The following is a 55626-nucleotide window of genomic DNA, read 5'->3' on the forward strand; positions in this document are numbered from 1 at the left end:
GGGGCATTAGCGCGGTTAAAAGAAGGCAGGATTGTGGCGAAGCATCACCAATTTCAACGGGCGTTTTTATAAACGTGACTGGACACCGCGGAAACGTTGCGCCGCCAGCCTTTGCCCAGCCGGGCTTGCAATTCCATGGCGAAAGCGCCAACTTTGATTAGTGTAAGATTCATTCGAAGGGATCGAGGCATGACTGATCACGGCAGTGGGACGGAGGATGGGGACGCATCCGCAATACTGATCCCGCTGCATGAGGCAAGACGTGAACGCCTCGACCAGCCGGTGCGGTTCGACCGGCGTGAATTGGACCAGATCCTGAGGCTTTACGGGCGCATGGTCGCCGCCAATGAATGGCGCGACTACGCCATCGACCATCTTGCCGACCGCGCCGTCTTTTCCGTCTTCCGTCGCACCAGCGAGGTGCCGCTGTTCCAGATCGTCAAGGATCCGAAGCTGGCGCGCCGACAAGGCGCTTTCGCTGTCATTGCCGCCGGAGGCCGCATCCTCAAGCGCAGCCAGGAACTTGGCCGCGTGCTTGGCGTGTTCGACCGCACGCTGAAACCGGTCGAGGCCTAACTACTGGTTTTGCTTCCGGAATCTCCGTTCCGGTAGTGAGTTGGGATCGGGCGGAACCTGAGACCCGCCATTGATCGGCAGTTGCATGAACACCGTGTCGAGCCAGCGCCCATGCTTGTAGCCGGAGGCTTCCAGACGGCCCGAATGGCGAAAGTCGAGCTTTTCATGCAGCCGGACCGAGGCACTGTCCGGCCGACCGTCGCCGATCACCGCTATGATCTGGCGGAAGCCGGCCGCCTCGGCCGCCGCGATCAGCCCTTGCATTAGCTTCAGCCCGATGCCATGGCCCTTGGCCTCGGGCGCGACATAGACCGAATCTTCGATGATGAACCGGTACGCAGGCCGCGCCCGAAAGGGGCCGGCATAGGCATAGCCGAGCACGATGCCGGCTTTTTCCGCCACCAGATAGGGAAAGCCGCCCGCTATCAAACTGTCGAAGCGCTCGCCCATCTCGGCACGGTCAGGCGGCTCCAGTTCGTAGCTCGCCGTGCCGTGGGTCACCGCATCGGCATAGATGTCGGTGATCCGGTCGAGATCGGCCGCTGTCGCGCCGCGTATCGTGATGCTGCTCATAATTTATGCAAGCCGTTCATCTGCCTTCTATCACAGCAAAGGCCGGCACAGAAGGAAAGGGCGGCCGTTGGGCCGCCCTTTCCAAATTCGCTGGTCTACAGACTCAAGGGGCCGTGTTTAACGGCGATCGCCCATGAACTGCAGCAGGAACATGAACAGGTTGATGAAGTCGAGATAGAGCCTCAGAGCGCCCATGATCGCCTTGCGGCCGGCGACATCAGTCTCGTCGCCCTCGAAATACATCTCCTTGATGTTCTGCGTGTCGTAGGCGGTCAGCCCTGCGAAGATCAGCACGCCGATCGCCGAAACGGCGAAGGAAAGCGCCGACGACTGCAGGAAGATGTTGATCACCATCGCGATGATCAGACCGACCAGGCCCATGATCAGGAACGAACCGAGCGCGGAAAGATCGCGCTTGGTCGTGTAGCCGTAGAGCGACAATCCGCCAAAGGCGGCGGCGGTGGCGAAGAAGGTCTGCGAGATGCTGGCGGTGGTGTAGACCAGGAAGATCGACGACAGCGACAGGCCGACGAGGCCGGCATAGACCCAGAACGTCGTCTGCGCGGCCGAAACGCTCATCGACTGGACGCGGAACGACAGGAACAGCACCGCTGCCAGCGGCGCAAAGATTACCAGCCATTTCAGCGGCGAGCCGAAGATCGCGTAGCCGAAGGATGTCAGCATATCGCCGTTCGGCAGCGTAGCGACCGCCGAAGCCGGATCGGTGGTGGTGGCCAGCATGATCGTTCCGACCGCGGCGAGGCCGGTGATGAGGAGGCCAAGCCCCATCAGATTGTAGACCTTGATCATATAAGCGCGCAGGCCCTGGTCGATAGCAGCATCGACGCCGACGCCGGGCACGGCACGCGTCTGATAATTGCGAACGGGTTCAGCCATGGAAATCCTCATATTGCTTCTGCCCCGTCCGGTGTCCGGCCCATTTGGACCGCGGCGCCGCTGGCGGGGCTCCAGCATGCCTGCGGCGAAATATGATGGTTATTGGCGCCAAGAACAAGACCGTAACCGGGCGTAATGCTTCGTGAAGTAGCAAAAATCCGGATTTATCGGCCGTCCGAAGCCCAACATTAACAAGATTTAACCGAATCCTGGTCGCGTTGAGCCTGCAGATGCCTGCAGATCAGAGATTGCGCAGCACCGGCGCCGCCTTGTGGCCCAGCACCCGCCAGGTGCCGGCGAGGCCAATGCCGACCGTGACCAGCAAGGCAAAGACTATTGTGGCCACCGCCACATCGGGCATGAAATGCGACGGCAGCGTCATGACGCGCGCGACAACGAACCACGCCGCAATCCCGCCTGCCGCCAGCGCGAAGATCGCGGTGGCGAGGCCGATCAGCATGTATTCCAGCGAAAAGGCCGCGATCAGCGTCTTCCTGGTGGCGCCCAGCGTCTTCAGCACCACCGCATCGTGGATGCGGGCGCGGTTGCCGGCCGCCAGCGCGCCGGCCAGCACCAGCACCGAGGCGATCAGCGCCACGCCGGCCGCGGCCCTGATCGCGGTGCCGAGTTGCGCCACCAGCCGGTTGACGATGTCGAGAGCGTCCTTGACCCTGACCGTCGTCACCGCGGGAAAGGCACGGGTGACGGCGTTGAGAAGACGGGCATCGTCGGCCGGCGACGCGCCCTTTTCGGTCAGCGTCGCCAGCCAGCTGTGCGGCGCGCCGGCAAATGTGCTGGGCGAGAACACCATGACGAAATTGATGCCCATCGACTCCCACTCGACCTGGCGGAAATTGGCGATCTTCGCCGTCACGTTGCGGCCAAGCACGTTGACGGTGACGGTATCGCCGAGTTTCAGCCCGATCTCTTTGCCTTCCTCGGCCGAAAACGACACCAGCGGCTCGCCGGCATAATTGTCCGGCCACCATGTGCCTTCGGTCAGCGTCGCATTCGCAGGAATTCTGGCCTCGTAGGTCAGCCCGCGATCGCCGCGCAGCACCCAGGCCCCTTCCGCCGGGACCTTGACCTTGTCGACGTCGACGCCGTTCAGCGCCATCACCCGGCCGCGCAGCATCGGCACCTTGACCAGCGTGCCTTGCGGTGCCTCCCTGCCGACCAGCGCCGAGAACGCATCGACATCGCTGCTCTGGATGTCGACGAAGAAGAAGTTCGGCGCCCGCTCCGGCAGGCTGCCGGAAATCTGCCGCCTGAGATTGCCGTCGATCAGCGCCAGCGTCACCAGCAGCGTCAGCCCCAGTCCCAGCGACAGCACCACCGACGGCGTCAAGGCGCCCGGCCGATGGATGTTGCCGATGGCGAGCCTGAGCACCGTCGAGCCAACGCGCGGGCTGCTTTTGGCGGCCCACTGCACCAGCGCGCCGACAAGGCGCAGCACCAAAAAAGCAAAAATGGTGGCGCCGACGAAGATCGAGGCGATGTAGCGGTCGCCGGAAAACAGAATGGCCAGCGCCGCCAGCAGCAGCGCGATGCCGAGCGCCGCCGCCGTGTAAAGCGGGCGCGGAAAGCCGCGGCCCTCAAAACCCATTTCGCGAAACAGCGCCGTCGCCGGCACGTCGCGCGCCCGGCCGAGCGGCAGCAAGGCGAAAGCCAGAGTCACCAGCAGCCCGAACAGCGCCGCCATGCCGAGCGCGCCGGGATAGAACCCGCCTTCCGCCGACACCGGAATGATCGACTGGAGCGCCGCGCTCGCCGCGAACGGCATCAGCGCGCCAAGCATCACGCCGAGCGTGATCCCAAGTACGGCGATCATCAGGATCTGCACCAGGTAGACGGCAAAGACGAAACCGCCCGAAGCCCCCAGGCTCTTGAAGGTGGCGATGACGCCGCGCTTGCCGTCGAGATAGGCGCGCACCGCATTGGCCACGCCGACGCCGCCGACCACCAGCGCCGTCAACCCGACCAGCGTCAGGAACTGCGAAAACCGTTCGATATTGGCGGACAGCGCCGGTGCTGCATTGCTGCGCGTGCGGATCGACCAGCCGGACTCGGGAAAATCCTCCGCTGCCTGATCCTGAATGGCTTTTATGCGCGCCTCGCCGGTGCCGCCGGGCAGGCGGACCTTGTAGGCGTTCTCGACCAGGCTGCCGGGCTGGATCAAACCGGAAGCGGCAAGCCCGTCCGTCGAGATCATCAGCCGCGGCGCAAAGCCGAAGCCGTCGGAGACCGCGTCCGGCTCGTTGACGAGCCGGGCGCGCAGTTCGAAGGTGGCGCTGCCCAGCTTCAGCCGGTCGCCGATCCGAAGGTTCAGCCGCTCGAACAAAAGGTCGGGTGCGGCGGCGCCGAAAACTCCGGATTTCTCGCCGAACAATTCCCGCTTCGACAGCGCCGGCTCGGTCTCCAGCGCGCCATAGAGCGGATAAGCGCCGTCGACCGCCTTGGCTTCGACCAGCGCCTGGTCGGAGCCGTCTTCGAGCCGCGCCATCGAGCGCATGTTGGCGCTATGCGAGACCGTGCCCAGCCCGTCAAGAAAGACGTGCTCGGCCTGCGTCGCGGCGCGCTGATTGAGCTGGAAACGAAGATCGCCGCCGAGCAGCGACTGGCCTTCGTTGGCGACACCGGCGGTAATCGCCCGGGCCACCGAATTGACGCCGCCGATCGCCGCGACGCCGAGCGCAATGCAGGCAAGGAAGATCAGGAAGCCGGACAGCCCGCCGCGCATCTCGCGCAGCGAGAAGCGGAAGGCGAGCTTCAGCGTGCGCGACAGCGGCATCAGGCCGGCACCTTGCCCGGCTTTGGAACTGGTTCTGGCGCGTCCTCGATCCGGCCCGACCGCATCGACACCTGCCGGGAGCAGCGTGCGGCGAGCGCCGGATCGTGGGTGACCAGCACCAGCGTCATGCCGCGCTCGGCCGCTTTGGCGAACAGGAGATCGGCGACCTGCCGTCCCGTTGCCTGGTCCAGGTTGCCGGTCGGCTCGTCGGCGATCAGGATGCGCGGCGAAGGCGCCAGCGCCCGGGCGATCGCCACACGCTGCTGTTCGCCGCCGGACAATTCGCCGGGGTAGTGAGTGACGCGGTCGCTCAATCCCACCGCCTCGAGCTCCCGCGCCGCCACCCCGAACGGATTCTCATGACCGGCAAGTTCCAGCGGCACTGCGACATTTTCGAGCGCCGTCATGTTGGGAATGAGGTGGAAGGACTGGAAGACGATGCCAATGTTTCGCCCGCGAAACGATGCGATCTGGTCTTCGCTCTTGCCGTTCAGCAATTCGCCGGCAATCCGTACCGTACCCGAATCAACCCTTTCCAAACCGGCCAAAACCATCAGCAGCGTCGACTTTCCCGAGCCTGACGGACCGACGATGCCGGTCGCCTCGCCACTTGCCACGTCTAGGCTGACGCCTTTCAGCACATGGACGGAAGACGCTCCTTCGCCGAGCGTCAGCGATACGTTTTTCAGCGCGATGACGGCTTCTGTCAAAATAAAATCGTCCTATATGGGAAAGGGAGGCCAGAATTCCGCCTACCGCCAGTATAATGTTCTCGGTCATATGGGGCCCTGCCGCATGGCTTTCAAACACCGACTTGCCGCAGCCCTCGTCCTTTTCCTCGGAATTTGCGGCGCCATTTCTTCGGCGTGCGCCGAGCCGCTCAAGATCGTCGGCTTCGGCGACAGCCTGATGGCAGGCTTTAGCCTCGGACCGGACGAAGGCTTCACCCGGAAACTTGAGGCAGCACTTCGCGCCAAGGGCCACGATGTGACGGTCGCCAATGCCGGTGTCTCCGGCGATACGTCGAGTGGCGGCCTGTCGCGGCTCGACTGGTCGGTGCCGGACGGCACGCAGCTTGTCATTCTTGAACTCGGTGCCAACGACATGCTGCGCGGCGTTTCTCCCGATATCACGCAGAAAAATCTGGACGCCATGCTGGCGAAGCTGAAGCAGCGCAACATCGCCGTGCTGCTGGCCGGCATGCGCGCCGCCCCCAATCTCGGCGCCGACTACCAGAACGGCTTTGACGCGATCTTCCCGAAACTGGCGGAAAAATACGGCGTTCCGCTCTATCCATTCTTTCTCGACGGCGTCGCCGGCGAACCAGCTATGCAACTTGAGGACGGCCTGCACCCGAATGCCAAGGGCATCGACCGCATGGTCGAGCGCATACTGCCGGATGTCGAGAAAGCCATTGCCGTGGTCAAGGGCCACTCTTGAAGGGACCGGATTTCGATGAGGCTACGTATTCCCCACACGATTTGATTTTAGGCCAGGTGCAACCAACAAACCGCTTGCCCCGCTCGATTTTCGATGATTCGCTAGGGACAAGAGTTCGATTCGAGGACAGGAGGCTTACCATGCCGCGTCTTTTCACCGCCCTCGAAATTCCGCGTGACGCCGCCCTTTCGCTGTCCCTGCTCCGGGGCGGCCTGCCCCGGGCCCGCTGGATCGACGTCGAGAACTACCATATGACGCTGCGCTTCATCGGCGACGTCGAGGGCCATGTCGCCGACGAGATCGCCAACGCACTCGACCGCGTCCACCGCCCTTCCTTCGCGCTGACACTGTCCGGCGTCGGCGCCTTCGGCCAGAAGAAACCGCACGCGGTGTGGGCCGGCGTCTCCGCCTCGCCCGATCTTGCGGCGCTGCAAGCCGAGATCGAGCGCATCTGCCAACGCCTCGGCATCCCCGCCGACCCGCGCAAATTCATGCCGCATGTGACGCTGGCCAGGTTGCGCAATTCGAGCCCGCTCGACGTCGCCCAGTATCTTTCGGCGCGCGGCAATTTTTCGACGCTGCCCTTCCGTGTCGGCCGCTTCGTCCTGATGTCGTCGCGCGATTCGGTCGGCGGCGGACCCTACATCGTCGAGGAGGCCTGGCCGCTGTCGGGCGCCGACAGCCGTGCCTCGAGCCGCGTCGCCAGCGCCTCCGACGCTTCGCGGATCATGCGGTAGACTGAGGCAAACGCCTCCGGCCCCTGCCGATAGGGGTCCGGCACGTCGCCTACCCTTCCCTCGGCGAACTCGAGGAACAGACGGACCCGGTCGCGCATGGCGGCAGGCACCAGCGCTTTAAGATCCCGGAGATTCGATCGGTCCATGGCGAGAATGAGGTCGAAACGCGAAAAATCGTCCGGCGCCAGTTTGCGCGCCGTCTGTCCGGAAATATCGACGCCGTGCCGCTCTGCGATCGAGATCGAGCGCGGGTCGGGTGCCGAGCCGGCTTCCCAGTCGCTGGTCCCGGCCGAATCGAGCAGGATATCCCGATCGAGGCCGCGCTCGGCCAGGACGGCGCGCAGCACGCCCTCGGCCAGTGGCGAGCGGCAGATATTGCCGAGACAGACGAAGAGAATGGATTTTATCGGCTTTGCGCTCATCGATCCGGCACTATGCTGAAGACTGCAAATCCAGATAGCACGGGAAACGACCATGGCGAGAGAGAAACTGAGCAGTGAGGCGGTCGCCGAGGCGCTGGCCGGGCTCGACGGCTGGTCGCTGGCCGAGGATGGCGGCTCGATCGCGCGCAGCTTCACCTTCAGCGATTTTTCCGAAGCCTTCGCCTTCATGACCCGCGTCGCTCTGGCGGCGGAGAAGATCGACCATCACCCCGACTGGTCGAACGTCTACAACACCGTGAACGTGACGCTGAACACCCATGATGCCGGCGGCCTGACCGCGCTCGACTTCGAACTGGCTAGGACGATGAACCGCTATTTCGGTCAGGTCGTTGGAGATCTGTCGACGCGGTAGCCCCGATTTTCAGGCCGGGGAACGGCCGAGCTCTTGTAGTGGACTGGAGCTTTCACCACATTTTCCGCTGGCAGGCGCGCGTGGAACGCCATGCGTAGCCTCGTTAGGAGAGACTGATGGCGCAAAAATCAGGTTTTGATTTCTTCGGCTTTGGCGGCAAGCCGGGCGACGAGGTGGAAGTGCGCGAGAAATTCTGGCGCACGGCCAAGCGGGCTGCCCGGCAGATCCCGTTCATGGAAGAGCTGGTCGCCGCCTATTACTGCGCCATGGACAAGAACACGCCGCTGCGCGCCAAGGGCATCCTGGTGGCGGCGCTCGGCTATTTCGTGCTGCCGGCTGACGTCATCCCCGACTTCGTCTTCGGACTGGGCTTTACCGACGACATCGCCGTGCTGACCGCCGCGATCACCACCGTCAAAGCCCACATCACATCAGCGCATCGGCTCGCCGCCAAGCAGGCGATTGCCGACAACGGCTGAGCCGTCGATAAGGCAGAAAAGTCAAACTCTTGCCGCTTTCGTGGCATCCAAGTCGCGAAAGGGACGTTGCAACTGCCGCTTTCGAGCGACGGGCGCAAGGATGGCGGCGGTTTCCTGGGGTGGATGTCCTTTTCCCAAAGGAAGTTCACCGTTTGGTAACCCAGATTAAATCAAAATGAAGCGACGGGCAGGACGCTGAGCCGGCCTGCCTCCGCACCATATATGGGAAAAGCGATGCGCGGATTGATTGCTACAATTTCGAGCCTGGCACTGGTGGCCATGACAGCGCCGGCTCTGGCGCAGTCGGCAACCAAGATCGGCCAGCACAATGCCTGGGGCACCTACAGCTACCAGGCGTCGGGCGGCAAGGTTTGCTATGTGCTGACCGTGCCGACCGACAAGCAGCCGCCGACGCTTGACCATGGCGACATGTTCTTCTTCGTCAGCCAGCGGCCGGGACAGCAAGTGTCTTACGAGCCGCAATTCATCGCCGGCTACAATTTCCAGGAAAACTCCAAGGCCACCGTCACCATCGACGGCAAGAGCTTTTCGATGTTCACCCGTGGCAAGTCGGCCTGGGTCGAAAACGCCGCCGAGGAGCCGGTGCTGATCGCCGCGATGAAGACTGGCAGCGACATGAAGGTGCAGGCGAAGTCCGGCCGCGGCAACACCACGACCTATGTCTTTTCGCTGAAAGGCATTTCGGCGGCGCTGTCGTCCATCGCCAGGTGCAAATAGCCAAAGCCGGGCTTGAATGAGCGGCCGGGCCGTGCCTGGCGCGGCTCTCGCTTCTCCCCTTGTTGTGGGAGAAGGTAAAGATCGCCCCTGCATGACTCCGCCGTAAAGCTGTGCTATGCGCCGCGCTTCATTTCGGGCACGATGCTGTAATCGGCCGTAAATCGCTTATATTGGCGCAACAATGACCCTTTCATTCGACCTTACCACCGAGGGCGCCCGTGATGCGTTGCGCGCCCGCGCCACGCCGGCCGAAAAACCCTCGCTGATCGGCCTGACCCGGGCCGAGCTTGGCGCTGCCCTCGTTGCATCAGGCATCGTGCCCGAGCGCCAGGCCAGGATGCGCGCCCAGCAGCTCTGGCACTGGATGTATGTGCGCGGCGTCTCCGACTTTGCCGGCATGTTCAACATCTCCAAGGATCTGCGCGCCGAGCTCGGCAAGCATTTTACCGTCGCCAGGCCCGAGATCGTCGAGGAGCAGATTTCCTCCGACGGCACGCGCAAATGGCTGTTTCGCTTTCCGCCGCGCGGTGCCGGCCGGCCGGTCGAGATCGAAACCGTCTACATTCCCGAAGAAGGCCGCGGCACGCTCTGCATCTCCTCACAGGTCGGTTGCACGCTGACCTGCTCCTTTTGCCACACCGGCACGCAGAAGCTGGTGCGCAACCTGACCGCAGAGGAAATCCTCGCTCAGCTACTGACCGCCCGCGACCGGCTCGGCGATTTCCCCGACCGCGACACGCCTGATGGCGCCGTCGTTCCGGCCGAGGGCCGGAAAGTGTCCAACATCGTCATGATGGGCATGGGCGAGCCGCTCTACAATTTCGAGGCGGTGAAGAAGGCGCTGCTGATCGCGTCCGACGGCGACGGGCTTTCGCTGTCGAAGAGACGCATCACGCTGTCGACTTCCGGCGTCGTGCCGGAGATCTTCCGCACCGGCGAGGAGATCGGCGTCATGCTGGCGATCTCGCTGCACGCCACCAACGACGATCTGCGCGACCTTTTGGTGCCGATCAACAAGAAATATCCCTTGAAAGAGCTGATCGCCGCCTGCCGCGCCTATCCCGGCCTGTCGAACGCCCGCCGCATCACCTTCGAATATGTGATGCTGAAGGACGTCAACGATTCGATCGAGGATGCCAAGGGGCTGATCAAGCTGCTCAAGGGCATTCCGGCCAAGATCAATCTGATCCCGTTCAATCCGTGGCCGGGCACCAACTACCAGTGCTCGGACTGGGAGACGATCGAGAAGTTCGCCGACTACATCAACAATGCCGGCTATGCCTCGCCGATCCGCACGCCGCGCGGCCGCGATATCCTCGCCGCCTGCGGCCAGCTCAAGTCGGAGTCCGAGCGCATGCGCAAGGTCGATCGGCTCGCCCTGGAAGCAATGATGATCGCGGGGCACGGCGAGGCGTGAATCGCCTTGTCGCCTACCTCATCCGCTTCGCCATCATCCTGATCGGCTATGGCGTCGCCGCGCTGGCCGCCAGCGCCTTCCTCAACATCATGTTTCTGGCGTCGCTAGGCTACACGCCGGAGCATGCGCAGCCGGCGGCGACCGCCTCGCTGTGGTTTTCTGTTCCCTTCGTTGCGCTGTTCGTCGCCTATTTCGCCTTCATGCCGGCAGCGGTGGCGATTCTCGTCTCGGAGATCCTCGGACGGCGCGACTGGCTGTTCTATGCGCTGGCGGGCGCAGCGGTCGCGGCGGTCTTCCTCGGCTTCGTCCACCAGACTGCCGACGCCAATTTCGAGATCACCGACCCGCGCGTCGTCGCTGCCGTGATCGGCAGCGGCATGGTCGGCGGCATTTTCTACTGGCTGAGCGCCGGGCGCTCGGCCGGAAGCTGGCGCCAAGCCGGAAGGTCTACTTCGCCTGGGCGGTCAGAATCTTGAGCGCAAAGGCCGAAAACACCCCGGCGAACAGATAATCGACGGCGCGCGTTACCCGCGGGCTTGCTTTCATCGCGGTCGAGAACTTTTCTGCCGCAAAGACCATCGGCGCTGTTACCGGGATCGACAAAACGACGAACATCGCCCCGAGGAAGAACAGCTTTCCAGGCGCGTTAGGATCATGGGCCGAGACGAACTGCGGCAGGAAGGTCATGAAGAACAGGATGATCTTCGGGTTGAGCAGATTGACGCCGAGCCCTGCCGCCCAGGCGCGAAACAGTGAAATCTCCGGCCCGCTTTTCTTCTCGGGTGAGAACGCCGATCCCTTGGTGATCGCCTGCCACGCCAGGAAGACGAGATAGCCGGCGCCGAAGATCTTCAGGGCCAGGAAAGACATCGGCGAGGCGACGATCAGCGCCGAGATGCCGACCACCACCAGCGTGGTGTGGATCAGCGTACCGAACAGCGCGCCGGCCATCGAGGCAAAGCCGGTGGCGCGGCCATGGCTCAGCGTGCGCGACACGAACAGCGTCATGTCGGGCCCCGGCGTGATCGCCAGGATCACGGTGGCGATGGCGAACTGGATCAGCGTGGTGGTGTCGGGAATGAAGGACATCTGCGGCCCCTGGATAAAGTAAGGCGCAGCCTATAGCGCAGGTGCCTTGTAGACGCCAGCTTCTCGCCAGCGCGGCGTCTGATCTAGCGAGTCGAAACAGCGATGTCCGTTGGTAGTTGGCGAAGGCGCAGCGACATCCGATCTCCCCCTTGCGGCCCTTGCGGGGGAGATCGGCAGCTTCGCCGGCGGCCTGATCACCGTTCGTCTCTTGCGCAGCCCGGAAAGGCCGTGATACCTCGCCCGAGAAGAACCCTGTCGCGGAACAGCCAAATGTCGAAAGCAAAAACCGTCAAGAAGGTCGTGCTCGCCTATTCCGGCGGCCTTGACACTTCCATCATCCTGAAATGGCTGAAGACCGAGCTTGGCGCCGAGGTGGTCACCTTCACCGCCGATCTCGGCCAGGGCGGCGAGTTGGAGCCGGCGCGGCGCAAGGCCGAGATGATGGGCATCAAGGACATCCGCATCATGGATGTCCGCGAGGAGTTCGTTTCCGACTTCGTCTTCCCGATGTTTCGCGCCAATGCCGTCTATGAAGGCACCTATTTGCTCGGCACCTCGATCGCCCGCCCGCTGATTTCCAAGCACCTGGTCGAGATCGCAAAAGAAACCGGCGCCGATGCGATTGCGCATGGCGCCACCGGCAAGGGCAACGATCAGGTCCGTTTCGAGCTTTCGGCCTATGCGCTTCATCCCGACATCAAGGTCATCGCGCCATGGCGCGACTGGTCGTTCAAGTCGCGCACCGACCTGATCAACTTCGCCGAGCAGCACCAGATCCCGGTGCCGAAGGACAAGAGGGGCGACGCGCCGTTTTCGGTCGACGCCAACCTGCTGCATTCGTCTTCCGAGGGCAAAGTGCTGGAAGACCCGTGGAGCGAGCCGCCGGAATTCGTCCATCAGCGCACCATCTCGCCGATGGATGCGCCGGACAAGGTCACCGAGATCGAAATCGAATTCCTGAAGGGCGATCCGATCGCGCTCGACGGCAAAAAACTGTCGCCGGCGACGATGCTGGCCGCACTCAACGATCTCGGCCGCGACAACGGCATCGGCCGGCTCGACCTTGTCGAGAACCGTTTCGTCGGCATGAAATCGCGCGGCGTCTACGAGACCCCCGGCGGCACCATACTGATATCAGCCCACCGGGCGATCGAATCGATCACCTTGGATCGTGGCGCCGCTCACCTCAAGGACGAGTTCATGCCGCGCTACGCCGAGCTGATCTACAACGGCTTCTGGTTCGCGCCCGAGCGCCTGATGCTGCAGGCGATGATCGACAAGAGCCAGGAAGACGTCGAAGGCATGGTGCGGCTGAAGCTCTACAAGGGCAACGTCATCGTCACCGGCCGCAAGTCGAAGAAGACGCTCTATTCCGACGCGCTGGTCACCTTCGAGGACGACCGCGGCGCCTACGACCAAAAGGACGCCGAAGGCTTCATCCGCCTCAATGCGCTGAGGTTGCGGACGCTGGCGGCGCGTAATCGTAAAAGCTAGCCAGATATCTAGAACCCGGCCAAAGCCGGATTCTTTGTTTGGATTCCTGCGGCGCACCCGTCGATCACCAAGTCGGCATGCCAGCGGTTAACCCGATTTCTCGCCATATGCCTTTACGCCTCTGACCAGATCGTTGATGAATGCCCTCCCCTTGTTGGTCAGCGCAAGTGAGCGCTTCCGGCGATCAGCGCCGAAACCGATGGTGATCATCTGGTGGCCACCGGTCATTTCCTGGTGGCCCTCACCCCAATAATAGGCATTGCGGGAGGCGGCGCCGGACTTGATGCCGACGTTCCTCTCAATGTCCTGAACCGAAATGTTCTCATGCCGTGCATTCGCCGCAGCTATTTCCAGTAGAGCCAAGATTGTTGAGACCTGCATCTTCGGATCGAACTGATTGAACCGCCGTAGCGCGTTCATGAGCGTGGTGAGCGCCTTCAAATCGAACATTTCGGTATCCATCGGTAGACTCCTTTCCCGTTAGGCCGCTATTGCCTCTCGCTGCGCAGATCGAATGCAAGGCCGACGTCCCGGCCTATAACGGTTTTGCACTGTCGATCCACCCCGTCTGGCCCATGGCCGGACGACACCTCTTCAGCTCAATATCGCCTGAAGAATATGCGAGGGAACCATGCGAATACTGATCTCCACCGGCTCGCCCTTCGAGAAGGCCGCTGGCTATTCACGCGCCGTGGTACAGGGCGACTGGTGTTTCGTTTCCGGAACGACCGGCTACGACTATACGACCATGTCGATGCCGGAGACGGTCGAGGCGCAGATGCGCAATTGCCTGGCGACGATTGCCAAGGCGTTGCAGGACGGCGGCTTCGAGATGGCCGATGTGGTGCGGGCGCATTACTACATCACCGACGCGGCTTTCGTCGACATCGTCTTTCCGATCCTCGGCGAGGCTTTTGGCGACATCAGGCCGGCGGCGACGATGATCGTCTGCCAGCTCAACAAGCCGGAAATGAAGATCGAGATCGAAGTGACGGCGCTCAAGCGCACGGCCTGAGCGCGGCGGCGCTGCAGAAGCTTGTGCGACGCCAGCGGGGCGCCAATGATCCGCCAAAGATGCTCTGAACCAAAAGCTTGCGCGCCAGCCGCTTGGCGTTTAGCAAGGCCGCGGCTCACGACAGCGCCGCGCGTCCTTTTGGACGCCCAAAGGACGCTGTAGAATTTTGGTTCTGCGCATGATCCTTTCCGAAATCGATTCCGATTTCATGCGCCACAGTTAGGACGGTTCCGATGGCTTCGAAAAATCTTCTCCTGCTCGCCGGCGACGGCATCGGCCCCGAGGCGATGGCCGAGGTGAAGAAGCTGATCGCCGCCATGAACGACACGCTCGACAGCGGTTTTGTCACCGATGAGGGGCTGGTCGGCGGCTGCGCCTATGACGCGCATGGCGCGGCGATTTCCGATGCCGACATGGCCAAGGCGATGGCTGCCGACGCGGTGCTGTTCGGCGCCGTCGGCGGGCCGAAATGGGATGCGGTGCCTTATGAAGTGCGCCCGGAAGCCGGACTGCTGCGGCTGCGCAAGGACATGGAGCTGTTCGCCAATCTCAGGCCGGCCATCTGCTATCCGGCGCTGGCGGCATCCTCCTCGCTCAAGCAGGAGGTGGTCGAAGGGCTCGACATTCTGATCGTGCGCGAGCTCACCGGCGGCGTCTATTTCGGCGAGCCGAAGCAGATCGTCGATCTCGGCAACGGCCAGAAGCGCGGCATCGACACCCAGGTCTACGACACGTTCGAGATCGAGCGCATCTCGGGCGTCGCCTTCGAACTGGCACGGACGCGCAAGAACCACGTCACCTCGATGGAAAAGCGCAACGTCATGAAGTCGGGCGTGCTGTGGAACGAGGTCGTCACGCAGACCCACAAGGCCAGATATGCCGACGTCAAGCTCGACCACATGCTGGCCGATGCCGGCGGCATGCAGCTGGTGCGCTGGCCGAAACAATTCGACGTCATCGTCACCGACAATCTGTTCGGCGACATGCTGTCCGACATCGCCGCCATGCTGACCGGCTCGATCGGCATGCTGCCGTCGGCGTCGCTCGGCGCGCCGGATGCCAGGACGAAGAAGCGCAAGGCGCTCTACGAACCGGTGCACGGTTCGGCGCCCGACATTGCGGGCAAGGGCATCGCCAACCCGATCGCCATGATCGCCTCCTTCGCCATGTGCATGCGCTATTCCTTCGGCATGGTCGCCGAGGCCGATCGCCTGGAAAGCGCCATCGCCGCCGTGCTCGACCAGGGCTTGCGCACCAGCGATATTCTTTCCCCTGGGATGACCGAGGTCGGCACCACTGAGATGGGCGACGCGATCATCGCCAGGTTCCTGGGCTGACCCTGTGGCGGTCGACGTCCGCCCGGCTTCCAGCCCCCTCAAAATCGCTGTGTCGAGCAGCTAGGCCCTGACGCCCACCGGCACCGGGCCCCACTGATTTTCACGGGCCTGCGTCGGGATCAGCGCGAAGACCAGGATGATCAGCCAGCCGATCGTCGGGATGAACACCACGAGGAAAAGCCAGCCGGTCAGGCCGATGTCGTGCAGGCGACGCACGTTCAGTCCGATCCAAGGCGGGATTGTCGCCAGCACAAACGCGCCGCAAAAGCCGACCGTCACTGCCGGCAATTCGTCAAGATGGCCCATGGCGTCGTCGATGAAGAGGCCAACGCCGACGACCACGATCAGCGCGATCGTCCAGAACAGGCAATAGCCCCAATATTCCTTGCGGCGGGCACGGCCGGAGAAATTGAAGTAATTGTCAGTCAGGCCCCGCCAGAAATAATCCCACAATCCGGCAGCCGAAGCGGGACGACTTTCAGCGAAACGGCCGAAATGTTGCGGCGCCACCGGCGCATTGCCGGTTTGAGACGGAGCGGCGGTTGCGGCAGGCGGACTGGCAGCCTGGGCACGGATCGAAAAAACGTCGCGTGCCCGTCCGCCAGCCGGCTGGAACTCGATAACCGTGCCCCTGCCTATCGTCGCCTCTCGGCGCAGATCCTCGCGCGCGAAGGTGTAACGGTTGCCGTCGACTCCGGTGATGAAGCCGAAACCTTGGTCCTCGTCGTAGTGAAGAACTTCGCCGCGCATGTCCTGCCCTCGTCCCGCTGGCCAGACTGTTCAAAGTTGCGGCAGACCGCAAGGGGTGCGGGCGCGGGAGCATCGCTTCAGACAAAAGATAGCGCGCCACTCGTGTTGAAGACCACCAATCGTCGGAGTCTGCGCCGCCCCTCATCGCCCTGCCGGGCACTTCTCCCCGTATAGTGACGGGGAGAAGGACGCTGTCATCGCCGGCCTCGCCAATCGCGAGCGTCGCGGAAAGAACGCCGAGGCTGCGGCCAGCGGTCTTCTCCCCGTTTACGGGGAGAAGGTGCCGGCAGGCGGATGAGGGGCGGCGCAGACCTGCATCGATTGCCTTGGCGAGGGACAGCCCCTTGCAGGCCATGACAAGCCAACGATGCCAGCAAATCGCTAAGCCGGCCGCTTCTTCGCTTTCTTGCTCTTGGCGGGTCCGGCCTTGTCGAATTTCGGCTTGCTCTGTTTCCCGGCCCAGGGTTTTGCCTCGAATGCGGCGGGGCGCTGATCGGCTGACGGTGCGCGCTTCTCGAATTTGGGCGCGTTCTGGTCGAACGTCCGCTTGCCGCGGTGCGGCTTCTTGTCCGGCCGTGGCTCCTGATAGCCGGCCCGCGACAGGTCGGGCGTGCCGTCCAGCCGCTTCACTGCGATGTTGTTCTGCAGCTTGCGGTCCGGGCCGATTGCCTGGAGAAACCGGTCGGCCCAATCCGCCGCGATCTGCACGAAGGTTTCCTCCGGCTGCATCTTGATGGCGCCGATCTCGCGCTTGGAGATGCCGCCGGTCCGGCACAGCATCGGGATCAACCAGCGCGGCTCGGCATTCTGCCTGCGTCCCACCGACAGCGAGAACCAGACGCTGTCGCCGAAGTCGTCGCGCCGGCCTGGCGCCTCGTCGCGACGGGTAGATCTATCGCCAGAGGGCCTGGCTCCCGACGGCGTGAACGGAGCGACGTCTAAAAGATCCTCGGGCGCCGAGCGGCTGGAGCGGCACAGACGCACGAAGGCGGCGGCCACCTGATCGGGGCCATGCTGCTCAAGAAGCGCATTGATGAAGCCGCGTTCATCATCCGTCACAGGCTCGCTGAAAACCGGGTCGGCGAGGATGCGCTCGTCGTCGCGGCGCAGGACGTCGTCGGCCGAAGGCGGGCTTGCCCATGTCGCCGCAAGGCCAGCGCTTTGCAGCAGCCGTTCGGTGCGCCTGCGGGCATTGTTGGGCACGATCAGCGCGCTGACACCCTTGCGTCCCGCCCGTCCCGTCCGCCCGCTTCGGTGCAGCAGCGTCTCCGGATTGGTCGGCAGGTCGGCGTGGATCACCAGTTCGAGGTTGGGTAGGTCAATGCCGCGCGCCGCCACGTCGGTGGCGATGCAGACTTTGGCGCGGCCGTCGCGCATCGCCTGCAGCGCGTGGCTGCGCTCGTTCTGGCTCAGCTCGCCCGAAAGCGCGACGACGGAAAAGTTGCGGTTGTTGAAGCGCGCGGTCAGGTGATTGACGGCAGCGCGCGTGTTGCAGAACACCAGTGCGTTCTTCGCCTCGTAATAGCGCAGCACGTTGATGATGGCATTTTCCCGGTCGGCCTGGGCCACGCTCAGCGCCCGGTATTCGATGTCGAGATGCTGCTTTTCCTCGCCGGCGGCCGAGATGCGCACCGCATCGCGCTGGTAGCCCTTGGCCAGCGTAGCGATGGAGCGCGGCACGGTGGCCGAAAACATCAAGGTGCGGCGCTCGGCCGGCGCGGCGTCGAGGATGAATTCCAGATCCTCGCGAAAGCCGAGATCGAGCATCTCGTCGGCCTCGTCCAGCACCACTGCCTTCAGTTCAGACATGTCGAGCGAATTGCGGGTGATGTGGTCGCGCAGCCGGCCGGGCGTGCCGACAACGATATGGGCGCCGCGCTCCAGCGTGCGGCGCTCGGTGCGCATGTCCATGCCGCCGACGCAGGACGCTATCGCTGCGCCGGTCAGTTCGTAGAGCCATTCGAGCTCGCGCGTCACCTGCAAAGCGAGCTCCCGCGTCGGCGCCACGGCCAGCGCCAGCGGTGCGGCGGCATGGGAAAAGCGCTCGGCGCCGTCGAGAAGGGTCGGCGCCAGAGCCAGCCCGAAGGCGACGGTCTTGCCGGAGCCGGTCTGGGCGGAAACCAGCGCATCGGCCTGCCCGAGCTCGAGTACCGCCTTCTGCACCGGCGTCAGCTCGACATAGCCGCGTTTTTCCAGCGCCTTTGCCAGCGCGGGGACAAATGCTTCGAAATTGGACATTTCACTCTTTCGGAATTCGGATTCTTTTATGCCCGGCAATGGGGCGGCGAGCGCCAGGAGCGCCACGAGCCAAACGATCCAATCGTTCGTACTTCGCGCCGCCGCCATTGTACAGGGCAAGCCGCCTCGCCCGCCGCGATTGACTCTTTACGCAAACCGCGTAAAAGCCGGCACCGAATGGGGTAGTTTCGATGCGCGGCCTTTTGATGGCGCTTCTTGCCTTCGACGTCCCCGGCCGCAATGCGAACCATTGGGCCGGGCGTTTCGGCGCGTCTGCTCGTTCCAGCAAAACCACGTTCTTGGCCAAAAAAACCGGTAAAACGACCACTAAGACGGTCTGATTCCCTTGGCCTAACCACCCTCTCCCGGGTCCGGCCCGGGGGTTGAAACCCGCATCGGCCGGCGGGTTTTCTCCAAAAAAACCGAGCGGAGAGGACAGGAGATTTCGATGAGTTTCAAGGCTGCAATCGTCGGCGCCACGGGCAATGTGGGTCGGGAAATGCTCAACATACTGGAAGAGCGCGGCTTTCCGGTGAGCGAGGTGGTGGCGCTGGCCTCGCGGCGCAGCCAGGGCACGGAAGTGTCGTTCGGCGATCGCACGCTGAAGGTCAGGGCGCTCGACCAATATGATTTTTCCGATACCGACATCTGCATCATGTCGGCCGGCGGCAACGTTTCGAAGGAATGGTCGCCGAAGATCGGCAAGCAGGGCTGCGTCGTCATCGATAATTCGTCGGCCTTCCGCTATGACCAGGACGTGCCGCTGATCGTGCCGGAAGTGAACCCGGACGCGATTTCGCTGTTCACGCGCAAGAACATCATCGCCAATCCGAACTGCTCGACGGCGCAGCTGGTCGTGGCGCTGAAGCCGCTGCATGACCTCGCCACCATCAAGCGTGTCGTCGTCGCCACCTATCAATCGGTGTCCGGCGCCGGCAAGGAAGGCATGGACGAGTTGTTCACGCAGACCCGCGCGGTGTTCGTCGCCGACCAGGTCGACGTCAAGAAGTTCACCAAGCGCATCGCCTTCAATGTCATCCCGCACATCGACGTCTTCCTCGACGACGGCTTCACCAAGGAAGAATGGAAGATGGTCGCCGAGACCAAGAAGATGCTCGACCCCAAGATCAAGCTGACGGCGACCTGCGTGCGCGTGCCGGTGTTCATCGGCCATTCGGAAGCGGTCAATATCGAGTTCGAAAAGCCGATCACCGCCGAGGAAGCACGCGAAATCCTGCGCGAGGCGCCAGGCTGCCAGGTTCTCGACAAGCGCGAGGACGGTGGCTACATCACGCCGCTGGACTCGGCCGGCGAGGACGCCACCTTCATCTCGCGCATCCGCGAGGATTCGACCGTCGACAACGGCCTGTCGATGTGGATCGTCTCCGACAATCTGCGCAAGGGCGCCGCACTCAACGCAGTGCAGATCGCCGAATTGCTGATCGAGCGCGGGCTGATCCAACCGAAGAAGAAGGCGGCTTGATTCTCGCTCACGGGCCGTATCGCCGCTGCCGCGGCGGGCCCTCCGCGGGGGCGCCGGACAACCGGCGGCCCGCAGTCGCGGGCTCGGCCTTCGGCCGTTAGCTCCCTTCTCCCCGTTCACGGGAGTGAGATGTGGTCCGCGAAGCGGACGGAAAGCCAATTGCTTGGCTTTCCGAACGACGAACGCCCGTAGCGATAGCGAAGGGCCGGGATGCCGGCAGGCGGATGACGGGCGGGACCGGCGTCTCAGATTAGGTCGCATCTGGCCGCATCACCTCTGGCTCTGCTCTGCCCTCAAACCGGCAAGACGACATTGCCATGTCGCTGGCGGCTGGGCTTGTGGGTGTATTGCGTCACACAATGGAACCGATCAGGATCATGGCCAGTCCGTGAAAGGGGTTTCGATGATCGTTCGCCCGCGCCCGGGATTCCTGCATCTGTTCTTCATCATGCGCGGCTCGGTGGTGCCGCGCATCCTGCCGCAGATCTTCGGCTTCGGCATCTATGGCGCGCTGGTGGTGCTGGCGGTCGGGGCGCTGGGGCTTGACCTCGGCAATGCCGGGCCGGCGCCGCTCGCCTTGCTCGGTGTGGCGCTGTCGATCTATCTCGGCTTCCGTAACAATGCCGCCTATGACCGCTGGTGGGAGGCGCGCAAGCTGTGGGGCCAGCTTGTCTTCGACATTCGCAATCTGGCGCGCGCCAGCACCGGGTTGATCGGGGATCGGGTCGAGCTGCGCGGGCTGTTGATGGAGGCGATCGCCTTCTGCCACTTCCTGCGCGGCCTTCTTCGGCGGGTCGATGCCACGAGCGACGCACGTGCGTTCATCGGTGAAGAGGCCGAAAGTGCTGCCAAGCTGGCCAACCCGCCAGATGCCATGCTGCGGCGGATGGGCGAGCGAGCCGCCGCGTTGTACAGGGCCGGCGCGATAGACGTCATGGGCTACCGCATCCTCGACGAGCGCCTGTCGCAAATCGCCGCAGCGCAGGCCGGCTGCGAGCGCATCATGGGAACACCGCTTCCGTTTGCCTACACGCTGCTGTTGCAGCGCACCGCCTATATCTTCTGCCTGCTGCTGCCGTTTGGGCTCGCATCGACTGCCGGCTGGGCGACGCCGCTGTTCACGGCGCTGATCGCCTACACCTTCTTCGGCCTCGACGCGCTTTCAGAGGAACTCGAGGACCCGTTCGGCACCGAGGCCAACGATCTCGCCCTCGACGGCCTGTGCCGCGTCTGTGAAATCTCGGTGTTCGAGGCGCTCGGCGAGGCGCCGCCGAAAATGATCCCTGCCGAAAAGTTCTATTTTTCCTGAGGGTTTGTTCCCGCGCTCATGGCAGGCGCCGTACGCTCAAAAGATCGTAGGCGTGTCGGATCGCCGCCTCACGCCGCGTCCTTGGTTCGACCCTCGCCAAGAGGGCTCGAAACAACCGGAGGACAATGACCATGTCTCAAACTGCATCCGTCACGCCGGGCGCGCTGTGGACCGGCCGCGGGCTCAGCGCCCTCATCGTGCTGTTCATGATCTTCGACGGCGTCATCAAGCTGCCGCCGCTCGATATCGTTACCCAGACCATGGTGCAACTCGGCTGGCCGGCCGATCCCGATGTCTCGCGCATGCTCGGCATCATCGGGCTGGTCTCGACCGCGCTCTATGCGGTACCGCGCACCTCGGTGCTCGGCGCCGTCCTGCTCACCGCCTATCTCGGCGGCGCCATCGCGACCCGCGCGCGTCTTGGCAGCCCGCCGTTCTCGCACACATTGTTCGGCGTCTATCTCGGCCTCATTCTGTGGGGCGGCCTTTTCCTGCGCAATCCCGAGGTGCGCGCGCTGATCCCGTTCAGCCGATAGCGGCGACGTCAAAAGCCTTTCGAGGGCGGTCGCGCCAGAGAGGGCGCTGTCTGCCGCCACCCTTCTTCCTTGTCCTTGGATCAAATCGCCCGGTTGCGAGTTAGACGATGTGGGGCGAGGACGGAAAACCCCCTTTTGGGAGGAGCGACGATGAAGAAACTGGTAGTCCTGATGGTATTGGCAACTTCGCTCGCAGCCTGTTCCCGGACAGAACAGGGCGCCGCGGTCGGTGGCCTGGGTGGCGCTGCTGTCGGCGCTGCCGTTGCAAATGACCCGGTGGAGGGAGCTGTTGTTGGTGGTGCTGTCGGCGCCGTCGCCGGCGCACTGATCGGTCGTGCTACCGAACCCGGCCGGTGCCGCTATCGCGATCGCTATGGGCGCGTCTACATCGCCCGCTGCCCGGCAGGCTATTGATCGGGCCGCGTCATGGCTCCGACGAGACAGCAAAACGGCGGACAAAAGCGCCCGCCGTTCCGTAGGCGATAAGAAGCGGATTATTCGGCGGTCGCGGCTTCCGCCTCGGCCGGCGCGGCTGCTGCAGCGGCCACAGCGGCAGCGGCATCGTCCTGCGCCTTCTTCAGAAGTGCGGCGCGCTCCTGCGCCTTCTTGCCGGGCTCGGCCTTCTTCGGATTGGAGCGGGCCTCACGCTTGGCGATGCCGGCCTCGTCGAGGAAGCGCAGCACGCGGTCGGTCGGCTGGGCGCCGTGCGAGAGCCAATGCTTGACGCGGTCGGCGTCGACCTTGACCCGCTCGCCGTGCTTGGGCAGCAGCGGGTTCCACGAGCCGAGCGACTCGATGAAACGGCCGTCGCGCGGCGAACGGGCGTCGGCGACGACGACGTGGTAATAGGGACGCTTCTTCGAGCCCGCACGGGCCAGTCGGATTTTCAAAGGCATTTCTTTTCTCCTAAAACTCTGATTTTCGGGTTTATGACTGTTGTCTTAATGCACGTCGTTGTCCCAAAACCGCTACGCACTTTTGGGCGACATGCACTGGTCCTCAGCCGGTTTTCGTTACGCCGTTGGATGCGGCGATATGCTCGTGATGCCGGATCACTTCGCGGACGACGAAGTTCAGGAATTTCTCCGCGAAATCCGGGTCGAGATGGGCGTCCTTCGCCAGTTGGCGAAGGCGGGCGATCTGCTGCTGCTCGCGCGCCGGATCGGCCGGCGGCAGGCCGTGCGACGCCTTCAGCTCGCCGACCGCCTTGGTGCAGCGGAAACGCTCGGCCAGCATGTGGATGAGCGCTGCGTCGATGTTGTCGATCGAGGCGCGGTAGTCGACCAGCGCCGCGCGTGCGTCGGCCATGTCCTTCTCTTCGTTCATGGCGCCCTCACTTCTTCTTGCCAGGGGCGTTCTTGCCGAGCCCATTCTTGCCAAGCCCATTCTTGCCAAGCCCATTCTTGCCAAGCATTGGCAGCCCGCCGCCGGATCCCGGCAGGCCAGGAAGCTTCATGCCGCCGGGCAGCCCAGGCAGACCACCGCCACCTGGGAGGCCACCGGGAAGACCCTTCATGCCGCCGAGGCCGGCTGCCTGTGTCTGCTTCTGCAAGGCTTCGAGTTGCTTGGGATCCATCTTGGACAGGTCCGGCATGCCGCCGCCCATCATGCCGCCCGGGCCACCCATGCCCCCTGGCATCATGCCGCCGAGCCCCATCTTCTGGGCCAGGCCACCCATCATGCCACGCATCAGGCCACCGCCTTTGCCCTTGCCGCCCATCGCCTTCATCATGTCGGCCATGCCGCGGTGCATCTTCAGGAGCTTGTTGATCTCGGCCGCATCGGTGCCGGAGCCTGCAGCGATGCGCTTCTTGCGCGAATGCTTCAGAATATCCGGGTTGGCGCGCTCGGCCTTGGTCATCGATGAGATGATGGCGAGCTGGCGGCCGAACATCTTGTCGTCGAGACCGGCGGCGGCCATCTGGTCCTTCATCTTGCCCATGCCCGGCATCATGCCCATGATGCCGCCCATGCCGCCCATCTTCGACATCTGCTGAAGCTGGCCGGCAAGATCGTTCAGGTCGAACTTGCCCGACTGCATCTTCTTGGCCATCGCCGCCGCCTGCTCGGCGTCGATGTTTTCGGCAGCCTTTTCGACCAGGCTGATGATGTCGCCCATGCCGAGAATGCGGTCGGCGATGCGCTTGGGATGGAATTCCTCCAGCCCGTCCATTTTCTCGCCGGTGCCGATCAGCTTGATCGGCTTGCCGGTGACGGCGCGCATGGAAAGTGCCGCACCACCACGGCCGTCGCCATCCATGCGGGTCAGCACGAGGCCGGTGATACCGACGCGCTCATCGAAGCTTTTTGCCAGATTGACGGCGTCCTGGCCGGTCAGCGAATCGGCGACCAAAAGGATTTCGTGCGGCGACGAGACCATCTTGATGTCGGCCATCTCGACCATCAGCGGCTCGTCTATATGGGTGCGGCCGGCGGTGTCGAGGATGACGACGTCATGACCGCCGAGCTTTGCCGCCTGCACGGCGCGGCGGGCGATGTCGACCGGCGTCTGGCCCGCGACGATCGGCAGTGTGGCGACCTTGACCTGCTCACCGAGCTGACGGAGCTGCTCCTGCGCGGCGGGACGCCGCGTATCGAGCGAGGCCATCAGGACCTTCTTGTTCTGACGCTCGGTGAGGCGCTTGGCGATCTTGGCCGATGTCGTGGTCTTGCCGGAACCCTGCAGGCCGACCATCATGATGACGACCGGAGCCGGTGCATTGAGGTCGATGGCGACGCCCTCGGCCCCCAGCATCTCGACCAGCTCGTCATGGACGATCTTGACGACCATCTGCCCGGGCTTGATCGACTTCAGCACGGCGGCGCCGACGGCCTTTTCGCGCACCTTGTCGGTGAAGGAACGCACCACTTCCAGCGCCACGTCGGCCTCGAGCAGCGCGCGGCGCACCTCGCGCAGCGCTGCCGAGACATCGGCCTCGGACAGGGCGCCGCGGCCGGTGAGGCCGTTCAGGATCGAACCAAGACGTTCCTGTAGCGATTCAAACATTCTTTTTCCTTTTCCCTGGCACCCGGATGATGCCCGAGAGGTAATGCGTTCGCGCCCAGTATCCAACTCAAAGCCGTCCAGGCAAAAGCCCAAAGCCAAAAAGCACCCGGGGGCGCACAGCGCTACCGGATGTTGGCCTCCAGGATCTATTTACAGCACGTCACCTCAAACAGGCTTCGGCGTCCCGGTCGGCTTGCTCGGAGGGATACTCGTCGCGGAATTCGCGGCGTGTAGACAGGAAATCGGCCGCGGAGTCAAGGTGCGGGGCCGAATACTCTGAACCGGGCCGGTTCGGTTTATGGCAGCACCACCAGCGTGATGCGCATCAGCTTGGGCCGCCGCGGTGCGAAAAATCCGGCTCGACCTTCAGCGGCGAGCTCGGGTGCAGCAGCAGCAGGATCGTCAATAGGCTGCAGACGATGCCGATCGCCGCGATGAGGACGGCGTCCAGCGTCGTCCAGCCGGGGCCTTCGAGCGGCTTGGCGTTGACCAGGGCGAAGGAATTGTAGCTTTGCTGATGCGAAATCAGCAGGAAGCCGGTCAGATTGTTGCCGAGGTGGGCGCCGAAGGCCGCGCCGAGATTGCCTGTAGCATAGACCACAAGCGTCAGGAGCAGCGCAAAAGCGGCGATCGAGGCCAGCACGCAGGCGTTGATGGCGGCCGTCGAGCTTGGGCTCCAATGCATCGCAGTGAACAGAAGTCCTGGCAGCAGCGCCCAGATGAAGGGGTTTTGAAACCGGTTGGCCAGGCCCCTGAGGAGATAGCCGCGAAACAGCACCTCTTCGGACGAGGTCTGCACCAGGGTCAGCGCGGCGATCGGGATCAGGAACAGCAGCCAGGACGACAGGCCGATCGCACCGCGCGCAATCTCGGGCTGCAAGAGATAGAGCAGGATCTCGGAGAGCAGCGATGTGACCAGCACCGCGGCCAATCCCCTGAAAAATCCCGAGCGCGAAACGCGGCGGCCGGTGCCGATCAGCGCCATCAGCGGCTCGCGATGGACCCAGCGCATGGCAGCCCACAGGCCGAGCCAGATTCCGGCAAAGGAGGCGAGCGCGGCGAGGATCCCGGCGGGCGAGGCCATGAAATTCTGCACCGCCCCTCCTTCCATCGGGGCGCCAGACGATGCCTGCCAGATAACAAAAAGATAGGCGCCACCGAACAGCACGGCGATGGTTGTCGCGACCCAGAACAGGACGACGATCGCCGTTCCGAGCAGGAGCCGCGGCAGGGTCGTCTTGGCGTTGGGAGTATGCCGGTAGCGCTCGAAGGCGGCGGGGTTGATCGTCACGCGGACTCACAGGCTGGTGCTTCGGGTCGCATGATCTAATGTATCGGGTCGTTCCGCGCAATCGCTAGCCGCCAGCATTGCAAGAAGGATCCCTTCTCCCCGTCACTATACGGGGAGAAGGGGCCGGCGCGGCGATGAGGGCAGCGCCGACTTCGACCATTGGCGGTCTCCAACGAGCCTGGATTCCGTCATTCGTCCAAGGCGATTGCCCCGTTCGGCACCGTCAGCGCTCGACGTACATGATGCGTCGGGTGCCGGGATCGACCAGTGCCGGCTGACCGTTCACATAGACATAGCGGTAGTCATAGTCCGGAATCTCGCGCAACTCGACGGTGTCGGGCAAGGTCGCGCCGGTAACCACCTCGCCCTCGAGATAGACCGGGTCGACCCGGTTGGTCTCGATATAGGTGCGGATTTCGGCCGGCGGCCGCCTGATCGGCTCGATCGGCTCGCCGGCGACGATTGCTCCGGTATAGATGTCGGGATCGTCGACATCGGCGGGCGCTTCGACGATGGTAATGTCTGCGTCGGCCGGGCGCCGGGTCAGGACGACCTCGTTGCCGCCGAAATCGGCCGTCACATAGTCGGAATAGATCCAGCCCTGGCCATTGGCCTCGGCTATGGTGCACCATTTGCTGTTTTGGATGCAGCCATCGAGCGTTGCCGACTGGCCGGCGGCGAGCACACCGATGACCGGGTATTGCGGGCCGGGGCCGGCGCGAATGTTGAGATCGGCGACCGCCGAGACGGCGGTATCGGCCAAGGCTGTGCCGGACATGGCGACAAGCGCTCCGGCGACAGCAGGAAACAGTATGCGCTTCATGGTTTCGCTCCGTTTTGATGGTCCCTCGCGAACGAAAACGAAACAGGACTTCATGCGTTCCGGCTAAAACGCCTCAGCCGGCTCACGTTTTGTTCCGGATTCTTTCACCACGGTCAGCAGGTCATGGACGAAGGCCAGCTTCCGTGCCGTTACCTCCGAGATGACGAAGGGATAGAGGTCGGGCAGTCCCATGCAGCGGTTTATCGAGTTGGACGCTTCCGACAGCACCAGCCAGCGGGCCAGGATCTTCTCGAACGGTTCGGGAACGGCGGCGGGTTCCGACGGCGCCGGTTGCAGCTCGCCGCCGGTGTCGCCCCGCGACAGGTCGTTGGCCTCCATGGTTTCCAGCCGGCCGAGCGGGAAATTCAGCGCATGCACCATCTCCAGCGTATCGGTGATGTGCAGATGGTGCGCCCATGTCTCGGCCCAGTCCTCCCAGGGATGGGACGCGGCATAGGCGGAAATGTGCTCCTGCTGCCAGTCGGGCGGCGCGCCATTGGCATGGTAGGCCTTCAGCGCCTGCTCGTAATCGGCGCGTTCGTTGCCGAACAATGCGCGGAAGGCGGCAAGCCGTTGCGGGTCGTCGCGGATCAGGCGGTCCCAGTAATAGTGGCCGAGCTCATGGCGGAAATGGCCGAGCAACGTGCGATAGTTCTCGCCCATCTCGACGCGCCGTCTTTCGCGCTCGGCCGAGTCCGCCTCGGCGACGTTGAGTGTGATCAGGCCGTTGTCATGGCCGGTCAGGATGCGCGCGCCGCCCGGACCGCCGATCGGATCGGCGAGAAAGTCGAAGGCGAGGCCGGCCTCGTCGCCGGCGCTCCGCTTGGGTGCGACTGGCAGCCCGGCGGCGAGCAGCGAATAGATTGCCCGCTTCTTTGCCGCTTCGACGCGAATCCAGCGACGGCGGTTGCCATCGACCGAAAGGTCCGGGATCAGCTGGTTCAGCGCGCAGGCGCGGCAGAAGGCATGGCCAGGTTCGGCCATCCAGTTGCAGGCGCACTCGTCGGCATTGGTGCACTGGAAAACGCCGCCGGCGCCAGACAACACGAAGCGCGCATGCCCGTGATCGTAGAGCACGGGGCTGGCGCAGTTCAGGCACTGGGCGTTCTCGAAATAGAGGCGGTGGCCGCAATGCGGGCAATCGAAGAGCTTCATCCCAATCTCGAATCACCAGGTCTCAAATCACCAGGTCTCAAATTATGAGGCCCGGATATAGTGCGCAGCGGCATACCGCCCAAACGCCTGTCGGCGGCCGGCGTTCCTGCCGTCGCTATTTTTGCCGCAAGCTGGGCGGCGACCGTTCTCGCCACCGCCTCGCCCGACAGCCTGGCGCCGCCGCAGGTCTGCATCAGCGGACCGGCCAGATGCTCGCCGGCGAAGAAGATTTTTTCCGCCACCGGCTGCATCAGCGTGGCGCGCGCCTGCGAACGGCCGGGTCGGGCCGCCGCATAGGCGCCGCGCACGAACCGCTCGCTGCCCCAATTGGTCATCATGGCGCGCCCAACATGTTTTCTGACGTCGCCGCCGAAGATGGCGCACAGCCGGTCGACGACGAAGTCGACGCCTGCCGCCTCGCCCGCCGCCGACATCTCCCAGGCGAAATCGCCGCCGACGAAGCCGACCATCAGGTCGAGGTCGAAGGGAAAGCAAAGGAAGTAGATGTCGTGCCTGGCCAGACGCTCGATCAGCAGGTCGTCGAACGGCGCCAGCCCGAGTCTTGTGCCGGTGATTTCGACCGGCAGCTTGGTCAGCATGCCCATCGGCAGGTCGAAGAAGGGCAGCGAAATGCCTGTCTGGCAGCGCCGGCGCGAATTCGATCTCCTCGAAGGCGAGCACCGCCGGCGAGGCGGTGACGATGACCGCCTTGGCGCGGATGGTGCCGCGATCGGTGACGCAGGCGACGCCGGGCACGTCCCAGAGGATTTTCCGCACCGGCGTCGACAGCTCGACCGGCACGTCGGCGCCGAAACGGGCGACCAGCGCGCCGAATCCCTCCTTGGTGAAGTAGTTCGGATCGAGATCGGCGGCGGCCTGAAAGTCGCGGATCGATATCTCGTCCTCGTCGGCGCCGAAGTCCATCGGCCCGGCGAAGGTGGCGGCGGCGCGCGGCGCATGGCCTTTCGAGAGCAACGCCGAAAGCCGGTCGTCGTCGCCAACCTTGACCTCATGCGCCGCCAGCAGCTCGAACAGCCTGCTATCGGCCGCCTTCATCGCGGCCTCTTCGTCCTCGCTCGCCTTTCGGTTGCGATAGTAGAGATGGTCGATATTCATGTCGTGATGATGAAGCGTCCAGTGGGCAGCTTGCGCCTCGGGAAAGTAGGGATTTCGGTCGGCCGCGTGCAGCCAGGCGCAGCCGATGTCGAAAGCAACGCCGAAATGCTGGTCGCTGGTCCAGGCGCGGCCGCCGGTACGGTTCATCGCTTCGACCAGCTTGAAGGAAAGGCCGGCCGCACGCAGGGTCTTGGCGGCGGAAAGTCCCGCCGAGCCGGCACCGATGACCACGACGTCAACGTCTTCCATGAATATTCCAGCCCCCCGCCACAATAATTACTTGATCGTAAGCAAGTTGTCCGGCATTCGCCAGCGCTGCGGCGAGGATGCGTAAACGAGTTCTTAGCGTATCGGCCTCGAAAGTCGGTGCCGATTCTCGGAAAGCACGATGCGCAGATTGTAAGTGTCGGAGCGTACTGCATCCAGGCGGACGCACGTCGCTCCAACGGTGACAAGCGGGCGTTTCGCTGGCAAATTGGTATTCGATCCAGGCAACCAGGAGAGCAACATGGCATTTTTTGCCAAGGCAAAGATTTTCGCAGCGGCGGCATCGATGATGCTTGCGGCGGCAACAGCGGCACAGGCCGCCCAATGCGGCAATAATGGCGCGGGCTTCGAAGCGTGGAAGGCGGAGTTCGCGCAGGAAGCAAGGGCCAATGGTGTAGGCTCGAAGGGTCTGGCCGCTCTGGCCAGCGCCACCTACGCAAAGAGGACGATCGCCGCCGACCGCGCCGTCCACAAGGCTTTCGGCGGCTCGGTGGAAGCTTTCATGAAGCGCCGTGGCGCGTCCACGATCATTTCCAAGGGCCGTTCGCTGAAGAAGTCGAACGCAGCGCTGTTCGACAAGATCGAACGGACCTATGGCGTGTCGCCGGGTGTGTTGCTCGCCATCTGGGGGATGGAGACCGGCTTCGGTTCCTTCCTGGGCAAGCAGAATACGGTCTCTGCCATTGTAACGCTTGCCTATGATTGCCGCCGCCCGGAGTTCTTCTACGCGCATGCTGTTGCGGCCCTGAAGCTGGTCGATCGCGGCGCGTTGAGCGCCTCGTCGGTCGGCGCCATGCATGGCGAGATTGGCCATACGCAGTTCCTGCCCGGAAATGTCTTGAAATACGGGGTCGGCAACAAAAATCTGCGCGACAAGGGCACTGCGTTAGCTTCCACTGCCAACTTCCTCAGGGGTCATGGTTGGCAGGCCGGCGCGAGTTCTGAGGCGAATATGGGCGCAATTGCCGGCTGGAATTCCGCGAGCGTCTATCAACAGGCCATCGCCCGCATCGCCACGGCGATCGACGGCGAGTGATACAAGTCTCTATTCGACAAAAAAGCCCGGCCATACGCCGGGCTTTTTTGTCGATGAAGGTCACGACTGCCGCCGCTTCGGCCCCGCCTCGGGAACGAAGGCACGAAGCAGAGAAGCTAATTCGGCGAGCCTAGCGCCTTGTCCATAGCTTCCCTGACCTCGGCGGGCCACGTGTTCACAGCCGGCCACGCGTCCAGCTCTGTCTTGTCGCCGCGGCGGGCGAAATAGAGCTTGTGGTTGGCCGGATCGACCGCCATGAAACCGTCGTCGCCGCCGCAATGATGCGGCATGCAGCCGCTGGCGTAGAAGACGCCCGAGGCGGTCTTCTCGGTGCCGCCGCCGACCAGCAGGCTGGTGGCCATGTCGGGCATCTCCTCGCCGAGCAGCGTCACGGTTTGCCTGTAGATGGCCTCGTTATGGAAGGCATCGACGATGCTGTCGTATTTCGTCGGGTCGACATCTTTCCAGCCGGTACCCGGCTCCGGCATGTAGGTGAGATTGCCCGAGGTCGACAACCCGCCGGTCGGTGACCATTGCAGCGCCGGCTTCGATTCGCCCGGCAAGAGATTAGGCACGAAATAGATGGCGCTGTCGGATAGCGCGGCCGGCGGTGCACCGCATTCATCCTGCTCGACCGTGGTGCTCTGGATGGCGCCGCCTTCCGGCTTCCAGACGATCACCTTGGCCGGACCGCATTGATTGCCGCCGTCGCCGACATCGACCAGCGCCACCGTGACGCCGCCGACCTCGACAATTTTGTCGAGGAAGACATCGTAATTGCGCGCCAGTTGCTTGCCGTCATAGGCCAGCACCTTCTCGCCATGGTCTTCCTGCTGGGTGATGGTCAGCTGCCCATTCTCGAACGGGACCGGTGCTTGGCTGTCATCCTCGGCTAGGGCCGCATTGCTCGACGCGCCGAGGTCGGCGGCCCCGTCGGACGCATCGTCAGCCGGCACGAGCACCATGTCGGTCTGTGCATGCGCGCCAGCCACCGGCATCAGAATCCACGCCAGCGCGCAGGCGCCGGCAAGCAGCGAACGTGTCATGCCTACCCCTCAATTCAGCCGCCACGAACCCGGCCTGTCGCGGCCGGGGTCATCCTGCCGTTCAGGCCCAGGGGCGCAGCTCGGCGTTCTTCTTCTCGAACGAGGCGATGGCGTCGGCCTTCTCCATGGTCAGGCCGATATCGTCGAGCCCGTTGAGCAGGCAGTGACGCTTGAAGTCGTCGAGGTCGAACATGACCACGCCGCCGTCCGGCCCGCGGATTTCCCTGGCTTCGAGGTCGATCGACAGCGTTGCGTTGGAGCCGCGCGAGGCGTCGTCCATCAGCTTCTCCAGATCCTCGGGGCTGACGGTGATCGGCAGGATGCCGTTCTTGAAGCAGTTGTTGTAGAAAATGTCGGCGAACGAGGTCGAGATGACGCAGCGTATGCCGAAATCGAGCAGCGCCCATGGCGCATGCTCGCGCGACGAGCCGCAGCCGAAATTGTCGCCGGCGACCAGAATCTGCGCCTTGCGATAGGCCGGCTTGTTGAGCACGAAGTCGGGGTTTTCCGAGCCGTCGTCCTTGTAGCGCATTTCGGCAAACAGGCCGCTGCCGAGCCCGGTGCGCTTGATCGTCTTGAGGTAATCCTTAGGGATAATCATGTCGGTGTCGACATTGACGATCGGCATCGGCGCGGCAACGCCGGTGAGCTTGGTGAATTTTTCCATAGGTCTTGCCCGTCTTCTTTTCGCTGCGGGGATGTGTTGGCGCCCGGTTTACACAAAGCTGCAGGCAAATAAAAGCCGGCTGTTTTCGGCCGGCTTTGGTCCTGGAGCACGGACCCCTTCAAAGTTGCCGCCCTATGGTGCACGTTGGCCGGCATGACAACACGTGCCAAAGTCCTCTACGCGAGCGAACCGGCCCTCGACGCAGCCGAGTTCCGCCGCGTGCTGGTGGAATCCGGCCTCGGCGTCACCCGGCCTGTCGATGACGACCTCCGTCTGAAGGCGATGCTTGCCAATGCCGATCTGGTGTTGACGGCGCGCCTCGATGCGCCTGACAAGCCGCTGATGGGCCTTGCCCGCGGCATCACCGACTTCTCGTGGGTGTGTTATATTTCCGAGCTCGCCGTTTGCAAATCGGCGCAAGGGCTCGGCATCGGCAAGGGCCTGCTCGACGAAGCGCGGCGGCAGCTCGGGCCGTCCGTCGCCATGTCACTGATTTCCGTGCCCGACGCCGTCGGCTTCTACGAGCGGATCGGCATGACGCGCATGGCCGACGCGTTCTGGTTCGGCCGCGAGCGCTGACGGTTGGCCTTGCGGTGCGGAATCTATTTGATGCCAGCCAGCCTCAAATCACATTCAATTCCCTGAAAGCCCGCCCCTCAGCGACACGGCTGTACCCAAACGCCGCGCAGTCCACCGTGCGGTAGCCGCCATGCACGATCAGCTCGGCCAGCGCTTTGCCGACCGCCGGCGCCTGCTGCAGACCGTGGCCGGAAAAACCGTTGGCGAAGAGAAAATTTTCCACTTGCGGATGCGGGCCGATCACCCCGTTCTGGTCGAGCGTGTTGTAATCGTAATGGCCGGCCCAGGCGCGCGTCGGCTTGATCGCCTCGAAGGCGGGGATGCGGGTCGCCAGCACCGGCCAGATCACCTCTTCGAACAGCGGCCAGTCGGGTTCGAAATCGCTCGCGTCGGCGGGGCCGTCGGCCTCTTCCGGTTCGGCCCCGCCGGTGATGTAGACCGAGCCTTCCGGCCGGACATAGATGCCTGAGGGATCGACCAGCAGCGGCATGTCGTCATATTTCTCGCGCGCCTCGAAGATGAAGACATTGCGCTTGCGCGGCTCCACCGGCAGCACCAGTCGGGCCATTGCCGAAACCTTGCCGGCATTCGGCCCGGCGGCGTTGACGACGATGCCGGCGTCGAGCCGCTCGCCATTGTCGAGGCCGACGCTGTTGACACGGTCGCCCTGCCGTTCGATGCCGGTCACATCGGCGGTGATGAAATCGATCTTCTTCTCGCGCAGCGCCTTGCGGAACAGCATCAGCATGGCATGCGCGTCGAACCAGCCCTCGCCGCTGCGGCCATAGGCGCCGGCGGTGATGCCCTCGGCCGACAGCCATGCAAACCGGCGGACGAGCGCCTCCGCATCTTCAAGCACGATGTCGGCGCCCTCGGCCAACTGCGTCTCGTGGTTGGCCTTGAGGATCGGCAATCCGTTCTCGCCGGCAAGGATGAGATAGCCGCCTTCGCGAAAGCCGATATCGGCGTCGGTCCCGAATTCTTCCGTAAGCCGCCGGAACAGTTTCAGCGTGAACTGCGACAGGCGGATGTTTTCCGGAATCGAAAACTGCTGGCGGATCGAAGCGCAGGACAGCGTCGTTGCCGCATGGGCGAATTGCGGGTCGCGCTCGACCAGCGCGATCGAGCCCGAAAACCCTTCCGCGCGCAGATAATAGGCGATCGAGGAGCCGACGATGGCTCCGCCGATGATAACGACGTCGTAGCGCACTTTTTCGCTTCTCCAGTTCTAAAGCATGATCCCGGAGCCGGTTTTCGGGTTCACGCTCCAATTCAGGCGGCCGGCAAGATGATCTCGAAGCGCGCGCCGCGCTCGGAGTCAACCAGGCGGATCGTGCCATCATGCGCTTTCAGGAGGGCCAGAACGATGCCGAGGCCGATGCCGGTGCCGCCGCAATCGCGGCGCGTGGTGAAGAATGGCTCAAAGATGCGCGCCCGATTGCTGGGCGAAATGCCGGCGCCGTCGTCGCTCACCTGGATCGTCGCCTTGCCACCTGCGCTCGCCGCCGTGATCGAAACCAGCGTCGCGCCATGCCGCGCGGAATTGTCGATGAGATTGGCCAGCACGATCGCCGCGTTTTCGGCCGAGATGCGCAGGCCGGTCTCGCCGCCCGCCTCGACCCGAAGCGCCAGCCTGTCCACGGTCGGCAACAGCACCAAGGCCGCACTGAGCGATGTGCTTTCGCCGCTGGGCGCAAGATTTTCGGCGCGCGCCAGGTCGAGCAGACGGCGCACCAGCAAATTGAGCCGTTCGGCATCGGTGACGATATTGTTCGAAAACCGCCGCCGCTCGGCCTCATCCATCGCGCTACCCGAATCGCGCAGCAGTTCGGCCGCACCCTGGATCGCCGTCAGCGGCGATTTGAGCTCGTGCGAGACATGAGTGGCGAAGGTCTGGATGCTGTCGGAGCGCGCATGCAGCTTTTCGGCCATGTCGAGGAAAGCGTCGGACAGTGCTGCCATCTCGCGCGTGCCATGATGGTCGAGCGGCCTGATCGCTGCGCGATCACCGGCGGCGATGCGTTTCGTGCGCTCCATCAGCGCGTAGATCGGCCGGCTGACGGTGCGCAGGAAGATCAGGCCGATGAGCAGCGTGCCGCCGAGGACGGCGATCGCCGCCAGCACCACCTTGCCGCGCTCGCCATAAAGATGCTTGACGATGTTGTTCGGTGTCCGCGACAGATAGACCACGCCGGCGACCTTGCCGTCGACGGCGATCGGCATGGCGACGAAGACGCGGACTCTCGTGCCGCGGCTGACCGAATAGAGCGAAGGTGGCGGCTCGTCTGAGATCCTCTGCCGGAGCGCACTGGCGTAGCGGCCGGCAAGTGCTGCGCGAACCTCGCCGACGGCGCCGAGCGACAGGCCGACCTCTTCTCGGCCGGCGATGACGACGCCTTTGGGATCGAGCAGCCGAAAGCCGGCAAGCGTGGTCTTCTGCGTCTCGGCAAGAATGCCCGACAGCCGCGCTCCGATCGCCGCGAAGGCGGGATCGGCGGTGGCGGCGGTCGCCGCAGGCCGGGTCGCCAGAACCCTGTCGGACGCAAGATCGAGGCTTGGCTCGATCGGCCGGTAGAGAGAGTCCGGGTTGTCTCTCGCGGCCGGCACGGTCGCGCCGAGCCTTTCAGCCGGGATGCCGGCGTCGCGGACCTCTTGCGCATGGATGGCGGCAAGGGCGGCACCTTGCGCGATCAGCTCGGCCTCGGTCTGGCGGATCAGCTGGTTCTCGTAGAGCCTGAAGAAGAACAGGCCGACCAGCGGCAGCGCCATCACCATGGTCAGGATGGCAACAACGACCGTGGCGAGGCGCGGGCGCCATTTCCGCGCGGTCACGCGCCGCACCGGCCGAGCCGGAAGCCGACGCCATGTACGGTCTCGATCGCATCCGTGCAGCCGGCCGCCGCCAGCTTGGCGCGGATGTTGCGGATATGGCTGTCGACGGTGCGGTCGGCGACATGGATGTTGCCGGCATAGGCATTGGCCATCACCATGTCGCGCCCAAGCACATGCGCCGGGCGCGCCAGAAACGCTTTCAGGATGGCGAATTCGATCGAGGTCAGCAGCAGCGGCCTGCCGTCGAAGCTGGCGGTGTGGCTGGCCGGCACCAAAGCCAGCCTGCCATGCGAGAATTGGCTGTCGTCGGCCGGTTCGGCCTTTGCCGGGCGAGCGCGCCGCAGGATGACGTTGACGCGGGCGACCAGCTCGCGCGGGCTGAACGGCTTGGTGACATAGTCGTCGCCACCCATTTCGAGCCCAAGGATGCGGTCGATTTCTTCATCACGCGCCGATAGGAACAGCACCGGCACATCCGATGTGTGCCGCAGCCGCCGGCAGACCTCCAGCCCGTCCATCTCCGGCATGCCGATGTCGAGCACGACAAGGTCGGGCGCGCGGCGCTCGATCGCCTGCAAGGCGGCGGCGCCGTCGGCTACCGCAACCGTTTTCATGCCGGCCTTTTCGAGCGCGAAGCAGATGATCTCGCGGATGTGCGGATCATCGTCGGCGATCAGGATGTGATGCGGCATGGATCAGCGGCCCGGCACGAAGGGTTCGGAGCCCTGAGGAACCACGAACGGGATAGACGTGTCGAGAGTGCGAAGGAGCCGCCAGTCGCGAAAGCTCCAGGCGCGCCAGTTTTCCTGGGCCGCGCGGTAGCGGGCCTCGTCCTGTCCCAGCAAACGGACGAGTTCGCGATAGGCGGAAACGCTGGCCGCATTGGTCCTGGCCTGCTGCTCGAGGAAGCGATCGAGTGCCGGCCGGGCGCTCGGACCGAGCGAACGCAGATACCAGAAATCGAGCTCGCTGCCGTGGCCGGTCATTTCGAATGAGTGCTCGACATTGTAGTTGGCGATCAGGGCGGCAAAGTTGATGAACGAGCAGGCATAAAGCGTCGCCGATAGCGTCAGAAGATTGGCGGAAAGCAGCCATTCATTGGATTTTCCGAGCGCGATGCGGGCGATGATCAGGGCGAGGCCCGCCGCAACCAATCCCATCCAGACGAAGGCGGCGACGCGCCAGTAGGTCAGCGCATAGATGCCGACATAGAGTTCCAGCCGCAGGATCGACGAGATGACCAGCACGATGTTCTGCGCCACCCAGACATAGACCAGCCGGCGGATGAACGGATCGCTGGAAGTGGCACTTCCCGGCCTAAGCGCCGCCAGCACGAAACCGGCGGCGAGCAGCGCCGTGACGATCAGCGGATAGGCGCCGCGATGCGCATAGGCGGCGTAGGTCAGCCCGTCGGGCAGGGCGATGCCGCCCCACAGATAGGTGGCGTCGAGCGCGGTCTGCATCGCGAACAGGATGTTGAAGACGACCAGCGCGCGAAAAATGGCGGCCCTGCCGAAGATGATGTCCTCGATCGCCTTGGCGGTTTTTGTCGTCGTCGTCACCCCGCTGACAGGGACAGGTGCCACCCGACGCGCAATGCGGTGTAAAAAGCGCGGCAGGCGCGGGCGCAGAAAGGCCCAGACGCCGGCAAGCACGACCAGCCAGAAGGCCAGCCGCGGCAGTTGGATGAGGTCGAGCAGTGCGTGGAGATCGATCAGCGACAGCCAGTATTCGATAACCGGATTGGCGGCGCCGAACAGCGCCAGAAACACTGCGCCCAGGGTCAGCGGCATGATCCAGACGGCGATTGCCGCAAAGCCGATGCGCCGCCGGCCAAGCCGCCGCGCCGCCTTGCGCCAGCGGAAAAAATCGTGGACGAACCGAAACGGCGCGGCGAGCAGGAACAGCGCGACCTGGCCGGCAATGCGGGCAAACCTGCGCCGCAGCCGCCCGACCAGCGAAAGCGCAAAGACGGCCAGCGCCGCAAGCCCGATGGCGACGGACAGCGCACTGACATTTTCAAGGAGCAGCCCGACAAGCAAGGCAACGGGTTTGAACCAGGCCCGGCCGGCGCTGAGCGCCGACGGCTGGATCGCTGCGGCTGCGGCGGCCAGCGTCATGCCGAACAGGAAAAGCGTGATGCCGACCGGCTGCCCATAGAAGAAGAAATCCGCCAGCGCGGCAAGCAGGACGGCGGCGCCGAAGCACGCGCAAGTGCCCGGCGCGGCGGTAAGCAACGATGTCATGATCGGGCTTTCTCTACGGCTTTGATCCGGCCGGGGGCCGGAGATTTGCGGATGAAGGGGAGGAGAGTCGCCGAACGCGTCCGCGGCGGATCGACGAGCCACCAACCGTCATTGCGGAGGGGCAGGGACCAACGGGCTTTTCTCGCTCTTGCATACAGCCCTTTTCGCCGGCCGAAATGCAGGCAGCGAGGCGGGTCCGAGGAGATTTTCCGCAATCTCGTGCAGTTTTTGTGCAGGGTCATCGCTTCAGGCAGAACATTCCGGAGTAGATGCCGTCGGCGAAACTGCCGATCTCCCCCCTTGCGGCGGAGATGCCCGGCCGGGCAGAGGGGGGTTCTTCCCTCGAACTCTCAAGACCTGGGTTCCTCGCCCCACGACAGTGGGGAGAGGTGGCTCGGCGAAGCCGAGACGGAGAGGGGACTGCACCCTACGAAAGCCCCTCTCCGGCCGCTTCGCGGCCACCTCTCCCCACTGTCGTGGGGCGAGGAACCCAAGCTGGAATTAAGCCGCGATCCCGGGTAGGAGCCAGACGGCTTGCTTCGATCGCCTCCAGGCGGCATAGATCAGGCATGACCGAAACCTGCCGCCCGCGCCGCTCGGTGCTTTACGTCCCGGCCTCGAACGACAAGGCGCTGGCCAAGATCTCGTCGCTGGCCTGCGATGCCGTCATCATCGATCTCGAAGATGCCGTCGCCCCGGCCGACAAGGTTTTTGCGCGCGAAAAGCTGGCTGATATTTTCGCTCGCCGCGCAAACCTGCGCTGCGAAATGGTCGTGCGCATCAACCCGCTCTCCAGCGAATGGGGCGCGGACGATTTGCTGGCGGCGGCACGCTGCGAGCCCGACGCCATCCTGCTGCCCAAGGTCGACACGCCGCGCGACGTCCTGGAAGCCGGCGACGTCCTCGACGACAATTTTTCACCCGACGAGGTGAAGCTATGGGCGATGATCGAGACGCCCAAGGCGCTGCTCAACATCGGCCCGATTGCCGAGCTTGGCCGCGATCCGGCCTCGCGGCTGGTCTGTTTCGTTGCCGGAACGAACGACCTGGTCAAGGACACCGGCATTCTCGCCACGCCCGACCGGCGCTATCTCACACCATGGCTGATGCTGATGGTGCTCGCCGCGCGCGCCGGTGGCCTCGACCTGCTCGACGGTGTCTTCAACGATTTTCGCGATCTGGACGCTTTTGCGAGCGAATGCACGCAAGCAGCCGCCATGGGGTTCGACGGCAAGTCGCTGATCCATCCGGCCCAGATCGATGCCGCGAACCGCGCCTTTGCGCCATCTGCCGAAGCCGTGGCCGAGGCGCGTGCGGTCAAGGATGCCTTCGCGCTTGCCGAAAATGCCGGCAGGCAAGTCATTGCGCTGAATGGAAAGATGCTCGAACGGCTGCATCTGGCGCAGGCCGAGAAACTGCTGGCGAAGGCGGCCGCCATCGGGGCATGATCAGCCACTCACCACAGGAATGAAAAATGAAACTCTACCGCTTTCTGTCCGGCCCGGACGATTCCAGCTTCTGCCACAAGGTGACGGCGGCGCTGAACAAGGGCTGGCACCTGTTCGGCTCGCCGACCTATTGCTACGACAAGCAAACCAAGACCATGCGCTGCGGCCAGGCCGTGGTGAAGGATGTCGAGGGCCAGGAATACGGCCCTGGCACCAAGCTCAGCGATTGGTGATTTGCAAAGCTCGACGCAGGGTGTGTTGAGATTCAGGTCAGGCCGCGCCGAGAATGGTAGTTTCCGAGAACCGGAGCGGAGCGTACTTTTGGGTACGTGAGCACCGGAAGCGCAGGGAACTGCCGTTCGCAGGCCGGCATCACCTGAATATCAGCACAGCCTACTCGGCTGCCTCTTCGATCCGCTCCATATCATCGTCCGACAGGCCGAAATGGTGGCCGATCTCGTGGATCAGCACATGGGTGACGATATCGCCCAGCGTCTCCTCGTTCTCGGCCCAGTAGTCGAGGATGGCGCGGCGGTAGAGCGTGACGCGGTTCGGCCCCTCGCCGGTCTGCGGATTCCAGCGCTCGGCGATGCCGCGCCCCTCGAACAGGCCGAGCAGGTCGAAAGGCGTTTCCAGCGACAAATCGTCCATGATCTCGTCGGTCGGGAATTCGGCGATCTGGATGACGATCTCGCCGGTCAGCTTGCGAAACTCCTCCGGCAGATGGGCATATGCCTCCAGCGCCAGGAACTCCATTTCCTCCATCGACGGCGAAAGCTGGTCGTGCCAGGTGCGGGTCTTGTAGATGCGGGCCATGCGTTGTCCTTCTGATCCCGGCATATAGGCTTTCGCGCCGGACTCGGCAATTGGCCGGGTTGCCGTCCACGCGCGGCAGGAATAAATTCCCCATGACTGCGCCCATGACTCCGCTTGACTCTTCGGCCGCCCTCTGGAATCTATTAGAACATAACAGGAACAATTGTGAGTGGAAGCTGACCGTCATGGCGACAAGCGCCGTGGCGCGGGAGACTGTTTTTGCCCTGCGCCGCCAGATCGCGAAGATCGAGGGAACGCTGCCCGAGCGCCTGCAGGCGCCGGCCGGCGCTCCCGTTGATGCGGATGTCCAGTGTCCAACAGCTGACGTCACGCCCAAAAATATCACGCCCAAAAATCTGACAATCGTCCGCCGCGGCCTCGCCGTGGCGCCGCCCGATGCGTTTCTGCGCACCGGCGCCGAAGCTCTCGATACTGCGCTCGGCGGCGGCCTGCCGAAGGCGGCGCTGAGCGAGATCCATGGCGCCGCGACCCGCGATGCCGGAGCCGTCGCCGGCTTTGCCCTGTCGCTCGTCAGCCTGATCCTCAAACAGGGGCCGCGACTGCCGATCCTGTGGATCGGCACCGCGGAAATCTTCCGTGAGGCCGGCTTCCCCTATGCCACAGGGCTTCATCGCCTTTTCGGCATCGAGCCGGAGCAATTGCTGTTTTCCGAGGCGCCAAGGCTCCTCGACGCGCTGTGGACCGCCGAGGAGGCCGCCCGGATGACCGCGCTCGCCGCCGTCTTCCTCGAAATCCGCGGCAGTCCGCAGCGGCTGGACCTCACCGCGACGCGGCGGCTGCACGCCCGGGCACAGAGCGCCGGTCGGCCGGTGTTTTTGCTGCGCCAGGCCGGCGAACCCGAGCCGACGGCGGCACCCGTCCGCCTCGTCCTGTCGGCGGCGCCGTCGGCACCGCGCCAGACGATCGCCGGGCCGCTCGCCGGCTCGATCGGCCGTCCCGCCTTCACCGTCAGCATCGGCAAGAGCCGCACCGCCTTGCCAGGACAATTCACACTGGAGTGGAACCCCGATGAACGCAGTTTCGAGGAAAGAAGGGCTAGGGAAGGACGGCAAGAACGGACAGCGAATCCTGTCCCTGTGGTTTCCGCATCTCGCCGCGGAAAGGATCCTGCGCCAGCGTCTGGGGCGGTCCTGGCGTTCGCGGCCGTCGGATCACCTGCCGCTGGTGATCAGCCATCGCCAGGCGAACGCGCAGCGCATCGCCGCCCTCGACGAGCGGGCTGAGGCGCTTCACCTGAAGCGCGGCATGGGCATAGCCGACGCGCGCGCCATGCATCCGTCGATCGACGTCGTGCAAGCCGATCCCGAGGCCGACCGCCGCCTGCTCGAAAGCCTCGCCGACTGGTGCGACCGCTACACCCCGCTGGTGGCGATCGACGCAGCCGATGGCCTGTTCCTCGACGTCACCGGCTGCACCCATCTTTTCGGTGGCGAACGGGCGATGCTGGACGACATCCTGTCGCGCTTTTTCCATCAGGGTTTCGATGTCCGCGCCGGCCTTGCCGCCACACCGGGTGCAGCCTGGGCGGCAGCGCGGTTTTCTGGTGACCGCATCGTCCCCGGTGGCGAGGAGGAGGCGCTTCTCGCACCCTTGCCGCTGGCGGCGCTGCGCATCGAGCCTGACATCCGCGCCAGCCTGGAAAGCGTCGGCCTGCGCACGGCGGGGGCCGTCATGGCAGCACCGCGCGCGCCGCTCGCCCGCCGCTTCGGCAGATCGCTGCTTTTGCGCCTCGACCAGGCGCTCGGCCGCCTCGACGAGGCGGTGTCGCCGCGCCTGCCGGTGGCGCCGCTTTCGGTCGAACGCCATCTCGCCGAACCCATCATGCTGACCGACGAAATAGAGCGGCTGGTGAAAATGCTGGCGACGACATTGAAGGCGGACCTCGAACGCCGCGGCGAGGGCGCAAGAAGGCTGGCGCTGCTGCTCTTCCGCGTCGACGGCGCCGTCAGCCGCATCGCCGTCGGCACCTCGCGGCCGTTGCGCGAGCCGTTGCTGATCCAGAAATTGTTCCACGAGAGGCTTGCCGCGCTCGAACAGGATATCGATGTCGGCTATGGCTTCGATCTCGTGCGCCTCTCGGTGCTGTCGGCCGCGGCCTTCGACATGCAGCAGGCGGGTCTGACCGGCGAGACGCGCGACGACGGCGCCGACATCGCCCTTTTCGCCGACCGCATCCGCGCCCGGCTCGGCGACAGCGCGGTTTTGAAACCGGTCGCCGTCGAGAGTCATCTGCCCGAGCGCGCCGTCGCCATGCTTCCCTATGCGGAGGCGCCGCAAAGGCTCTCTGCGCCGAAGCAGCCGGACAAGATGCCGGGCAAGATACAAGACACCAGGCCTGTCTTGCGGCCGGAACGGCCGATCCGGCTGTTCCGCTCGCCCGAGCCGATCGAGGTGCCGGCCACCGAAATGCCTGAGGGACCGCCGCTGAACTTCCGCTGGCGGCGCGCGCTCTACCGGGTGGCGCGCGCCGAAGGGCCGGAACGCATCGCCCCGGAATGGTGGCGGGAGGCAGCGGGGCAGGAAGCGACCCGGGATTATTTCCGCATCGAGGATAGCGACGGCCGCCGTTACTGGCTTTATCGCCAGGGTCTTTACGGCGCCTCGCAGGCGGCGCCGCGCTGGTTCATGCATGGGGTCTTCGCATGAATGCGTTGGCGGCCGTTCCCTACGCCGAATTCGGCATCCAGTCGAATTTCTCGTTCCTGCGCGGCGCCTCGAAACCGGAGGAACTGGTGGTCGCGGCAAAGTTCCTCGGCTTTTCGTCGATCGGGCTTGCCGACCGCAACACGGTGGCCGGCGTCGTGCGCGCCTGGCAGCAGGCCAGGGTGGAAGATCTTTCCTATCATCCCGGCTGCCGCCTTGTTTTTTGCGATGGCACGCCCGACGTTCTCGCCTATCCGCAGGATCGCAAGGGCTGGGGCCATCTGTGCCGCATGCTGACGCAAGCCAATATGCGCGACGACAGCGAAAAGGGCGCACCGCTGCTCTATCGCGACGACCTTTTCGAATGGGGCGATCTCATGTCGCTGGCGATCCTGCCGGATCTGTCGACGCCGGCGCAGGATCTCAGGCTGATCAGTCGCCTAAAAGATCGCTTCGGCAAGAACCTGCGGCTTGCCGTTTCGCCGGATTATCACGGCGACGACCGCTACCGTATCGAGCAGGCGGCGGCCATGGCCGAGGCATCAGGCATTCCGCTGATGGCGACCAATGACGTTCTTTACCATACGTCCGAACGGCGCCGGTTGCAGGACGTGCTGACGGCGATCCGCCTCAACCTGCCTGTTGCCGAAGCCGGGCTGGAACTGGCGGCCAATGCCGAGCGCCATTTGAAGCCGCCAATGGAGATGGCGCGGCTGTTCCGGCGGCATCCGCAGGCACTGGCGCAAACGCTGCGCTTTGCCGGCGAATTGAGCTTCTCTCTCAGTGATCTCCAATACAACTATCCCGACGAGCCGACGGAATCGGGCCTCGGGCCGCAGGCCGAACTGGAAAGGCTGGCCCGGCAGGGAGCCGCGATACGCTATCCCTCGGGCGTTCCCGCCGATGTGACCAGGCGCATCCGCGAGGAGCTCGCCTTGATCGAGCGCCTGAATTACGCGCGCTATTTCCTGACTGTCTACGACATCGTCAAATTCGCCCGCAGCCAGGGCATACTCTGCCAGGGCCGCGGCTCCGCGGCCAACTCGGTGGTCTGCTATTGCATCGGCATCACCGAAGTGGGGCCTGAGCGGATCGATTCGCTTTTCGAGCGTTTCATCTCCGAGGAAAGAAACGAGCCGCCCGACATCGATGTCGATTTCGAGCATGAAAAGCGCGAAGAGGTCATCCAGTATATCTACTCGAAATACAGCGCCAAGCGCACCGCGCTTGCCGCGGCCGTCGTCAGCTACCGGGGCCGGTCGGCGATGCGCGAAGTGGCCAAAGCGATGGGCCTGTCGGATGATGTCAGGAGCGCGCTGTCCAGCTCGATCTGGGGCTGGTCGACCTCGGAGCTTGGCGAAAAGGAGACCAGGGCCGGCGGCCTCGACCAGACCGATCCGTCGACAAGGCAGGTGATCGAATGCGCCAACGAGATCATGGGTTTTCCCCGTCATCTGTCGCAGCATGTCGGCGGCTTCGTCATCACCAGGGACCGGCTCGACGAGATCGTGCCCATCATCAAGACGGCGATGGACGATCGCAAGATGGTCGAGTGGGACAAGGACGATCTCGACGCGGTGAAAATCCTGAAAGTCGACGTGCTGGCGCTCGGCATGCTGACCTGCCTGCAGCGCGCCTTCACGCTGCTTGAGCATCATTATCCCGATGCGCGCGATGATTTTGGCCGGCCCTATGTGCTGGCCACCCTCCCGCCGGAGAACAGACATGTCTACGACATGATCTGCCGAGCCGACACGATCGGCGTCTTCCAGATCGAATCGCGCGCCCAGATGTCGATGCTGCCGCGGCTCAGGCCGAAAACATTCTACGACCTCGTCATCGAGGTGGCGATCGTGCGGCCCGGCCCCATCCAGGGCGACATGGTCCACCCCTATCTGCGCCGCCGGCAGGGCAAGGAAAAGCCCGAATATCCCAAGCCGGAACTGGAAGAGATACTCGGCAGGACGCTGGGCGTGCCGCTGTTCCAGGAGCAGGCGATGAAGATCGCCATCGTCGCCGGCGGCTTCAGGCCGGGCGAGGCCGATGAACTGCGCCGCGCCATGGCCACTTTCAAGCGCACCGGCACGATCGGCAATTATCGCAGGCGGATGGTCGACGGCATGATTTTACGGGGTTACGAAAAGGATTTTGCCGAGCGCTGCTTCAAGCAGATCGAGGGTTTTGGCGAATATGGCTTTCCCGAAAGCCATGCCGCCTCCTTCGCCCTGCTGGTCTATGCCTCCTGCTGGTTCAAGACCTTTTATCCCGACGTGTTCTGCGCTGCGATCCTGAATTCCCAGCCGATGGGGTTTTATCAGCCGGCTCAGCTTGTCCGCGACGCGCGCGACCATGGCGTCGAAATCCGTGAGGTCGACGTCAATTATTCCGGTTGGGACTGCGCGCTGGAGGAAGTGCCGTTCGACCCGGCCCGCATCCTCGACCGCCATGCCCAGATGCGCGGCGTCATCCGGACCAATCATGCCGTCCGGCTGGGTTTCCGGCAGGTCAAGGGCCTGTCGAAGGAGCGCATGGAGGTGTTTGTCGCCAGACGCGGCGGCGGCTACGCAACCGTTCGCGATGTCTGGCTGCGCTCAGGCCTCTATGTCGACGAGATCGAGAAGCTGGCGCAAGCCGACGCTTTCCGTTCGCTCGGCCTCGACCGCCGCGACGCCCTGTGGGCGGTCCGCGCGCTCGACGGCAGGAGTGCCACGGAGACCCTGCCGCTGTTCGACCGGCCGGAGATCCGCTTGCGCGATCTCGAGCCCGAGACCAGGCTGCCGACAATGCCGCTTGGCGAGCACGTCGTCCACGACTACCGTTCGCTCGGCCTGTCGCTGAAGGCGCATCCGCTGGCCTTTCTGCGCCAGCGGCTCGACCGTTCCGGCGTCACCCCCAATGCGCGCCTCGGCCAGGTTCGGGACGGCAAGCGCGTTTCGGTAGCCGGCCTTGTCCTGGTGCGGCAGCGGCCGGGTAACGCCAAGGCGATTTTCCTGACGCTGGAAGACGAGCAGGCGGTCGCCAACGTCATTTTCTGGGAAAGGACCTTCAACCGCTACCGGCCCATTGTCATGGGCGCGCGGCTGGTCCGCGTCACCGGCAAACTGCAGTCGGAATCGGACGTCATCCATATCGTCGCCGAGAAGGTCGAGAATCTGACACCCTGGCTGTCCGCGCTTTTGCAGGAGAAGCCCGATGTACCTGTCGTGCAAAACGACCGGCAGGATATCGCGGGGAAGGCAGAACGGGTCATGCCCAAGGGGCGGAATTTTCAATAGGAGATGTGTCGGCGGGACAGCGCCCCCCTCTGCCCTGCCCTCTTTGCCAAAACTTGGCATCTCCCCCACGAGGGGGGAGATCGGCCGTCACCGCCGCTTTCGCCAATCACCACCGTCGCAGGAGTGAGTGGAGCGCCAAAGCTGCCAATCTCCCCCCTCGTGGGGGAGATGTCCGGCAGGACAGAGGGGGGCGCGAAGGATCACTACAGATCGCTTTTAGCCTGAGCCGCCGTTCAAGACGGCCCACCCAACCGCGGCGGCAATCCGTCTTCGAAGGGGAGCGAGCGTGCTTCCGAAGGCAGCATGATCGGGATGCCGTCACGCACCGGATAGGCAAGCCGTGCGACCCTCGAGATGAGTTCGCTGCGCTCCGGATCCCAGCTAAGCGGACCCTTGGTCAGCGGGCAGGCCAGTAATTCCAGCAGTTTTGGATCGACATTGGCCTTCTTTCCATCACGCCCATCCACCATTTTTGTCAGTCCTCTGGTACAATCGCTACAGCATTAGGCCTCGCGCGGCTCTCCATTCTCCCCTTGTGGGAGAAGGTGGCCGAGCGAAGCTCGGTCGGATGAGGGGTGCTCCAGCTTGGCAACGACGGCGCTCCGTGCAACACCCCTCAACCGTCTTGGCGCTGCGCGCCAATCCACCTTCTCCCACAGGGGGAGAAGGAAGAACCTTCTACTGCAAACTCGACCCGAAATCCTCGTTCTCGCGTGCCAGCGCCATTTCGGTGATGGCGATCAGCGTTTCGGCGCGCGTCTTCAGGTCCGCCGCTTCGAGCAGCGCCTGTTTCTCGGCCGGCCCGTAGGGTGCCATCATCGACAGCGCATTGACCAGCATGGCGTTTTCGGCGCGGCTGACGCTTTCCCAGTCGGCTTCAAGATCGTTGGCCTGCAGATAGGCACGAAATGCCTTGAGCAGCGCCGGCCGGTCGATCTCGGCCTCGGCTTGATCTTCGTCGAGATCGGTGAGAAACGGCGCAAACCGGCACTGGCGGAAGGGCGTCTTGACCGCAAGCTCCTGCACGATGCGGAACCGGCACACACCTTGCAGCGAAATCAGGTAGCGGCCGTCGCCGCTCTCGGAAAGCGCGATGATGCGTCCGGCGCAGCCGACATTGCAAAGCGCCGGCTCGCCGTCGGCACGCCGCGCACCGTCGAGGCTGGGCTGTATGACGCCGATCAGCCGCGATCCGGCGATCGCCTCGTCGACCATCTCCAGATAGCGCGGCTCGAAAATGTTGAGCGGCATGCGGCCGCCTGGCAGCAGCAGGGCGCCTTCAAGCGGGAAGATCGGCACTGTCGGCGGCAAATCCGTATCGAGCCGGTAATGCGCGTTTCCCGCCTGCACTTCAAACCTCCGCTCGCTCCCTCAAGAAGCGCATCAAGCCCGCCCATCCCTTCACAACCTGACCCAAAATCGTCACCAGGCCCAAAATCGTTACCAGGCGAAGAACGGATCGGTCAGGCCTCCTAATCTGGCGCAGCCGTCGCCGACCGCAAGACCGTTACGCAAAAACAGCTTGGTGCCGTGCTCAGGAAAACAGCAGCGACGACAATTTGCGCCGTGCCGCCAGCGTTGCCTCGTCGGTCATGCCCCATGCCTCGAAGAACTGCAGCAACTGCGTCTTGGCGCCGTCGTCGTTCCACGAGCGATCGGCTTTGACGATCGCCAGCAGATTGTCGGCTGCGGCCATGCGCTCGCCGTTGGCGTTCTGGATCATGGCAAGCTCGAAACGTGCCTGATGATCGCCGGGGTTCTCAGCCAGGCGCCGCTCGAGCTCGGCCGGATTGCCGAGTGCTGCCGCCTGCGCGGCAAGCGCCATCTTGGCGCGCACAGCGGCGAGCGGCGGCGCATCCTTCTTGGCTTCCGGCGCCCGCGCCAGCACGGCTTCGGCGCCCTCGGCATCGCCGGCCTCGAACAGCAGATCGCCCAGCCCGGCAATCGCCTCGATCGTCTCCGGCGCCTGTTCCAGAATCGCGTCGTAGATATCCGCCGCGGTCTGCACATCGCCGGCGGCGCGCGCGTCGGCGGCCGCGGCAAGCGCCTCGGCCACCTGCGGCGCACCATTACCCTTGCCGCCGACCTTCTGGATGAAGGCGGCGATCTGGCTCTCGGGAATGGCGCCCATAAAACCGTCGACCGGCTGGCCATCCCTAAACGCGATGACCGCCGGTATCGACTGGATGCCGAGCTGTCCGGCGATCGAAGGATGGTCGTCGATGTTCATCTTGACCAGCTTGACCTTGCCGCCGGCGGCGGTGACCGCCTTTTCCAGCAGTGGCGTCAGTTGCTTGCAGGGCCCGCACCATGGCGCCCAGAAATCGACCAGCACCGGCTGACGGCGCGATTCCTGGATGACGTCGGTGGCAAATGTGGCGGTCGTCGTCTCCTTGATGACGTCGGCAGCGACAGGCGGGTCGCCAAGCGCGACTTTCGCAGGCGCGGCCTCAGTGCCGCCATACTGCACAGTGGTGGCATACTGTCCGCCATGGCTGCCAAATGGGCCGCCAAATTGATTGTTGTCGCTCATCTCGTGCCCTTTCGGTCGCGCCGCCCGGCCGCCAGCCTGGCGCAACATCCTTAATTCTTACTCAGAAGCCGGTTTATCGTCATCCATGTGGCGATCATGCCGTGACTTTCAAGATAACAGCATCATGCCCGGTTGCCTCGACGAATTTGACCAGGTCGGCGGCGGCGATCGATGTCGTTGCCTCGTTGGTCAGCGGATGGGCGTTGATGACGGCATGGCGCATCAACTCCTGGTCGAGAACGACCTTGACCCGCAACTGCGTATCGTTGATCAAGCCGAACACGGTGACCGCACCCGGAGCGACGCCGAGAAGCTCCATCAGCATCTCCGGCTTGCCGAAGGAAACGCGCCCGGCGGCGCCGATGATTTGGTGGATCTGCTTGAGATCGACCACCGCCTCCTCATCGACGCTGACCAGGAAGAAATTGTCCTTCCTGTCCTTGAGGAACAGGTTCTTGGTGTGGCCGCCGGCGATTTCCCCGCGCAGCGCCTGCGAATCGGCGACCGTGAACAGCGGCGGATGGCGCAGGGTCGAGACCTCGATCCCGAGATCGGCGAGAAAGGCGAAAAGCTCGGCTTCGGTTTTCGGCATGTCGTTTCTTGTCGGACTTTCCTTGTTGTCGCGGTTTTTGGCTTGTTGTCGCGGTTTGGATCATGCCGTTTACGGCCAATGACGCTGCTGAGACAAGACCGTTGCGCCAGCAAGGCTGCCGATTGCGTTCCTGTCTGCGCTGGGAAGGCTCGTTTACGTCGCCGGATGCGGCCAAAAAACCTGCGATTTCCCTGTTGCAATCGCCGCGCCCTTCAGCCATATAGGCTCGGCTTGCGGCCCAAAAGCCGCGCGAGCGGGTGTAGCTCAGGGGTAGAGCACAACCTTGCCAAGGTTGGGGTCGAGCGTTCGAATCGCTTCACCCGCTCCAGTTTCCTCTAAGGGAATCAAGCATCGAAAAGCCGCGGTCCGCCGCGGCTTTTTCGTTTTGGGGCGGTTGAAATCGCAGCTACTTCAAGCCTGCGAAAAGGCCGTGGTCACCGCGCAGTCCGGGGGGTGGGGTCAGGGTGACTCCTGGACGCGGCAATCGCGACGAGATGGACGCCAGTCCGCTCAACAGATGTCATGGGATTTATTCAGGCAAGGGCCAGCGCCTGGGTGATATCGGCAACAAGGTCGTCGGGGTGCTCGACGCCGATCGACAGCCTTATTGTCGACTCAAGAACGCCGATCCGTTCCCGAACGTCCTTGGGCACGCCCGAATGGGTCATGGCGGCAGGATGGCTAGCCAGCGATTCCGTGCCGCCAAGGCTGACGGCAAGTTTCAATATCTGAAGGGCATTGAGAAACGCGAACGCCGCGGCCTGACCACCGTGAATGTCGAACGAAAATGTCGATCCGGCGCCCGTGCATTGCGTCCTGAATACGCCTGCGGCCGGAGTGTCGTCGCCGAGGAACGGCAGATATGCCACCCTTGCGACCTTCGGGTGGTCGGCCAGGAATTCGGCGACGATGCGGGCATTGGCGTTGGCTTTCTCCATGCGAATGCTAAGCGTTTCCAGCGAGCGGCCGAGCATCCAGCACGAGTGCGGATCGAGCTGCGTGCCGATCGCCCCCCTGAGCGCCTTGATCGATTTTGTGACGGCCTTGCTGCCAAGTGCCGCGCCAGCGATCAGATCGGAATGACCACCGACATATTTGGTCAGGGAATAGACGGAAACGTCGACGCCGTGGTCAAGCGGACGCTGAAAAACCGGTCCGAGCAAAGTATTGTCGCACACAACGACCGGCCGCTCGCCCTGTTTGGCGGCGATCTCGTCGGCGATGCGGTCGACGGCCATGAAATCGACCAGTGAGTTGGTCGGGTTGGAAGGTGTTTCGATGAAGATGACCGATACGCGACCATTCCTGCAACCTTCATCGGCCGCCGCGCGAATGGCTGATTCATCGACACCATCGGCGAAACCCACAGCGCCGACGCCAAAATTGGCCAGGGTCTTGGCCAGCAAAGTTTCAGTACCGCCATAAAGCGGTTGCGAATGCACGATGGCGTCACCCGGACGGGCAAAGGCAAGCAGGGTGGTGGCGATGGCCGACATGCCGGACGAGAACAGGATGCAGGCCTCGGCCCCTTCGTAGATTGCCAGGCGATCCTCGACGATTTCGCTGTTGGGATGATTGAAACGGGAATAGACCAGCCCGGCTCCGGTTCCGCTCGGCGGTTCCTTGCGGCCGGATACGAAATCGAAGAAATCGCGCCCCTCTTCGGCAGATCGGAACACGAAGGTCGAGGTGAGGAACACCGGCGGCTTCACCGCACCTTCCGACAGCTGAGGGTCGAAGCCGTAGCTCAGCATCAACGTTTCCGGATGCAGCCGATGATTTCCGATATGCGTCTTGGACGGACGTGGGGCGGTCATGACGATCCTCCGATCAGGTTGTTCAGACCAAAATTAGAGGAAGAACCAACCCCAGTCTCTTGCTAATCCACACGGTTCCATTGGTCATCAGACGGATCCGGCATGCGATGGTACGCTCGCGCCCGAGGATGCTGTCTTTTTTGGACTCGAAAACGGTCCGGTCGGTCCGATCTCTTTCCAATTCTAAGCGCGAACAGCAGTCAAAGACCGATAGTGGCGCAGATAGTAGGAGAATAGGAAACATACCGGACCGACCGGACCAGAAATGGGCGAGCCGAGTGCCTGGGCGCCAAGCCGGAAGACGTAGTGCACGGTCCGCTAGGCGCGCGGTTGCTGCACCATGCGACGTTGCAAGAGATCAGGAAGGATGAAGGCCGGCCTTCAGCGCGCGTTCTCGCGGCGCGCGGAGGCCGGCCCGGGCCCGCGCATATAGTAGAGCTCTGGCCGATAGCGCGGGACAACGAATTCGCGAAAGGTTGATGCCAACCGAGTGATCAAAGCCCAACGTTCCATGACCCAATCTCTCCCTGGGCACTCCGCCGCGGGAGACTGTTCGTTTCCGATTCTTGTCTGCGCTACGACGCCTTTTCCGCCGACCGCGGACGTACCGCTGGCGGCCGCATCTTTCAGGAATGCTCTACGCGACCACATCCACAGTCTCGCGACCATCGAGGCGCTCCCTATGACCTTGTGACGCCCGGCGGACATGGTGGCAAAGTCCGTGACGCTGACGCCGACGCCGATACGGTCTCGGGTGATGGACCGCTTGAACAAAAGACCGAATCGGATTGGGTCGCAGTCAGAAATTCCCATGAGGTGACGGACGACCAGAGGGCTACCCCCCACGGCGGCGGCCAAGAACACTGCGGGAAGGCCGAACAGAAGCTTACGCGACATCATTGTCCCAACCTCACACGCCGGTATCGATGTGGAACAGGGTCTTCGCGCCCGGCATGTCTGAAGCTGTGGAAGCAAGAACCGTGCCACGCAATCGCAAGGCCGGGCTTCCGGAACCAGCGGAGGGGAAATCAGCGAGCGACGCACGAACTACTGGAGTGCGCCCAGCCTTCGACGTATAATTGGCCCTGAATTTCGGGGAGGAAGAGCCATGAATGCAGTGCCTCAATGGCGGCTTGCAGGCGACTGGTTCGACATCTGCAGCTGCGACATCCCTTGCCCTTGTGAGTTCGCCCAGCGGCCGACCGGCAATCACTGCCAGGGCGTGCTCGCCTGGCATGTGCGCGAGGGTCAGTATGGCGACGTGAAGCTCGACGGACTGACGCTGGTGGCGCTCGGCGAGTTCGAAGGCAATCTGTGGGCCGGCGAGGCAAAGGCCGTGATGGGCATGTACCTCGACGAGAAGGCGAACGAGCGGCAGCGCGAAGCCCTGCAGGCGATCTTCGGCGGCCAGGCCGGCGGCTGGCCGGCGGGCTTTGCCGCCAATATCGGCGAGATGCGTGGCATGGAGTTCGTGCCGATCACTTTCGAGGTGGCGGGCGACCTCGCCACCTGGCGGGTCGAGATTCCTGGCCTCGTCGTCGGGCGCGCGGAAGCGCTTTCCGGTCCCACAACACCACCCGGCAAGCGGGTGCAGACGATCAACCCGCCGGGCTCGGAGGTCGGCCCGGGCCAGGTTGCCACCTGGGGGCGTTCTGTCGAGGTGAGCACCAAAGGCTTCGGGCTCGACTGGACGGGCACGGCCCGCTCGAGCAAGCACATTCCGTTCGACTGGACCGGCCCGAATTAGGCGTGCCGATGCCTGACGCGTTCCCCAGGAAATCGTGGCGGCTCCGGAATTTGCGTGGCATGCCGCTCGGCCTTCTCGCATCGCTCGTCGTGCTGACAGCGGCGGCGTGGGCGCTCACCCTCTACCAGACCTTCAGCATGGATATGCCCATGGGCATTGCGGTGCGCGGCGGGATGGAGGGTATGGAAGGCATGGCCGGCATGGCGATGGCCGGAATTGCCGCCGACGGCTGGTCACTCGCCGGCGCCGCCGCCTTTCTTGCTGTATGGACTGTGATGATGGCGGCTATGATGCTGCCGGCCGCGGCGGCCATGATCTTTATGTTCGCGGCGGCGCAGGCTAGGCGCGAACAGCACGTGGCCATCCCGACATGGATGTTCGTCGCGGGCTACATGCTCGTCTGGGCGGCGGCGGGCCTTCTCGTGTATGTCCTGGTCCAGTTCGGCAGCGAGTTTGCAACGAGCCTCGATCCGCCTCAGCGTTCGAAATGGGCGCCGCTCGCACTCGGTGTCACGCTTGGCGTCGCCGGACTCTACCAATTCACGACCCTCAAGCACATTTGCCTCAGCCATTGCCGTTCGCCGCTCGCTTTCGTTGCGCAGCACTGGCGCGACGGGCGGGTTGGCGCGCTCGAGATGGGGCTGCGCCACGGGCTCTATTGCTTTGGCTGCTGCTGGGCGCTGTTTGCCGTGCTGGTCGCCGCGGGCGTCATGAGCGTCGCCTGGATGCTGCTGTTGACGCTGGTCGTCTTCGTCGAGAAGCTGCTGCAGCGTAGCCGTCGCTTCGAAGGTGCTTTGGGCATTGCGCTAATAGCCCTCGGAATCGTTGTGTCGTTCGGGGCGATCGAGATGCCTTGGATGGGCGGCTAGCGGCTTTCGCTTCCATTCTCGCCAAACCGCGCCCACAGTGGGCTGGGTGACGGGTTCGTCAGAAGGAAGGCGAGCGCTTGTAACCTCTTTATATCGCAGCAGCGCCGTTATTTCCGGCTTCCGACCAAACCATAGCCTAACCAAGGGGGTCGAGCGTTCGAATCGCTTCACCAGCTCCAGTTTCCCAAGGGGGAAACAAGCATCGAAACGCCGCGGTTCGCCGCGGCTTTTTCGCGTTTTGGGCTGCACGGCATCACTCAGCAGGCGGAGCGAGCTTGTCGTTTGCCGGCTGCCTGTGGCCTGCAGGCGCTTCGTTCGCCGCTCGGAATACCCCCAATAGAGTTAGGACTTTTGCTTTTCAATTTCGGACCAAGGTCCCTTGCGGACAGGTGTATTTAAACCAAACTGGCTAAGCAGTGGACCATCATATTAGAGAGTCCTCATATCATAGTCCGGAATCATCCTGGCGGGAGGGCGGCTCGAAGGAGGAATTATGAAAACTCGAACCAGTCTGTTCGCAGCGGTCGCCGCTCTCGCCCTTGTCGCGTGTCCAGTCCTCGCCGGACCCGGCGGCAATGGCGGCGGAAAGGGTAACGGCGCAAGCAACGGCAACGGCGGCAACTCGGCCGCGGCCGGATCGCAGGGCCACGGAGCCGCAACGTCTGCGGCGGCCAGGGATAAGTCCACTCGGGGAATTGCTCATGCAATGGCTGTCGTTTCGACGACGCCGGCCTCGCCGCAGGCCACCCTGTCCTTGCAGGCAGCCTTGGACAAGTTCCTGGCAAGACAGGCTGATCCGGCCGACGACACCTCCGGCGAAATTCCTGACGCAGCCGAATAAAATTGCAAATCATGTGTGCGCGCGGCGCATCGTAGCCTCGAGATTCTTGGCCGGTTGGCAGGCTGCTTCATCTGTTCGGCCGATGCCGTGGGTCAAGAAAAAGCCAACATTCGAGTCCGATCCTAAGGGATCCCCTGGAACGGTCCTGCCCCTACAGACGGTCCAGCGAGCACCACCGGCCTCGGGCCGGTGGTGCGTTTTTGCGTTGGGCGCCAAACCGAACCATGACCGCCTTGGCGCTCGAAGCCCGGGTCTCATCCATGCCCTGCGCATCGACTATCTGGCGCCCGCGCCTTTGCGAAAATCCGACGGCGACATGCCGGCCAGCTTGCGGAACGACTTGTTGAAGGCGCTGAGCGAGCCGAAGCCGGAGTCCATGGCGACGCGCAGCACGTTGGCGTCCTGGTGCATCAGCAGCGCCTGGGCGTAGCTGAGCCGCAACAAATTGACATATTCGTTGAGCGTCATGCCGGTCGACTTCTTGAAAATGCTCATGGCGTATTTGGGATGGATGTCGGCCGCCGCCGCGATATCGACGCAGTCGATGTCGTAGAGGAAATTTTCCGCGATGAAGTCGCACATGCGCCCGACATTGCGCAGCGATTGCTGATCGAAGGGGCTGCCTGGTTCCTGCTCGATCGGAGATTCGGGTACCAGCCGGTAAGGTTCGAATCGGACCCGCTCCAGCCGCAGCAGCAGCTCGTTGACGGCATGCTCGGCTTTGCCCGCATCGCCTGAGCGCACGTAGCGGTTCCAGCGCTCGAAATTGTCGCTGTCGGACCTATCGGTGGCATTGGTCACCAATGTCGCGCCGGTCATCAGCCGGTTGCGGACATCGGCGGGCAGGTGCAGCCGAAAAAAATGCACCAGCGGCAGATGCGCGCCGGCATAGACGGCGTCGTCCGACGCGTCGTCCATCTGGTGCGGCAGGCCGCCCCAGAACAGGCACATGTCGCCGGCCGAAAGCGCGATCTCGTGCTCATCCATTCGGTAGTGCACGGCACCGCGGACGATGAAATTCACCTCGACCTGGGCATGCCAATGCGGCTTCAACATCACCAGGGGCTGGGTGTGAAACATCTGCAGCAGCAGCGGCAGACCCTCCACGCTGCTGGCGCCAGGCTGGTAAAACGGCCTTTCCGGCATCTTACTTTCCGCCAATTTTTTATTCCTTTTGTCGCGGACAAGCCTTCCCCAGGGCCTAGTCTAGGCACGCTCGCGAAGAGAGAGCAAATGAAATGGGAGGATTTCAATGCGCATCACAA

Annotated in this window: 57 protein-coding genes, 1 tRNA gene and 1 pseudogene (2 of these 59 only partly in view); 29 read left to right on the forward strand and 30 right to left on the reverse strand. The window is 63.7% G+C overall.

The features are described from left to right. Both AC0L16_RS19580 and AC0L16_RS19585 read left to right on the forward strand, forming a co-directional pair. A protein-coding gene (locus tag AC0L16_RS19580) for a hypothetical protein (protein WP_473622651.1) crosses the window boundary here: on the forward strand, window positions 1-161 show its 3' portion. It extends 307 nt beyond the left edge of the window; the window shows 161 of its 468 coding nt (coding positions 308-468); its start codon lies off the left edge, out of view; its stop codon occupies window positions 159-161. Between the two features lie 28 nt (window positions 162-189). Beyond that, window positions 190-576 carry a DUF2794 domain-containing protein gene (locus tag AC0L16_RS19585; RefSeq protein WP_473622652.1) on the forward strand — a complete coding sequence of 129 codons (387 nt, stop codon included), beginning with the start codon at window positions 190-192 and terminating at the stop codon, window positions 574-576. On the opposite strand, the gene AC0L16_RS19590 is transcribed toward AC0L16_RS19585, so the two are convergent. The 4 genes from AC0L16_RS19590 to AC0L16_RS19605 form a co-directional block, all read right to left on the reverse strand. Next, entirely contained in the window at window positions 577-1149 is a 573-nt protein-coding gene (locus AC0L16_RS19590) for a GNAT family N-acetyltransferase (RefSeq protein ID WP_077380937.1), read from the reverse strand. 117 nt (window positions 1150-1266) lie between these two features. Beyond that, window positions 1267-2046, reverse strand: a complete 780-nt coding sequence (locus AC0L16_RS19595) for a Bax inhibitor-1/YccA family protein (protein ID WP_077380938.1) — start codon at window positions 2044-2046, stop codon at window positions 1267-1269. 241 nt (window positions 2047-2287) lie between these two features. Next, a complete protein-coding gene (locus tag AC0L16_RS19600; RefSeq protein WP_473622654.1) occupies window positions 2288-4837 on the reverse strand; it encodes an ABC transporter permease in 2550 nt (849 codons plus the stop codon). Next, window positions 4837-5547: an ABC transporter ATP-binding protein gene (locus AC0L16_RS19605; RefSeq protein ID WP_077380940.1), complete on the reverse strand. Its 711-nt coding sequence runs from the start codon at window positions 5545-5547 to the stop codon at window positions 4837-4839. Before AC0L16_RS19605 ends, AC0L16_RS19600 begins: the two co-directional genes overlap by 1 nt. Window positions 5548-5632: 85 nt before the next feature. On the opposite strand from AC0L16_RS19605, the gene AC0L16_RS19610 reads away from it, so the two are divergent. Continuing rightward, the gene (locus tag AC0L16_RS19610) at window positions 5633-6277 is read left to right on the forward strand and encodes an arylesterase (protein ID WP_473622655.1); all 645 of its coding nucleotides are present in this window, start codon (window positions 5633-5635) and stop codon (window positions 6275-6277) included. A 140-nt stretch (window positions 6278-6417) separates the two neighbouring features. Next, on the forward strand, window positions 6418-7014 hold the full coding sequence (gene thpR, locus AC0L16_RS19615) for an RNA 2',3'-cyclic phosphodiesterase (protein WP_473622656.1): 597 nt from the start codon (window positions 6418-6420) through the stop codon (window positions 7012-7014). On the opposite strand, the gene AC0L16_RS19620 is transcribed toward thpR, so the two are convergent. Then, window positions 6918-7436 carry a low molecular weight protein-tyrosine-phosphatase gene (locus AC0L16_RS19620; protein ID WP_473622657.1) on the reverse strand — a complete coding sequence of 173 codons (519 nt, stop codon included), beginning with the start codon at window positions 7434-7436 and terminating at the stop codon, window positions 6918-6920. The genes thpR and AC0L16_RS19620 overlap by 97 nt on opposite strands. 52 nt (window positions 7437-7488) lie before the next feature. On the opposite strand from AC0L16_RS19620, the gene AC0L16_RS19625 reads away from it, so the two are divergent. The 5 genes from AC0L16_RS19625 (at window position 7489) to AC0L16_RS19645 (ending at window position 10919) form a co-directional block, all read left to right on the forward strand. After that, the gene (locus AC0L16_RS19625) at window positions 7489-7809 is read left to right on the forward strand and encodes a 4a-hydroxytetrahydrobiopterin dehydratase (RefSeq protein WP_473622659.1); all 321 of its coding nucleotides are present in this window, start codon (window positions 7489-7491) and stop codon (window positions 7807-7809) included. Between the two features lie 116 nt (window positions 7810-7925). After that, window positions 7926-8288 (forward strand): YkvA family protein, encoded by a 363-nt coding sequence (locus tag AC0L16_RS19630; protein WP_473622660.1) that lies wholly within the window; start codon window positions 7926-7928, stop codon window positions 8286-8288. Between the two features lie 234 nt (window positions 8289-8522). Continuing rightward, on the forward strand, window positions 8523-9026 hold the full coding sequence (locus tag AC0L16_RS19635; protein ID WP_091592451.1) for an invasion associated locus B family protein: 504 nt from the start codon (window positions 8523-8525) through the stop codon (window positions 9024-9026). A 181-nt stretch (window positions 9027-9207) separates the two neighbouring features. Next, the gene (gene rlmN / locus AC0L16_RS19640; protein WP_473622661.1) at window positions 9208-10443 is read left to right on the forward strand and encodes a dual-specificity RNA methyltransferase RlmN; all 1236 of its coding nucleotides are present in this window, start codon (window positions 9208-9210) and stop codon (window positions 10441-10443) included. After that, on the forward strand, window positions 10440-10919 hold the full coding sequence (locus AC0L16_RS19645; RefSeq protein WP_473622662.1) for a hypothetical protein: 480 nt from the start codon (window positions 10440-10442) through the stop codon (window positions 10917-10919). Before rlmN ends, AC0L16_RS19645 begins: the two co-directional genes overlap by 4 nt. On the opposite strand, the gene AC0L16_RS19650 is transcribed toward AC0L16_RS19645, so the two are convergent. Then, complete coding sequence (locus tag AC0L16_RS19650; protein ID WP_473622664.1) at window positions 10891-11532, reverse strand: LysE family translocator; 642 nt, start codon at window positions 11530-11532, stop codon at window positions 10891-10893. The two genes, AC0L16_RS19645 and AC0L16_RS19650, sit on opposite strands and share 29 nt — an antisense overlap. A gap of 270 nt (window positions 11533-11802) precedes the next feature. On the opposite strand from AC0L16_RS19650, the gene AC0L16_RS19655 reads away from it, so the two are divergent. Then, on the forward strand, window positions 11803-13026 hold the full coding sequence (locus tag AC0L16_RS19655) for an argininosuccinate synthase (protein WP_473622665.1): 1224 nt from the start codon (window positions 11803-11805) through the stop codon (window positions 13024-13026). Window positions 13027-13113: 87 nt separating this feature from the next. Here the strand turns inward: AC0L16_RS19655 and AC0L16_RS19660 are convergent, their stop codons facing one another. Further along, window positions 13114-13488 (reverse strand): hypothetical protein, encoded by a 375-nt coding sequence (locus tag AC0L16_RS19660; RefSeq protein WP_473622666.1) that lies wholly within the window; start codon window positions 13486-13488, stop codon window positions 13114-13116. Window positions 13489-13657: 169 nt separating this feature from the next. On the opposite strand from AC0L16_RS19660, the gene AC0L16_RS19665 reads away from it, so the two are divergent. Both AC0L16_RS19665 and leuB read left to right on the forward strand, forming a co-directional pair. Continuing rightward, window positions 13658-14041, forward strand: coding sequence for a RidA family protein (locus AC0L16_RS19665; protein ID WP_473622668.1), 384 nt, complete (start codon window positions 13658-13660; stop codon window positions 14039-14041). Between the two features lie 233 nt (window positions 14042-14274). Further along, complete coding sequence (gene leuB, locus AC0L16_RS19670; RefSeq protein ID WP_473622669.1) at window positions 14275-15378, forward strand: 3-isopropylmalate dehydrogenase; 1104 nt, start codon at window positions 14275-14277, stop codon at window positions 15376-15378. Between the two features lie 60 nt (window positions 15379-15438). Here the strand turns inward: leuB and AC0L16_RS19675 are convergent, their stop codons facing one another. Continuing rightward, a complete protein-coding gene (locus AC0L16_RS19675; RefSeq protein WP_473622671.1) occupies window positions 15439-16128 on the reverse strand; it encodes a DUF805 domain-containing protein in 690 nt (229 codons plus the stop codon). A 381-nt stretch (window positions 16129-16509) separates the two neighbouring features. Then, window positions 16510-18366 carry a DEAD/DEAH box helicase gene (locus AC0L16_RS19680; RefSeq protein WP_473622673.1) on the reverse strand — a complete coding sequence of 619 codons (1857 nt, stop codon included), beginning with the start codon at window positions 18364-18366 and terminating at the stop codon, window positions 16510-16512. A 191-nt stretch (window positions 18367-18557) separates the two neighbouring features. Between AC0L16_RS19680 and AC0L16_RS19685 the strand changes: the two genes are divergently transcribed. The 5 genes from AC0L16_RS19685 (at window position 18558) to AC0L16_RS19705 (ending at window position 22108) form a co-directional block, all read left to right on the forward strand. Then, a complete protein-coding gene (locus tag AC0L16_RS19685) occupies window positions 18558-18707 on the forward strand; it encodes a hypothetical protein (RefSeq protein WP_287057073.1) in 150 nt (49 codons plus the stop codon). 107 nt (window positions 18708-18814) lie between these two features. Beyond that, complete coding sequence (locus tag AC0L16_RS19690) at window positions 18815-19849, forward strand: aspartate-semialdehyde dehydrogenase (protein WP_473622674.1); 1035 nt, start codon at window positions 18815-18817, stop codon at window positions 19847-19849. Window positions 19850-20252: 403 nt separating this feature from the next. Next, complete coding sequence (locus AC0L16_RS19695; RefSeq protein ID WP_473622675.1) at window positions 20253-21158, forward strand: bestrophin family protein; 906 nt, start codon at window positions 20253-20255, stop codon at window positions 21156-21158. A gap of 125 nt (window positions 21159-21283) precedes the next feature. Further along, window positions 21284-21694, forward strand: coding sequence for a DoxX family protein (locus tag AC0L16_RS19700; RefSeq protein ID WP_473622677.1), 411 nt, complete (start codon window positions 21284-21286; stop codon window positions 21692-21694). 150 nt (window positions 21695-21844) lie between these two features. Further along, window positions 21845-22108: a YMGG-like glycine zipper-containing protein gene (locus AC0L16_RS19705; RefSeq protein WP_128245794.1), complete on the forward strand. Its 264-nt coding sequence runs from the start codon at window positions 21845-21847 to the stop codon at window positions 22106-22108. Between the two features lie 80 nt (window positions 22109-22188). On the opposite strand, the gene rpsP is transcribed toward AC0L16_RS19705, so the two are convergent. The 8 genes and pseudogenes from rpsP to AC0L16_RS19745 form a co-directional block, all read right to left on the reverse strand. Continuing rightward, on the reverse strand, window positions 22189-22590 hold the full coding sequence (gene rpsP / locus AC0L16_RS19710) for a 30S ribosomal protein S16 (RefSeq protein WP_473622678.1): 402 nt from the start codon (window positions 22588-22590) through the stop codon (window positions 22189-22191). Window positions 22591-22693: 103 nt separating this feature from the next. Continuing rightward, window positions 22694-23020 (reverse strand): chorismate mutase, encoded by a 327-nt coding sequence (locus tag AC0L16_RS19715; protein WP_095495656.1) that lies wholly within the window; start codon window positions 23018-23020, stop codon window positions 22694-22696. 7 nt (window positions 23021-23027) lie between these two features. Then, window positions 23028-24701 carry a signal recognition particle protein gene (ffh, locus tag AC0L16_RS19720; RefSeq protein ID WP_473622679.1) on the reverse strand — a complete coding sequence of 558 codons (1674 nt, stop codon included), beginning with the start codon at window positions 24699-24701 and terminating at the stop codon, window positions 23028-23030. A gap of 325 nt (window positions 24702-25026) precedes the next feature. Next, window positions 25027-25992, reverse strand: a complete 966-nt coding sequence (locus AC0L16_RS19725; RefSeq protein ID WP_473622681.1) for a lysostaphin resistance A-like protein — start codon at window positions 25990-25992, stop codon at window positions 25027-25029. Between the two features lie 223 nt (window positions 25993-26215). Next, window positions 26216-26815, reverse strand: a complete 600-nt coding sequence (locus AC0L16_RS19730; RefSeq protein WP_077380961.1) for a DUF1236 domain-containing protein — start codon at window positions 26813-26815, stop codon at window positions 26216-26218. Between the two features lie 63 nt (window positions 26816-26878). Next, on the reverse strand, window positions 26879-27970 hold the full coding sequence (locus tag AC0L16_RS19735) for a zinc-binding metallopeptidase family protein (RefSeq protein WP_473622682.1): 1092 nt from the start codon (window positions 27968-27970) through the stop codon (window positions 26879-26881). Beyond that, window positions 27967-28575: an FAD-dependent oxidoreductase gene (locus AC0L16_RS19740; protein ID WP_473622684.1), complete on the reverse strand. Its 609-nt coding sequence runs from the start codon at window positions 28573-28575 to the stop codon at window positions 27967-27969. Before AC0L16_RS19740 ends, AC0L16_RS19735 begins: the two co-directional genes overlap by 4 nt. Window positions 28576-28648: 73 nt before the next feature. Further along, window positions 28649-29335, reverse strand: a pseudogene (locus AC0L16_RS19745) (flavin monoamine oxidase family protein); the annotation flags it as partial. A 259-nt stretch (window positions 29336-29594) separates the two neighbouring features. Between AC0L16_RS19745 and AC0L16_RS19750 the strand changes: the two are divergent. After that, window positions 29595-30389 (forward strand): lytic murein transglycosylase, encoded by a 795-nt coding sequence (locus AC0L16_RS19750; protein WP_473622685.1) that lies wholly within the window; start codon window positions 29595-29597, stop codon window positions 30387-30389. A 116-nt stretch (window positions 30390-30505) separates the two neighbouring features. On the opposite strand, the gene AC0L16_RS19755 is transcribed toward AC0L16_RS19750, so the two are convergent. Further along, the gene (locus AC0L16_RS19755) at window positions 30506-31435 is read right to left on the reverse strand and encodes a hypothetical protein (RefSeq protein WP_473622686.1); all 930 of its coding nucleotides are present in this window, start codon (window positions 31433-31435) and stop codon (window positions 30506-30508) included. A gap of 61 nt (window positions 31436-31496) precedes the next feature. After that, window positions 31497-32102, reverse strand: coding sequence for a 3-isopropylmalate dehydratase small subunit (gene leuD, locus AC0L16_RS19760; RefSeq protein ID WP_473622688.1), 606 nt, complete (start codon window positions 32100-32102; stop codon window positions 31497-31499). A 153-nt stretch (window positions 32103-32255) separates the two neighbouring features. Here leuD and AC0L16_RS19765 point away from each other — a divergent pair, with 153 nt between their 5' ends. Then, a complete protein-coding gene (locus AC0L16_RS19765; RefSeq protein WP_473622689.1) occupies window positions 32256-32681 on the forward strand; it encodes a GNAT family N-acetyltransferase in 426 nt (141 codons plus the stop codon). 43 nt (window positions 32682-32724) lie between these two features. On the opposite strand, the gene AC0L16_RS19770 is transcribed toward AC0L16_RS19765, so the two are convergent. The 4 genes from AC0L16_RS19770 to AC0L16_RS19785 form a co-directional block, all read right to left on the reverse strand. Further along, window positions 32725-33891, reverse strand: a complete 1167-nt coding sequence (locus AC0L16_RS19770; protein ID WP_473622690.1) for an NAD(P)/FAD-dependent oxidoreductase — start codon at window positions 33889-33891, stop codon at window positions 32725-32727. A 62-nt stretch (window positions 33892-33953) separates the two neighbouring features. Beyond that, complete coding sequence (locus AC0L16_RS19775) at window positions 33954-35450, reverse strand: ATP-binding protein (protein WP_473622716.1); 1497 nt, start codon at window positions 35448-35450, stop codon at window positions 33954-33956. Window positions 35451-35509: 59 nt separating this feature from the next. Further along, on the reverse strand, window positions 35510-36205 hold the full coding sequence (locus AC0L16_RS19780; protein WP_473622692.1) for a response regulator: 696 nt from the start codon (window positions 36203-36205) through the stop codon (window positions 35510-35512). A 3-nt stretch (window positions 36206-36208) separates the two neighbouring features. Then, window positions 36209-37759, reverse strand: a complete 1551-nt coding sequence (locus tag AC0L16_RS19785) for a DUF4153 domain-containing protein (RefSeq protein WP_473622693.1) — start codon at window positions 37757-37759, stop codon at window positions 36209-36211. A 569-nt stretch (window positions 37760-38328) separates the two neighbouring features. Here AC0L16_RS19785 and AC0L16_RS19790 point away from each other — a divergent pair. After that, entirely contained in the window at window positions 38329-39207 is an 879-nt protein-coding gene (locus tag AC0L16_RS19790) for an HpcH/HpaI aldolase/citrate lyase family protein (RefSeq protein ID WP_473622694.1), read from the forward strand. A 26-nt stretch (window positions 39208-39233) separates the two neighbouring features. Next, window positions 39234-39440 carry a DUF1737 domain-containing protein gene (locus AC0L16_RS19795; protein WP_292538120.1) on the forward strand — a complete coding sequence of 69 codons (207 nt, stop codon included), beginning with the start codon at window positions 39234-39236 and terminating at the stop codon, window positions 39438-39440. A 160-nt stretch (window positions 39441-39600) separates the two neighbouring features. Here the strand turns inward: AC0L16_RS19795 and AC0L16_RS19800 are convergent, their stop codons facing one another. Then, a complete protein-coding gene (locus AC0L16_RS19800) occupies window positions 39601-40023 on the reverse strand; it encodes a metallopeptidase family protein (RefSeq protein ID WP_095495668.1) in 423 nt (140 codons plus the stop codon). A 185-nt stretch (window positions 40024-40208) separates the two neighbouring features. Between AC0L16_RS19800 and AC0L16_RS19805 the strand changes: the two genes are divergently transcribed. From AC0L16_RS19805 to AC0L16_RS19815, 3 genes are read left to right on the forward strand one after another with little or no spacing between them, the layout of a single operon-like run. Then, window positions 40209-41267: an ImuA family protein gene (locus tag AC0L16_RS19805; RefSeq protein ID WP_473622696.1), complete on the forward strand. Its 1059-nt coding sequence runs from the start codon at window positions 40209-40211 to the stop codon at window positions 41265-41267. Further along, window positions 41209-42690, forward strand: coding sequence for a DUF6504 family protein (locus tag AC0L16_RS19810; RefSeq protein WP_473622697.1), 1482 nt, complete (start codon window positions 41209-41211; stop codon window positions 42688-42690). The genes AC0L16_RS19805 and AC0L16_RS19810 overlap by 59 nt, the downstream gene beginning before the upstream one ends. Beyond that, window positions 42687-45962 (forward strand): error-prone DNA polymerase, encoded by a 3276-nt coding sequence (locus AC0L16_RS19815; protein ID WP_473622698.1) that lies wholly within the window; start codon window positions 42687-42689, stop codon window positions 45960-45962. The genes AC0L16_RS19810 and AC0L16_RS19815 overlap by 4 nt, the downstream gene beginning before the upstream one ends. Before the next feature lie 233 nt (window positions 45963-46195). Here AC0L16_RS19815 and AC0L16_RS19820 read toward each other — a convergent pair whose 3' ends face one another. The 4 genes from AC0L16_RS19820 to AC0L16_RS19835 form a co-directional block, all read right to left on the reverse strand. Next, a complete protein-coding gene (locus tag AC0L16_RS19820; protein ID WP_473622700.1) occupies window positions 46196-46432 on the reverse strand; it encodes a Trm112 family protein in 237 nt (78 codons plus the stop codon). A gap of 208 nt (window positions 46433-46640) precedes the next feature. Then, complete coding sequence (locus AC0L16_RS19825; protein WP_287225086.1) at window positions 46641-47312, reverse strand: LON peptidase substrate-binding domain-containing protein; 672 nt, start codon at window positions 47310-47312, stop codon at window positions 46641-46643. Between the two features lie 184 nt (window positions 47313-47496). After that, window positions 47497-48495, reverse strand: coding sequence for a thioredoxin (gene trxA, locus AC0L16_RS19830; RefSeq protein ID WP_473622701.1), 999 nt, complete (start codon window positions 48493-48495; stop codon window positions 47497-47499). Window positions 48496-48589: 94 nt separating this feature from the next. Continuing rightward, window positions 48590-49087 carry a prolyl-tRNA synthetase associated domain-containing protein gene (locus tag AC0L16_RS19835; RefSeq protein WP_128170050.1) on the reverse strand — a complete coding sequence of 166 codons (498 nt, stop codon included), beginning with the start codon at window positions 49085-49087 and terminating at the stop codon, window positions 48590-48592. Window positions 49088-49340: 253 nt separating this feature from the next. On the opposite strand from AC0L16_RS19835, the gene AC0L16_RS19840 reads away from it, so the two are divergent. Beyond that, window positions 49341-49415 (forward strand) — tRNA-Gly (locus tag AC0L16_RS19840). Between the two features lie 205 nt (window positions 49416-49620). Here AC0L16_RS19840 and AC0L16_RS19845 read toward each other — a convergent pair. Beyond that, on the reverse strand, window positions 49621-50904 hold the full coding sequence (locus AC0L16_RS19845) for a cystathionine gamma-synthase family protein (RefSeq protein ID WP_473622703.1): 1284 nt from the start codon (window positions 50902-50904) through the stop codon (window positions 49621-49623). Between the two features lie 1108 nt (window positions 50905-52012). Here AC0L16_RS19845 and AC0L16_RS19850 point away from each other — a divergent pair. The 3 genes from AC0L16_RS19850 (at window position 52013) to AC0L16_RS19860 (ending at window position 54361) form a co-directional block, all read left to right on the forward strand. Beyond that, complete coding sequence (locus AC0L16_RS19850; RefSeq protein WP_128245774.1) at window positions 52013-52651, forward strand: DUF1326 domain-containing protein; 639 nt, start codon at window positions 52013-52015, stop codon at window positions 52649-52651. A gap of 59 nt (window positions 52652-52710) precedes the next feature. After that, window positions 52711-53520 (forward strand): DUF2182 domain-containing protein, encoded by an 810-nt coding sequence (locus tag AC0L16_RS19855; RefSeq protein ID WP_473622704.1) that lies wholly within the window; start codon window positions 52711-52713, stop codon window positions 53518-53520. A 706-nt stretch (window positions 53521-54226) separates the two neighbouring features. Further along, window positions 54227-54361: a hypothetical protein gene (locus AC0L16_RS19860; RefSeq protein WP_301555197.1), complete on the forward strand. Its 135-nt coding sequence runs from the start codon at window positions 54227-54229 to the stop codon at window positions 54359-54361. 276 nt (window positions 54362-54637) lie between these two features. On the opposite strand, the gene AC0L16_RS19865 is transcribed toward AC0L16_RS19860, so the two are convergent. After that, window positions 54638-55507, reverse strand: coding sequence for a helix-turn-helix domain-containing protein (locus AC0L16_RS19865; RefSeq protein WP_473622705.1), 870 nt, complete (start codon window positions 55505-55507; stop codon window positions 54638-54640). Window positions 55508-55613: 106 nt separating this feature from the next. Between AC0L16_RS19865 and AC0L16_RS19870 the strand changes: the two genes are divergently transcribed. Further along, window positions 55614-55626: the 5' portion of an ABC transporter substrate-binding protein gene (locus tag AC0L16_RS19870; protein WP_473622707.1), read on the forward strand. It continues 1259 nt past the right edge of the window; the window shows 13 of its 1272 coding nt (coding positions 1-13); it begins with the start codon at window positions 55614-55616; its stop codon lies beyond the right edge, outside the window.

This window comes from Mesorhizobium sp. WSM4848 (assembly GCF_055811375.1).

Coding starts and splice junctions, on each gene's coding strand:
- AC0L16_RS19585 (WP_473622652.1), top strand. CDS start 190: ATGACTGATCACGGCAGTGGGACGGAGGATGGGGACGCATCCGCAATA.
- AC0L16_RS19590 (WP_077380937.1), bottom strand. CDS start 1,149: ATGAGCAGCATCACGATACGCGGCGCGACAGCGGCCGATCTCGACCGG.
- AC0L16_RS19595 (WP_077380938.1), bottom strand. CDS start 2,046: ATGGCTGAACCCGTTCGCAATTATCAGACGCGTGCCGTGCCCGGCGTC.
- AC0L16_RS19600 (WP_473622654.1), bottom strand. CDS start 4,837: ATGCCGCTGTCGCGCACGCTGAAGCTCGCCTTCCGCTTCTCGCTGCGC.
- AC0L16_RS19610 (WP_473622655.1), top strand. CDS start 5,633: ATGGCTTTCAAACACCGACTTGCCGCAGCCCTCGTCCTTTTCCTCGGA.
- thpR (WP_473622656.1), top strand. CDS start 6,418: ATGCCGCGTCTTTTCACCGCCCTCGAAATTCCGCGTGACGCCGCCCTT.
- AC0L16_RS19620 (WP_473622657.1), bottom strand. CDS start 7,436: ATGAGCGCAAAGCCGATAAAATCCATTCTCTTCGTCTGTCTCGGCAAT.
- AC0L16_RS19625 (WP_473622659.1), top strand. CDS start 7,489: ATGGCGAGAGAGAAACTGAGCAGTGAGGCGGTCGCCGAGGCGCTGGCC.
- AC0L16_RS19630 (WP_473622660.1), top strand. CDS start 7,926: ATGGCGCAAAAATCAGGTTTTGATTTCTTCGGCTTTGGCGGCAAGCCG.
- AC0L16_RS19635 (WP_091592451.1), top strand. CDS start 8,523: ATGCGCGGATTGATTGCTACAATTTCGAGCCTGGCACTGGTGGCCATG.
- rlmN (WP_473622661.1), top strand. CDS start 9,208: ATGACCCTTTCATTCGACCTTACCACCGAGGGCGCCCGTGATGCGTTG.
- AC0L16_RS19650 (WP_473622664.1), bottom strand. CDS start 11,532: ATGTCCTTCATTCCCGACACCACCACGCTGATCCAGTTCGCCATCGCC.
- AC0L16_RS19655 (WP_473622665.1), top strand. CDS start 11,803: ATGTCGAAAGCAAAAACCGTCAAGAAGGTCGTGCTCGCCTATTCCGGC.
- AC0L16_RS19660 (WP_473622666.1), bottom strand. CDS start 13,488: ATGGATACCGAAATGTTCGATTTGAAGGCGCTCACCACGCTCATGAAC.
- AC0L16_RS19665 (WP_473622668.1), top strand. CDS start 13,658: ATGCGAATACTGATCTCCACCGGCTCGCCCTTCGAGAAGGCCGCTGGC.
- leuB (WP_473622669.1), top strand. CDS start 14,275: ATGGCTTCGAAAAATCTTCTCCTGCTCGCCGGCGACGGCATCGGCCCC.
- AC0L16_RS19675 (WP_473622671.1), bottom strand. CDS start 16,128: ATGCGCGGCGAAGTTCTTCACTACGACGAGGACCAAGGTTTCGGCTTC.
- AC0L16_RS19680 (WP_473622673.1), bottom strand. CDS start 18,366: ATGTCCAATTTCGAAGCATTTGTCCCCGCGCTGGCAAAGGCGCTGGAA.
- AC0L16_RS19685 (WP_287057073.1), top strand. CDS start 18,558: ATGCGCGGCCTTTTGATGGCGCTTCTTGCCTTCGACGTCCCCGGCCGC.
- AC0L16_RS19690 (WP_473622674.1), top strand. CDS start 18,815: ATGAGTTTCAAGGCTGCAATCGTCGGCGCCACGGGCAATGTGGGTCGG.
- AC0L16_RS19695 (WP_473622675.1), top strand. CDS start 20,253: ATGATCGTTCGCCCGCGCCCGGGATTCCTGCATCTGTTCTTCATCATG.
- AC0L16_RS19700 (WP_473622677.1), top strand. CDS start 21,284: ATGACCATGTCTCAAACTGCATCCGTCACGCCGGGCGCGCTGTGGACC.
- AC0L16_RS19705 (WP_128245794.1), top strand. CDS start 21,845: ATGAAGAAACTGGTAGTCCTGATGGTATTGGCAACTTCGCTCGCAGCC.
- rpsP (WP_473622678.1), bottom strand. CDS start 22,590: ATGCCTTTGAAAATCCGACTGGCCCGTGCGGGCTCGAAGAAGCGTCCC.
- AC0L16_RS19715 (WP_095495656.1), bottom strand. CDS start 23,020: ATGAACGAAGAGAAGGACATGGCCGACGCACGCGCGGCGCTGGTCGAC.
- ffh (WP_473622679.1), bottom strand. CDS start 24,701: ATGTTTGAATCGCTACAGGAACGTCTTGGTTCGATCCTGAACGGCCTC.
- AC0L16_RS19730 (WP_077380961.1), bottom strand. CDS start 26,815: ATGAAGCGCATACTGTTTCCTGCTGTCGCCGGAGCGCTTGTCGCCATG.
- AC0L16_RS19735 (WP_473622682.1), bottom strand. CDS start 27,970: ATGAAGCTCTTCGATTGCCCGCATTGCGGCCACCGCCTCTATTTCGAG.
- AC0L16_RS19740 (WP_473622684.1), bottom strand. CDS start 28,575: ATGGGCATGCTGACCAAGCTGCCGGTCGAAATCACCGGCACAAGACTC.
- AC0L16_RS19750 (WP_473622685.1), top strand. CDS start 29,595: ATGGCATTTTTTGCCAAGGCAAAGATTTTCGCAGCGGCGGCATCGATG.
- AC0L16_RS19755 (WP_473622686.1), bottom strand. CDS start 31,435: ATGACACGTTCGCTGCTTGCCGGCGCCTGCGCGCTGGCGTGGATTCTG.
- leuD (WP_473622688.1), bottom strand. CDS start 32,102: ATGGAAAAATTCACCAAGCTCACCGGCGTTGCCGCGCCGATGCCGATC.
- AC0L16_RS19765 (WP_473622689.1), top strand. CDS start 32,256: ATGACAACACGTGCCAAAGTCCTCTACGCGAGCGAACCGGCCCTCGAC.
- AC0L16_RS19775 (WP_473622716.1), bottom strand. CDS start 35,450: ATGGCGCTGCCGCTGGTCGGCCTGTTCTTCTTCAGGCTCTACGAGAAC.
- AC0L16_RS19780 (WP_473622692.1), bottom strand. CDS start 36,205: ATGCCGCATCACATCCTGATCGCCGACGATGATCCGCACATCCGCGAG.
- AC0L16_RS19785 (WP_473622693.1), bottom strand. CDS start 37,759: ATGACATCGTTGCTTACCGCCGCGCCGGGCACTTGCGCGTGCTTCGGC.
- AC0L16_RS19790 (WP_473622694.1), top strand. CDS start 38,329: ATGACCGAAACCTGCCGCCCGCGCCGCTCGGTGCTTTACGTCCCGGCC.
- AC0L16_RS19795 (WP_292538120.1), top strand. CDS start 39,234: ATGAAACTCTACCGCTTTCTGTCCGGCCCGGACGATTCCAGCTTCTGC.
- AC0L16_RS19800 (WP_095495668.1), bottom strand. CDS start 40,023: ATGGCCCGCATCTACAAGACCCGCACCTGGCACGACCAGCTTTCGCCG.
- AC0L16_RS19805 (WP_473622696.1), top strand. CDS start 40,209: ATGGCGACAAGCGCCGTGGCGCGGGAGACTGTTTTTGCCCTGCGCCGC.
- AC0L16_RS19815 (WP_473622698.1), top strand. CDS start 42,687: ATGAATGCGTTGGCGGCCGTTCCCTACGCCGAATTCGGCATCCAGTCG.
- AC0L16_RS19820 (WP_473622700.1), bottom strand. CDS start 46,432: ATGGTGGATGGGCGTGATGGAAAGAAGGCCAATGTCGATCCAAAACTG.
- trxA (WP_473622701.1), bottom strand. CDS start 48,495: ATGAGCGACAACAATCAATTTGGCGGCCCATTTGGCAGCCATGGCGGA.
- AC0L16_RS19835 (WP_128170050.1), bottom strand. CDS start 49,087: ATGCCGAAAACCGAAGCCGAGCTTTTCGCCTTTCTCGCCGATCTCGGG.
- AC0L16_RS19845 (WP_473622703.1), bottom strand. CDS start 50,904: ATGACCGCCCCACGTCCGTCCAAGACGCATATCGGAAATCATCGGCTG.
- AC0L16_RS19850 (WP_128245774.1), top strand. CDS start 52,013: ATGAATGCAGTGCCTCAATGGCGGCTTGCAGGCGACTGGTTCGACATC.
- AC0L16_RS19855 (WP_473622704.1), top strand. CDS start 52,711: ATGCCGCTCGGCCTTCTCGCATCGCTCGTCGTGCTGACAGCGGCGGCG.
- AC0L16_RS19860 (WP_301555197.1), top strand. CDS start 54,227: ATGGCTGTCGTTTCGACGACGCCGGCCTCGCCGCAGGCCACCCTGTCC.
- AC0L16_RS19865 (WP_473622705.1), bottom strand. CDS start 55,507: ATGCCGGAAAGGCCGTTTTACCAGCCTGGCGCCAGCAGCGTGGAGGGT.